A 56,924-nucleotide genomic window follows, 5' to 3' on the forward strand; every position below is an offset into this window, starting at 1 on the left:
CCCGCCGCCGACGGCCCGCCCCTGCGGGGGCAACGGCGCCCGGCCCCGTCGCGGTCCGTACTGCGCAGGTCGCGTCCCGTGTTGCTCCACTGGACCAACTTAGGTCTGTTTATGTGTCGAATAGCCCGACAGACACGCCGTGGGGCGGAGTCCGGGCGGGCATTCGACGTCCGGCACGGCCGTTACCGGACACCCCGTAGACTGGTGGATCGGCCCAGTCTGGCCTGCCCCGCCCTCCGCATCCTCACGTACGGGAAGTCGCAACGTGTCGCTCACGATCGGAATCGTCGGTCTGCCGAATGTCGGCAAGTCGACCCTGTTCAACGCCCTGACCAAGAACGACGTGCTCGCGGCCAACTACCCGTTCGCCACGATCGAGCCCAACGTCGGCGTCGTGGGCGTCCCCGACCCGCGCCTGACGAAACTGGCCGAGATCTTCTCCTCCGAGAAGATCCTCCCGGCGACGGTCGACTTCGTCGACATCGCGGGCATCGTGCGCGGCGCGAGCGAGGGCGAGGGCCTGGGAAACAAGTTCCTGGCCAACATCCGTGAGTCCGACGCGATCTGCCAGGTCATCCGCGCCTTCAAGGACGAGAACGTCGTCCACGTCGACGGCAAGGTCTCGCCCAAGGACGACATCGAGACGATCAACACCGAGCTGATCCTCGCCGACCTCCAGACCATCGAGAAGGTCCTGCCCCGCCTCCAGAAGGAGTCGCGGATCAAGAAGGACGTCGCGCCCAAGGTCAAGGCGGTCGAGGAGGCCAAGGAGATCCTGGAGAAGGGCGACACGCTCTTCGCCCACGGCGTCGTCCAGGGCAGCGAGCGCGCCGAGCTCCTCCACGACCTGCACCTCCTCACGACGAAGCCCTTCCTCTACGTCTTCAACGTCGACGAGGACGAGCTGACCGACGAGGACTTCAAGAACGAGCAGCGCGCGCTGGTCGCCCCCGCCGAGGCGATCTTCCTCAACGCCAAGCTGGAGGCGGACCTCGCCGAGCTGGAGGAGGACGAGGCCCTGGAGCTCCTCCAGTCCGTCGGCCAGGACGAGCCCGGCCTCGCCACCCTCGCCCACGTCGGCTTCCGCACCCTCGGCCTGCAGACCTACCTGACGGCCGGCCCCAAGGAATCCCGCGCCTGGACCATCAAGAAGGGCGCCACCGCCCCCGAGGCCGCCGGTGTCATCCACACCGACTTCCAGAAGGGCTTCATCAAGGCCGAGGTCATCTCCTTCGACGACCTGGTCGCCACCGGCTCGGTCGCCGAGGCCCGCGCCAAGGGCAAGGCGCGCATGGAGGGCAAGGACTACGTGATGCAGGACGGGGACGTGGTGGAGTTCCGCTTCAACGTGTGACCGTATCGCCAGAGGCGGTCTGACCTGCGAGAAAGTAGGTCAGGCCGTCTTGCTGTCCGCAGGAGTCCGCAGACCCCCGGAGGTCAGACAGTGCGGATGACGAGAGCGGGCTTGACATCCTGGGCATCGATGAGGACGCGGATGTCGTACGGGTCGGAGGTCCAGATGATCGCCCCGAGACTGGCAGCCATGACGACGACGGTGGCGTCGACGATGTCTGCGGTGCCGGCCTTGCCGCAGAGAATGCCCGCGGCCTTGGCGGTTTCGAGACCCACGGGTACGACATGGCACCCGGCGAGGAACTTGCCGAGCCTGACCTGCCGGCGGGAGTCCCGCCATGCCTGGCTGACGACCACGGAGGGCACGTGGATGTCCCTGCCGTCTTCGAGAGCCAGGCTGTGGCGAGCCCACATGCGCCGGTCGTCGTTGTCGATGGCGATCAGCGCACCGGCGTCGTACAGGTAGGGGATGTTCACGCGGCCGATGCCCCCGTGCCGCTGAGGTACTCGGCGTCGGCGTCGGCCATCTCGGCGCGGGCGTTGGCGAGCTCCTCCGGCGTGAAGGCGCCGTGCCCCACCTGCCACTCCTGGATCACGGCCCGCCCGGCCCGTAGCCGCAACTCTCGTTCGGCTGCTCCGGCGACGAGCCGGGAGAGCGGGATGCCCTCCTCCTCGGCTGCGCCGGCCAGGGCGTCCACCAGGGATTCGTCAAGAGTGATCGTCACCTTCTTGGTAGCCATACCAACACCATAGCGTGATATGGCAGAGGTTGGGGCGGGTTTCGGGCGGTGGGGGTTGCCCCGTGGGCCCGACCGGGGAGCCGCCGTGTCGTGGAGCTCGCCATTCGGTCAGCGCTCCAAGGCCGTACTGGGCGGCGCACCACTGCCGGCTGGGGGGGTGGGAGGATGCGGGGACTGCGAGAGAGGGGCGGGACGCGTGGGGCGTGGCGAGCGGGATACGGTCGCGAGGGGAGCGCGACTCCACGAGGCAACGCAGGCAGTGGCCGGTGACCACGCCAAGGCGGTCGAGGCAGTGCGGGCGGCGCTCAAGCCGATTCACGACGAGGCGGTCACGAGGGAGCTGGACGCCATCCCCGTCGTCCGGCTGCAGGACGTCACCGAAGGACGCCTGCGGCTGGGGAACGTAGAGAAGAGTGGCCTGCGCACAGTGGGCCGCGTCCTCGAAGCGGGCCCCTACCGGTTGCGCCAGATTCCCGGCGTGGGACAGCGCACTGTCGACCAGATGCTCGCCGCAGCTCGCCGGCTTTCCGAGGCCGTGCACGAGACGGTGGCCGTCCACATTGACGTGGATCGGCCGGAGCCGAGCACTACCGCACTCGTCATGGCCCTGCATGTTCTGGTGGAAGCAGGGCCGGATACCCGGCGCGCGGTGGACCGAGCCGCAGCCTTGTCGGAACGACTCGGCCCGCTGTTGGTCGACGCGAGGCCCGCCGCCGGGCGCTTCGGAATGCTTCTGGCCGGCCAGGAGAAGAGGGCGCGCGCCCTGGCGGCGGTGAACGAGATCCGCTCGCTGGTGGAGGAGGCGGAGCAGGCGGGCATGCCTGAGCTGCTCGCCCAGGCATCGGTGGACCTGCTGCGCGGATCCTCTTCCGACATCGCAGCCTGGGTGGACTTCGAACTCCGCTCCGCCGAGTACTACAGCCTGCTCGCCGAAATCTCCGGGCGACTGCCGGACGAGGCCGCCGCAGAGGGCTTCCTGCCGGACGAGATTGCTGAGCGGGTGCGAACCCAGCACCTCGACGACACGCACCGCCGGGTCTCCCTGCGCGGTTACCAGGCGTTCGGCGCGCGGTTCGCGCTCGCGCAGCGCAAGGTGATACTCGGCGACGAGATGGGCCTCGGGAAGACCATCCAGGCGATCGCCGTGCTGGCACACCTGGCCTCTGAGGGGCAGAGTCACTTCATGGTCGTCTGCCCGGCGAGCGTTCTCGTGAACTGGACTCGGGAGATCGAGGCCCGCAGTGCCCTCCGCGTCACGGTGCTTCACGGCCCCGACCGGCACTACGCGTTCGCCGACTGGAAGGGGCGGGGCGGGGTAGGGGTGACCACGTTCGACGCCCTGCGCGGCTTTCCGGCGCCTGGCGGCGGGGAGGTCGGACTGTTGGTCGTCGATGAAGCACACTCCGTGAAGAACCCGAAGGCCAAGCGGTCTCAGTCGGTCGCGCTGTGGACTGAGCGTTGTGAGCGCAGCCTCTTCATGACGGGGACCCCGATGGAGAACCGGGTCGTGGAATTCCGCAACCTGGTCCAGATGCTCCATGGAGAGGTCGCGGACTCCTTGGGCGAGCGAGACGCCCTGGCGGGATCGGTCGCCTTTCGTAAGGCCGTCGCTCCGGTCTACCTCAGGCGCAACCAGGAGGACGTACTGACGGAACTCCCCAGTCTTCAGCAGACGGACGAGTGGGAGGAGCTGAGCGCACCGGACGAAGAGGCGTACCGCGAAGCCGTGCGTGCCGGCAACTTCATGGCGATGCGCAGGGCCGCGTACATGCGCCCCGAGAAGTCGGCCAAGCTGGACCGGCTCCGGGAGATCGTTCAGGAGGCCGGCGAGAACGGGCAGAAGACGGTGGTCTTCTCCTACTTCAAGGACGTGCTGGGAGTGGTGAAGGCAGCACTTGCCGAGAGCCCCGCTGCCGGCATCGCGGTGTTCGGTCCGCTCACCGGAAGCGTCGCGGCAGGGCGAAGGCAGCAGATCGTCGACGACTTCGCCGGGGTCTCGGGACCAGCCGTGCTCCTTGCGCAGATTCAGGCGGCCGGCGTCGGCCTCAATATGCAGGCTGCCTCCGTCGTCATCATCTGCGAACCGCAGATCAAGCCGACCATCGAGCACCAGGCAGTTGCCCGGGCCCACCGCATGGGCCAGGTCAGGCCGGTTCGCGTGCACCGCCTGCTCGCCACTGGGGGAGTGGATGAACGCATGGTGGGGATGCTGGAGGAGAAGACCCGCCTGTTCGATGCCTATGCCCGCCGCAGTGTTGTGGCCGAAGCCACCCCGGACGCGGTAGACGTGTCGGACACCGATCTGGCCCGCCGGATCGTCGAGGAGGAGCAGGCGCGCCTGGGCATGTCGGACGAGAGGCCCACGGCAGCCGAGTGAGTGCCGGGGAGCGGCGGCTCATCGGCGAAGCCTCATCGAGGGGCCGGTCCTGGTGGTACGCCTTCCCGACAGGTGGAGGCCCGCCAGTCCGCAGCCAGTCCGCAGGACGCTCGTAGAAGGCCGTCGCAGGCCAACGCGACCAAACGGTGAAATGCCTGTTCAGCGGTGTGGGCGGGGTTCCGCTGCAGGTCAGGATCAGCCCGCAGGCGTTCCGCTTCAACGTCTGACGCTGTGTCGATAACTGTGCCCGACCCGCCTGTTGCTGGGTCGGGCACAGCTGCGTGTCCGCGGTGGGTCCTCGATCCCGCGATGCGGTGACAGCGTTTGCCGGGCGGCCTGGCGGCGATGCGGTCTCAGACCTTGACGACCTCCACGGAAGGGCCGCACAGGAGTGTCAGGTCCTCGGGGCCGGAGGTGAGGACGGTGACCGGCTGGGGTGCGTTGCGGGCGATGGCGGCGAGAGCGGCATCGATGGCGTACTTGTGGCCGTGAAGGTGATGGGTGCGAAGGAGGACGGCGGCCCGGTCGGTGATCTCCTTGGTGACGTCGTGGACGTCGACGCGGGAGAGGACCCACTTGATGCGGGCCTGGTGGATGCGCTCGTAGTCGGCCTCGAGCGTGGTCATGGCGCTGGTGGCGACGCGGACGCCCTCCTCCGACGCCGCCTGGACCAGAGCCACGACGGTGCGGTCCTTGCGGTAGAGCTTCGAGAGTCCTTCGCTGTCGAGCAGGAGGGTGCCGGGCATCAGGCGGCGGCCCCGCCGGCCTGCCGGTGGTCGTGGCGCAGCAGCGCCCGGGCGGCCTCGACCTCCTCGCGGGTGAGAGCTTCGTTGTCGGTCTCGAAGTCGGCGACGATCTCCCGCAGCTTGTCCATGGCGACCCTCTGTTCGAGAGCCTCGGCGACGTAGGCGGAGAAACCGCCGGGCCCGACATGGGCGCGTACGGCCTCGGCGAGATCCTCGGGCAGGCTGATCGAATATTTCCTACTACCGCTCATGGTGCCGATCCTACCGGCGGTCGTAAGCCTGGGGGTGTGAATGACTGACCCGAGGTTCGGCCGGCCCGCAGGGAGCTGCGAACGCCCGTCGAGGCCGGGTGCGGGCGGTGGGAAGATGCGGGGAGGGTCATAGAGGGGCGGGAAGCGTGGGGCGGGGTGGGGGTGACCACGTTCGACGCGCTGCGCGGCTTTCCCGCACCGGGATGCGGGGAGGTCGGGCTGCTGGTGGTCGACGAAGCGCACTCCGTGAAGAACCCGAAGGCCAAGCGGTCTCAGTCGGTCGCCCTGTGGACGGAGCGTTGCGAGCGCGCTCTTTTCATGACCGGAACCCCGAGGGAGAACAGGGTCGTGGAGTTCCGCAACTTGGTCCAGATGCTCGACGGCGAGGTGAAGACCGCCTGCTCATGCTCGAACGGGGGATCGCTCACCTCCTCGAAGACCTCGGGGACGTCGGCGGTGCGGGTGCGGGTGCGGGGCCGGCCGGTCGCGGTCCTGCGCAAGACGCTCGTGCGGACCTCCTACGTGTCCACCGACGCGTGGGGACGGCGTCCGGTTCGCCCGCACCGACTGCCAGGCCTGCCCTGCCCCGCCCAGGACGAGTGGACCACCCCGGCGCGGGGCGCCCGCACCCCGGACCAGCAGACTCACCCGCCTCGGCCACCACCTCACAGCCCGGACCCGAAAGGTGTGGCTCCGGCTCCGGGGCCGCAGAATACTCGGCTGCGACCGAGGCCGGCCCGCCCCTAGGATCCTCGTTCGAGGCGCCGGCACGGCGCCCTGCCGACAGTCGGCACTCAACGGACCGAGGACGCGTGGCGCAATGAGCAGCCGACTCTTCGCAATCTCCTTCGACGCGCACCGGCCCGAGCGCCTGGCGCACTTCTGGTCCGGCGTCCTGGGCTTGGAGAGAGCCGACGATCCCTACGACGGCATCGCCCTGCTGTCCGGGAACGACGCCGGCTACCGCCTCGGCTTCCGTTCCTCCCAGGCGCACAAGGTCGCCCAGAACCGGCTGCACTTCGACCTGACCAGCTCCTCCCTGGAGGACCAGCAGGAGACCGTGGCCAGGGCGCTCGACCTCGGCGCGCAGCACGCCGACATCGGCCAGGGACCGGACGCGTCCCATGTGGTGCTCACCGACCCCGAGGGCAACGAGTTCTGTGTCCTCGAGCCGGGCAATGATTTCCTCGCCGGCTGCGGCTTCATCGGAGCGCTCGCCTGCGACGGTTCGCAGGCCGTGGGCCACTTCTGGAGCGAGGCGCTGGGCTGGCCGCTGGTCTGGGACCAGGACGAGGAAACCGCCGTCCAGTCACCGAACGGCGGTACGAAGATCACGTGGGGTGGTCCGCCGCTCATGCCGGACCCCGGCAAGGACCTGCACCTGGACCTCGTCCCGGACGACGACCGACAAGCAGAGGTCGAGCGCCTGCTCTCCCTCGGGGCGAAGCGCCTCGACTCCGCCCACGACGGGGACGGTGCGGTACTGCTGACCGATCCCGACGGCAACGAGTTCCGCGTGCTCACGCGCCGGTGAAGCCCGAACCGAGGGAGCCGCGGTAGGGGGTTGCTGCGGGGAGCACGGCTGGGAGCCGGACAGGCCCTCTCACCAAACGGACAGCTCAACGCGTCCCGCCGGGAGAAGGAGCCGCACCCGACCCGAATCGAGCAGCAGGACCGCGGCGGTTTCGGTGAGGCGGGACGGCGCGGGCGGCACCACCGAGGAGCTGCGCTCCGTCGGCCCCGGCGATCTGCCGGCCGCCCGGCCGGTTTCACCCGAGGGTCCCCAGCGCGCTCTCCGCCGCCGCCACGACGGTGCGCGTCTGGTGCTCCACCTGGTGCCGCACGGGCACCCAGCGCAGCCGCAGGGACTTCTCGAAGTCCGCGCACCACGAGGTGAAGAGCTCCTCCAGTTCGCGGTGCAGTCCTGGCGCGTCGGCGTCGTCGGCCGCCTTCAGCAGCCGCAGCAGGAGACCCGCCGCGCGCAGCGGTTGCCGGCGGGCCACGACGTCCAGGGCGCAGACCTGGGCCGTCGTCGGCAGGCGCGGATCGTCGGCGCCCGTGGCCCCGTCCGCCTGCCGGGCCAGCGGTTCCCAGGAGTCGGCGACCAGGTCGTAGAGGTCCTCGGCCATCCACTCCAGCACACGCCGGGGTGCGCTGTCCCCGGCCGGCGGCAGGAAGCCGCGCGCCTGGTCCAGGACGGCGGTCACCTGCCGTCCGCCCTCCCGCACCAGCGCGGACAGGTCGCGCAGGACGCGGGCGGCGTCCCGGTGCGGGGTCGGGTCGTCGGCCAGGTCGGTCGCCCACATGGGCACCTCGACGATCGCCGTGACACCGCCGTACCGGGCGGGCGCGCACCAGGTGGACAGCCCGATGTCCTCGGACCCGGCGGCCAGGCGTGAGGTGTCGTCCGGGGGAGGCAGGACGTGGATCCCGGGGCTCGGGTTCTCCCAGTGGAGGGCGTCGTACGTGCCGTGCTGGAGGGGGACGCCGGTGTCCAGCGCGGACCGCCGGAAAGGCTCGGCGAGTCCGGGCAGGGCGCCGGTCAACTGCACCCAGCTGCCGCCCGCCTCGACGTTGTGCAGGGAGCACTGGAGGAACGGCCGCCGCTCGTCGATCACCTCGAACAGCGCGCGGCTCTCCGGGAGGTCCCGCGGGACGATCGGCGCCCACTCCGGCTGTTCCGCCGCGACCGGGCGGAAGGCGGCCCGGTAGTAGTCCGCCGGGGAGGGGCAGGGGCCGGCCGTCGCCTCCTCGAGTCCCTCGCTCAGCGCGGTGCCGTCCGGGTCCAGGCAGAGGACGACGTCCCAGGTGACGAGGGCGGGGTCGGTCGCCGTGGAGGGCCGGTCGCCGCATGCCACGCGCTCCGCCAGCACGAGCGCGGTCACGCCGCCGACCGGCTCGTCGGGGTGCGGCCGGGCGACCACCAGGACGTGCCGCGGCCCGCGTCCCACGGACAGCATCAGGATCGGCCGGCCCGCGCGGGACGTCCCGATCCGGTGCAGGCGGGCGACGCCGGGGAACCGGGCGACCAGCCGCCGCGCCGACTCGGTGACCTCGGCGACCGTGAGGTAGCGGTCCGGGACCGCCGAGGGGCCGTCACCCACGGGCGACCACCTGCCGGCACGCCTCCACGTACCCCCGCACCAGCGGGAGCTCCTCGTCCTCCCGGCGCCAGGCGAGCGCGTAGCGGCTGGGGCTCAGCCCGCGGACCGGGCGGGTGGTGACGCCGCCCAGGGTGATCAGCGGGGCGTTGCCCGTGGCGACGAGGCAGATGCCGAGGCCGGCGGCGAGGGCCTCGTACGTCTCCTCCGTACCGGCGATCTCCGCGCCGATGCGCGGGGGCCCGCCGGTGCCCGCGGCCGGGCCGCGCCGTTCGCCCAGGGCGCTGCGTTCGTCCAGCGCCAGCCAGAAGTCGCGCAGGACGCCCGCCTCCCGCGGCAGGGCGAGGAACGGCTCGTCGACCAGGTCCGCGAAGTCGACCTCGGAGCGGGCCGCGAGCGGGTGGGTGTCGGGAAGGGCGACCAGACGGGGTTCCTCGGCGACCGTGGTCCACGCGTAGCGGCCGGCGTCGGGCAGCGGCAGCCACACGTAGGCGACGTCGGCCGTGCCGTCGGCCAGGCCCGCGGTCGGGTCGTGCCAGCTCAGCTGCCGCAGACGGGGCAGTGCCCCGGGGTGGGCCGCCGTGAACCGGGAGCGGATCGCCGGCAGCAGGCCGCCGCGTCCGGGGCTGGTGCTCATGCCGATCACCAGGGTGCCGCGCCGCGCCGCCAGCGCCTCCCGTACCGCCGCCGCTCCCTCGGTCCAGTCGGCCAGCACCCGCCGGGCGTACGGCAGCAGTGCCGTGCCCGCCTCGGTGAGCGTCACGCCGCGCGGCTCGCGCCGGAACAGTTCGGCACCCACCTGCCGTTCCAGCGCCCGGATCTGCTTGCTCAGCGCCGGCTGGGACACGTACAGCCGCTCGGCCGCCCGCGTGAAGTGCAGTTCCTCGGCCACCGCCGCGAAGTAGCGCAGCTCCCGCACGTGCACGTCCGTTGTCATGACCGTTGGCTATCACCCTGGGTCTTGGACGGGCAACAGCCTTTCCCGGCAGGGTGGTTGACGGTTGCAGGACAGGCGGACGACGAGGGGGCCGGCATGAACAAGGTGTGGCTGATCACGGGGGCGAGCAGCGGTTTCGGGCGGGCGATCGCCGAGGCGGCCCTGGCCGAGGGCGACGTGGTCGTCGGTGCGGCGCGGCGGCCCGAGGGGCTGGACGACCTGGTGGCCGCCCACCCCGACCAGATGGAGGCGGTGCGCCTGGACGTCGCCGACACGGCCGCCGCCGAGGCCGCCGTACGGGACGTGGTGGCGCGGCACGGGCGGATCGACGTGCTGGTCAACAACGCGGGCCGCACGCACGTCGGCGCCTTCGAGGAGACGGGCGAGGACGAGCTGCGCGCCCTGTTCGACGTGCACGTCTTCGGGCCGGCCGCGCTGACGCGGGCCGCGCTGCCGCACATGCGGGAGCGGCGCTCGGGCGCGATCGTGCAGATGAGCAGCATGGGCGGGCAGATGTCCTTCGCGGGCTTCTCGGCGTACAGCGGGACGAAGTTCGCGCTGGAGGGAATGAGCGAGGGGCTCGCGGACGAGGTGCGGGAGTTCGGGATCAAGGTGCTGATCGTGGAGCCGGGCGCCTTCCGCACCGGCCTGTTCGCGAGCGGCGCGGCCGGGCTCAGCGCGGACAGCGGCGTGTACGCCAAGGTGAGCGAGACCCGCGGGCTCGTCACCGGCGGCGACGGCAGCCAGCCCGGCGACCCGGCCAAGGCGGCGGCCCTCGTCCTCGCCGCGCTGGCGGCCGACGACACCCCGCTGCGGCTGCCGCTCGGCGACGACGGTGTCAGCGCGGTCCTCGGCCACCTCGACCAGGTGCGGGCGGACGTGACGGCCTGGGAGAAGCGCACGAGGGCCACGGGCTTCGACGACTGAGACGCCCACCGGCCGGGAGAGGGCGACCCCTTCGGGGCGCCCCCCGGAACCGTCGTCCCTGATCTCGCGTACCGCACCGCCCGGAGCGCACGGCCGCGCGCCTACCATGCGATCAGTCACGCGGCCGTGCGCTCCGGGCGGCCGCTCCCAGCCCGCGGGGCCCTCGCGCCGCCGCACGGATCAGGAGTACGGCACCCGTGTCCATACCGCCGCCCCCCGGTCCCCAGGGACCGTACTCCCCAGGGCCGTACCCCCAAGGGCCGTACCTCCAGGGGCCGTACCCCCCGCAGCAGGGCCCCTACGGGGCGTACCCGCGGCAGGCGCCCGTCAACGGCGTGGCCATCGCCGCGCTCGTCCTCGGCCTGCTCTGCTTCCTGCCGGCGGTCGGACTCGTGCTCGGCCTGGTCGCCCTGCGCCAGATCAGGAGGAAGGGCGAGCGGGGCAAGGGGCTCGCCGTGGCCGGTTCCGTGCTCTCCTCCGTGGGTCTCGCCCTGTGGGTGGTGTCGCTCTCCACGGGTGCCGCAGCCGATTTCTGGCAGGGTTTCAGGGACGCCGCGCGGGGTGAGGGCACCGCGTACGCGCTCTCCGAGGGCGAGTGCTTCACCACGCCCGGCGGATCCCTGCAAGGGGTCGCCTACGACGTCGACGTGGTGCCCTGCGCGCAGGAGCACGACGGCGAGGTGTTCGCCGCCTTCGACCTGCCCGGCGGTCCCTACCCCGGCGACGACGAGATCACCCGGTCCGCCGACGTCCGGTGCTACGCGCTCCAGGACGCCTACGCCATGGACCGCTGGGCCCTGCCGACGGACGTCGACGTGTACTACCTGACGCCGACCCGGCAGAGCTGGCGCACGGGCGACCGCGAGGTCACCTGCCTGTTCGGCAACACGGACGAGCGGGGCACGCTGACCGGCTCGCTGCGCAACGACGCCAGGACGCTCGACCCGCACCAGCACGCCTACCTGACGGCGGAGGGCGTACTCAACCGGGCCATGGACGAGGTGCCCGAGGCCGAGGCCGTCGAGGACGACTTCCCGGCGTACGGGGTCTGGGCGGGGCAGGTGTCCGAGGCGCTGGTCCAGGAGACCGGGATGCTGCGCGGGCACAGCTGGCCCGCCGGGGCCGAGCGGCAGGTCGCCGATCTGCTCGAGGACCTCGAGGCGGCGCGGGAGGAATGGAGCCTGGCGGCCGCGGCCACCGACGTCGACACGTACTACGAGCACTACGACAAGGGCTTCGACCTCGTCGAGGCCGACACGACGGTCACCGCACGCGAGGCCCTCGGGCTGTCCACGACACCACCGGTCTACGAGGACGGGGGAGACGACGCCGGCCTGGAGGTGTGAGGGCGTCCACAGCGGGGAGAAAGTGCCTGCGTGAAGCCCCCGGGCGGCCCATGTCATCACATCGAGTGATTCTTTGGCCTTTACTTGCCTGACACAACCTACGGTTGCCACGCTGTTGCTGTCTGTACAACCCGATGGGAGCGGCCAGTGACATTCGGTGAGCAGCCGGCGTACCTGCGTGTCGCGGGTGATCTCCGCAAGAAGATCGTCGACGGCCTGCTGGCGCCGCACACCCGCCTCCCCTCCCAGGCCAGGATCCGCGAGGAGTACGGCGTCTCGGACACCGTCGCCCTGGAGGCGCGCAAGGTGCTCATGGCCGAAGGACTGGTCGAGGGCCGCTCGGGTTCCGGCACCTACGTGCGCGAGCGGCCCGTGCCCCGGCGCATCGCACGCTCCGGATACCGGCCGGCCGGCGGTGCCACGCCCTTCCGGCAGGAGCAGGCCGACGCGGGGTCCCGCGGCACGTGGGAGTCCCGCAGCGAACAGACCGAGGCGAGCGGCGCCGTCGCCGAGCGGCTCGGGATCGAGCCCGGGGACCGGGTGATGTGCACGCGGTACGTCTTCCGGGAGGGCGGTGAGGCGATGATGCTCTCGACCTCGTGGGAACCGCTCGACCTCACCGGCCGCACGCCCGTGATGCTGCCCGAGGAGGGCCCGCTCGGCGGCATGGGCGTCGTCGAGCGGATGGCCGCCATCGACGTCGTCGTGGACAACGTCACCGAGGAGGTCGGCGCCCGTCCCGGCCTCGCCGAGGAGCTGCTCGCCCTGGGCGGCGTCCCCGGGCACGTGGTGCTGGTCGTCCAGCGCACCTTCTACGCCTCGGGCCGCGCGGTCGAGACGGCCGACGTGGTCGTCCCGGCCGACCGGTACCGGGTGGCGTACCACCTGCCCGTCAAATAGGGCGCCCGCCCGTCGGCCGGGGTCGGACCCGTCGGCCGGGCCGTCCGCCGTCAACGGGCCCGCCCGCTCTGTGAGATGGCGCACGCCTTCGTGCGCCCCTCGCGCCCCCTCGCCCGCGTCCGCCTCGTGTTCCGCGTCCCCGGGACACCGTCCCGCACCGCGCCGTTTCGGTCGTTCTCGCAGGTCGTCTCCGTCCTGCCGCCTACACCCCTGACCGGAAGCATCGGTATCCCGGGAGGGCGCGTCGGCCCTCGTGCGCCCCCTGCGTTCTGGCTGGTTGCGTACCCCTTTGTGAAAAGCCGTATTCGCTGCGTGAAGGTTGGGCGTAGGCTCGGGCATATGCGGATTGCGGTTTCCTCCACGGACGGGGCGTGAGGAGGAACGCGGGGTGGGAAGCGGAGGGGCGCGATGAACGACAGCACGGTCACTCTTCCCTGGCTGGTGTTCCGCCAGGACGACAACGGCAATCGCTACCGCGTGGGCCGGTACGCGACACGGGCCGAGGCCCAGAAGATCGCGGACACCCTCGACGGCCGCGGGCACAAGCAGCTCTACTGGATCGAGAAACTCGGCCCGGACACCACCGGCCCGGCCGACTGACCCGGCGCCCCGCCGAGCCGTCCGGCCAGGCCCTAGGCTCCACGGCATGACGGAACGGATCGTGGTGGGCGCCGCGCTGCTCGACGGGGGGCGCCTGCTCGCCGCTCGGCGCAGCGCGCCGGCCGAACTGGCCGGACGCTGGGAGCTGCCCGGCGGCAAGGTGGAGGCGGGCGAGACGCCCGAGGCGGCCCTCGTGCGTGAACTGCGCGAGGAACTCGGCGTGGCGGCCGGGATCGGCGAGCGCGTCCCGGGGCAGTGGCCGCTGAGACCCCCGTACGTCCTCCAGGTGTGGACCGCCCGCCTGCTGCCCGGCTCCGCCGCGCCCGAACCCCTCGAGGACCACGACGCCCTGCGCTGGCTCACCCCCGCGGAGGTCTGGGACGTGCCCTGGCTCGACCAGGACGTGCCGGCCGTCGAGCGGGCGCTCGCGCACCTGTCACCGGAGGCGGACGACGCGCGGGGCGCGTAGGGGAGCCGGTGCGGGCGCCCCCGCACGCCGCCGGTGCTTCCACGCGCTCGCGCGTTCCGGGACGGCCCCCGGACGGTACCGGTCCCACGAATCGGGTATGGGCCCATTAACCCCACGAAACCGGACGGGGTGGGGTTGCCGGCCGGGGATGTGAGCGGCGTGATCAGGACCGAAGGCGACTGCGTCGAATGGGTCTTTCCGGGGCAGCCGGACGCCGTGCGGACCGCGCGCTCCCTCGTCCGCGACCGGCTGCGCGACTGGGGCCTCGACGACGTCGGCGACATCACCGCCCTGCTGGTCAGCGAGCTGGTCACCAACGCCCTGCGGCACGCCACCGGCCCCATCGGGGTCCGTCTCGTCCACCACCCCGGCGGTCTGGACGGCGTCCTGCTCGTGGAGGTCTCCGACCCGCTCCCGGACCTCCCCCGCGAACGCGCCGCCCGCCCCGAGGACGAGGGCGGCCGGGGACTGCAGCTGGTGGCCTCCTCCGCCCGCCGCTGGGGCACCCGGCCCGGAGGGACCGGCAAGACGGTCTGGTTCGAACTCACGGTGCCGGAATGACGCGGCGCCGGCCGCGCCGACGCGCCCCGGCGCCCGGTACGGGACCGTCGCCCGGCCGTGCGGGACGGCGGCAGTTGCCGGGTACGTGGTTCGATGCCGTGCCCGCTGGTTAGAAGACTGGAAGTGTCGTCACGGTCCGGACCGAAAAGCATCGGGACCGTGCTGTGATCGTGAACACCGTGTTGTGCGGCGCCGTAGTGCTGGATACTGCGGGCAGCCGCCCCCGGTGACCGGTGCCGGGCGTGGTGAGCTGGAGGGGACGGTTCGCGTGAGCGAGATACCAGCGAGGGCCACGGAGTCCGAGGGCCCGTCGGACGCTGTCCGGGCCGGCGCCACGGGCGCGGCCCGGAGCGCGACGGGCACCGGAGCCGGCAGCGGCCCGTCCGGTGACGTGCCGTCCGGCGACGCCGTGTGGCAGAGCAGCCCGCCCGGCTCCATGTACGACTACATCAAGGTCGCGTCCTTCTCCATCGGCCCCGACGGCCTCGTCGACCAGTGGAGCCTCCGCGCCGAGCAACTGCTCGGCATCCCCGCCGAACACGCCGTCGGCACCGACCCCATCGAGACGTTCATCGACCCCGACCTGCGGGCCCGGGGCCAGCGCAAGATGGCCGAGATCCTCGACGGGCGCGAGTGGACCGGCGTGGTCCCCTTCCGGGCACCGGCCGTCCGCGCCGAGGGCGGGGGGCGCGAGCGCCGCGGGCCGCGCGGGCTCGCCGAGGTGTACGTCATGCCGACGCGGACGGAGGACGGCGAGAAGGCCGCCGTCTGCATCGTCGTCGACGTCCGCACCCTGCGCAGCATCGAGACCGACCTCGCCGCGTCGCAGGCCATTTTCGGCCAGTCTCCGTTCGGGTTCCTGCTGATCGACCCCGACCTGCGGGTCCGCCGCGCCAACCAGCGGTTCGCCTCCATCTTCGGCGGCACCCCCGACGACCACCGCGGCAAGGGCGTCCACGACTACCTGCCGCGCGCCGAGGCCGACCGGGTGTCCGCCACCCTGCGCCGGGTGCTGGAGACCGGCGAGTCCATCACCGACATGCACGTCACGGGCTTCGTGCCCGGCTCCGACGAGCGCCGCCACTGGTCCGTCAACCTCTACCGCGTGCACAGCGGTTCGGGCCGGCCCATCGGCATCGCCTGGCTCGGCACCGACATCACCGCCCGCCGCGCCGCCGCCCGCGAGGCCGCCGCCGCCCGGCGCAACCTCGCCCTCCTCAACGACGCCGGCGCCCGCATCGGCAACTCCCTCGACCTGGAGACCACCGCCCGCGAACTCCTCGACGTCGTCGTCCCCGGCTTCTGCGACCTGGCCACCGTCGACCTCTACCAGGGCCTGCTGGCCGGCGACGAGACACCGCCCGGCCTCGCCGACGGCAGCGCCGAACTGCGCCGCGTCGCCTTCTCCAGCGCCGTCTCCGACGGGCCCTTCCACGACTCCGGCGAGCGGGTCAAGCTCGGCGCCGTCCACCACTACCCGTTCAACTCGCCCTGCGCGGACGCCCTGCGCACGGCCCGCCCGCGCACCGTGCCCGCCGAGGACGGCGGTCTCGTGCAGTCCACACTGGCCGTCCCCATGGTCGCCCACGACACGGTCGTGGGACTCGCGCAGTTCGCCCGGACCAAGGGCAGCGAGCCGTTCGGGGACCGCGACCGCGACCTCGCCGTGGAACTGGCGGCGCGGGCCGCCGTCTGCATCGACAACGCCCGCCTCTACCGGCGCGAGCACGAACGCGCGCTGATCCTCCAGCGCTCCCTGCTCCCGCCCGGCGACCCGGAGGCCTCCGGACTCGACATCGCCTGCCGCTACCTGCCCGGCAGCGCGGCCACCGGCCGGCCCAGCGAGGTCGGCGGCGACTGGTTCGACGTCATCGAACTCCCCGGCCACCGCACCGCCCTGGTCGTCGGCGACGTCATGGGACGCGGACTGCGCGCCGCCGTCGCGATGGGCGAACTGCGCACCGCCGTACGGACGCTGGCGCAGCTCGACCTCGAGCCGGCCGAGGTGCTCTCCCACCTGGACGAGATCGCCCGCGGCCTCGGCGCCCCCGGAGGCGTCCAGCAGGCGACGCGCGCCGCCCGCCGCCCCCGCGAGAAGGACCTCTCGGAGGTCTACCTGGCGACCTGCGTCTACGCCGTCTACGACTCGGTGACCCGGCGCTGCACCTTCGCCAACGCGGGCCACCTGCCGCCCGTCCTGGTCGAGCCCGGCGAGTCCGCGCTGATGCTGGACGTCCCGCCGGGCCTGCCGCTCGGAGTCGGCGGCGAGCCGTTCGAGGAGGTCGAGGTCGAACTGCCCGAGGGCGCTCTGCTCGCGCTCTACACGGACGGTCTGGTCGAGAGCCGCGACCACCCCCTCGACGAGGGCCTCCAGGCCTTCGTGGGCGCCCTCACCGACCCCACGCGTCCCCTGGAGGACGTGTGCGACCAGGTCCTCAACACCCTCGGCTCCCACCACGGCGAGGACGACATCGCCCTGCTGATGGCCCGCGTCCAGGGCCTGCCCGCCGAGTCCGTCGGCGACTGGACCCTGCCGCGCGAACCGCGCAGCGTGGGCCGGGCCCGCGAATACGCGCGGGCACAGCTGCTCAGCTGGGACATGGAACCCCTGGTCGACACCACCGAGCTGCTGGTCAGCGAGCTGGTCACCAACGCGCTCCGGTACGGCGAGGGCGAGATCAGGCTCCGCCTCCTGCTCGACCGCACCCTGGTGTGCGAGGTCTGGGACTCCGGCCTGGTCCAGCCCCGCCGGCGCCGGGCCCGTGACACCGACGAGGGCGGACGTGGCCTGCAACTGGTCGGTCTGCTCAGCGCGGCCTGGGGCTCACGCCGTACGCCGCGCGGGAAGACGGTGTGGTTCGAACTGCCCCTGCCGGGCGCGGACACCCAGCTGGCCGACCCGGCGGAGGCCCTGCTCAGCCTCTTCTGACGCGCCCCGGTGTCGTCCGCGTCCGGGCCCGCCGGGTGCGGCGTGCCCGGGCGTACCCGGCCAGCAGCAGCGCCGCCCCGGCCGTGGCCAGGGGCGGCACCAGGTCGGCGGAGATCATCGCGCCGCACCCCGGACCGCAACCGGAACACCGGTTCGAGTCGTCCCCACGGGCAACACGCTCGGAGCGTACGCGCCGGATCCGGCCACCGCGACCGGGGACGGCCACAGGGAGGGGAGCGCCGTGGAACACACGGAGCCGCGCACGAACCCGGGAACCACCGACCCGGCAGCCGCCGACGAAAGCCGCACGGACGACGAAAGCCGTACGGACGACGACGGCGGGAAGGCGGCGGCCGGGACCGCGGCGGACGGGACCGCGGGACGGAAAAGACGGCTCCGCCGCGTCCGTCGCACCGCCCTCGCCGTCCTCCTCGTCCTGCTCCTCCCCCTCCTCACCGCCGAGACCGCCCTCCGCATCAACTACATCGGCGACCCGGCCGACGGCACCTACACCCGCAACCGCGACGCGATGTGGCTCGGCCACGCCTGGGTCGACGGCCGCAAGAAGGACGCGGACCTCACCGCGCTGGCCCGCAGCCTCAAGACCACCGGAATCCGCGACCTGTACGTCCACACCGGCCCGATGGAACACGACGGCACGCTGCCCGAGTCCCTCTACCCCAGGGCCCGCTGGCTGATCGACGGCGTGCACCGGGAGCTGCCCGGCGTCCGCGTCCAGGCCTTCCTCGGCGACGTCCTCGCCACCGAGAGCCCCGACGGCATGCGGCTGGAGAGGGCCGCCACCCGGGCCGCCGTCGTCCGCTCGGCCCGCCAGGTCCTGGACGTCGGCTACGACGGTGTCCACCTCGACCTGGAGCCGCTCCACTCCGGCGACCGGAACTACCTGTCCCTCCTGGACGACCTGCGCGCCGTGACCCGGGCCGAGGACGCGCAGCTCTCGGTGGCCGCCCACCAGATCGACCCGCTCCCCGCCTTCCACTCCTTCTGGGGCACGGTCGCCGGGCACCCCAAGTGGTGGTCGCAGGAGTTCTTCGGTCAGGTCGCCCGCCGCGTCGACCAGATCGCCGTCATGTCGTACGACACCATGCAGCCCCTGGAGAGCCTGTACGGCGGCTACGTCGCCCAACAGACCTCACTGGCGCTGGAGGTCACCCCGCCCACGACCCACCTCCTGATGGGCCTGCCCTTCTACCACGAGAACCGCTTCGGCCACTGGGCGCACGCGGAGACCGTCGCCGCCGCCGTCCGCGGTGTCCGCCTGGGCCTGTCCCGCACGGACGCCGACCGGGAGCGCTTCGGCGTCGCCGCCTACATCGACTTCGCGGCGACGGAGGAGGACTGGACGGCGTACCGGGACGGCTGGGTGCGCTAAGCCCGGTCGGGCCGGCGCCGTGCGATCTTCGACCCCAGCCACACCGGCGGGCCGTACTCGCGGTCCACGGCCCGCTCCTTCAGGGGGAACAGCGCGTGTCCGTGATCCTGGTCCCCTCGGGGCAGACCTCCGTGGGAACGCGGGTCCGTGTCGGGTGGTTCCGTTCCAGTGGCCACGGGTCGGCTCCGGGTCGGTGTCAGGGGGCGCGGCGGTCGCGCGCGCCGAGGCCCTCGTCGTCCGAGTCCGTCCACAGGGAGCCGTCGTACGGCGTGTCGGGGATCGGGACGAGGTCGGGCCGCTTCGCCGCGTCGGGTGAGGCGGCCGCCGCCCGCAGCAGCGCGACGCTCTCCCGCAGGTGGTCGGCGTCGGTGCGGACCCGGCGCATCTCCAGGCCGTCGCCACCGAGCCGCTGCGCCAGGCGGTTCACCGACCGGGACAGGTCGTCGAGGCAGCGCTGGAGGGACGACAGGTCGTCGTGCACGGACATGACGTGACCTCACTTCCGTGGGGCCCGGCACCCGGTCGGCCCTGGACGGCGACGTTCATGCGCCTGCGAGTGTCGCGCGTCACGCCTGCCGCGGGGAAGGGACGTGCACCGATCGCCCGGGGCGTACCGGTACGCGAGGCGGTGCGTTGCGCCGCACGGGTGGCCTTGCGCACCGTCACCGCCGTGTCTCCCCGCGTCGCCGAACCGTTTCCTCTTCAGTGGCCGCATATCGCACGGATACAAATGATCAACTCCAAATACCGCAAGAGCGATCATCGTGGACCTGATCACCCCGGACGTGATCACCACCCCGCGGCCTTCCGGAGGTAGCAGAGATGTCCCACGTCGGCGTCGGACCCCGCGCGGTCACGCGCTCGGTCGCCTTCCTCACTGCGGGTGTGCTCGCGCTCCCCGCACTGGCCGGCTGCAGCTCCGACGACTCCTCCGGGAAGCCGCTCGCCGGGCAGGACATCGCTCCCGCGGCCCGCGCCCGGATCGCCGACGGCGGCACCCTGCACTGGGCCGTGGACTCCGTGCCGGACACCCTGAACACCTTCCAGTCGGACGCCGACGCCACCACGGTCCGCGTCGCGCAGGCCGTACTGCCCTCGATGTACCGGACGGACGCGACCGGCCGCCCGGTGCGCAACCCCGACTACCTGGAATCCGCGAAGGTCGTCGACACCGAGCCCAAGCAGGTCGTCCTCTACCGGCTCGACCAGCAGGCCGTCTGGAGCGACGGCCGGGAGATCGGCGCCGCCGACTTCGCCGCCCAGTGGCGCGCCCTGTCCGGCAAGGACAGCGCCTACTGGACCGCGCGCAACGCCGGCTACGACCGCATCGAGAAGATCGAGCGCGGCGACGACGACCTGGAGGTCAAGGTCACCTTCAGCCGGCCCTACGCCGACTGGAAGTCGTTGTTCACGCCGCTGTACCCGAAGGAGGTCATGGGCACCCCGGACTCCTTCAACGACGGAGCCCGGCGCAAGCTCGCGGTCACCGCCGGGCCCTTCGCCCTCAAGAAGGTCGACACCGAGGACGACGAGGTCGTCCTCACCCGCAACCCCCGCTGGTGGGGCGACCAGCCCAAGCTCTCCGAGATCGTGCTGCGCGCCGTGCCGCGCGACAAGCGGGTCTCCGCGCTGGCCGCCGGCAAGGTCGACCTGGCCGAGATCGACCCGGACACCGCCGAGGAGGTGACGCTGGCCGCCGGCCCCCGCGACGCGGCCACCGGAACCCCGGTGATGGGCGCGAGCGGCACCCCCGCCGGCACCCCGTCGGCCACGGCGGACGGCAAGCGGTCCGCCGCCGACGAGCTGCGCTCCTGGGCCGTCGCCAACGGCTCCGACGAGGAGGCGGCCGACGAGGAGACCCTCGCCCGCGAGGAGCGCCGGGAGGCGGCGGAGAAGAAGCGGCGCAGGCAGCAGGCCCTGCGCGGGTTCGAGCTGCGCAAGTCGCTGGAGCCCGCCTACACCCAGCTCGCCCTCAACGGCGCCGACGGCCCCCTCGCCGACGAGCGCGTCCGCCGCGCCGTCGCCCGCGCCCTGGACCGGAGGGCCCTGGCCAAGGCGGTGCTGGAGCCGCTGGGCCTGCCCGCCGAGCCTGTGGGCAGCCACCTCGCCCTGGCCGGCCAGCCCGTGTACGCCGACAGCAGCGGGGCGCTCGGCGGCCAGGACGTCAAGGAGGCCCGCGCCCTCCTCGCGGACGCCGGGTGGGTGTCCGGCGGGCCCGTGGACCAGCAGGAGAAGGGGGAGAAGGCGGCCGGAGCCGAGGGCGAGAAGTCCGGGCACGACGAGGACGACGAGGACGGCAAGAAGAACAAGGACGGCGAGGAAGGCAAGGAGAACAAGGAGGGCGGGGGCGGGGAGGAGTCCGAGGACGACGACGGCACCTACATCGTCGGCGAGGACGACAAGAACGACGACACCGACCAGGAGAGCGGCGAGAAGCACCGGAGCGGGAAGAACACCGCCCGGGGCGGCGCCCCCGGCGCCTACGCCCCCAAGGGCACCGCCGCCCCGGCGGGCTCGGCGGTGAAGCCGCTGGCCAAGGACGGCAAGGCCCTCACCCTGCGCTTCGTGCTCCCCACCGGCCCCGGCTCCGAGGCGCTGCGCACCGTGGCCGACCGCATCTCCGGCATGCTGGAGAAGGTCGGCATCGGCACCGACGTCACCCGGGTCCCCGACGAGAGCTACTTCAAGGACCACATCGCCTCCGGCGAGTACGACCTGGCGCTCTACTCCTGGCCGGCCACCGCCTTCCCCGCCACCGACGCCCGCCCCATCTACGCCAAGCCCGTCCCGGCCGCCGACGGCTCCCTGAACGTCGCGCAGAACTACACCCGGGTCGGCACCGACCAGGTCGACCAGCTCTTCGACCAGGCCCTGGCCACGCTGGACGAGGAGGAGGCCCGCGACCTGCTGCGCAAGGCCGACGCGCGGATCTGGGCGGCGGCGGGCTCCCTGCCCCTCTACCAGCGCCCCCAGCTGACCGCCGTCCGCAAGAACCTCGTCAACGCGGGGGCCTTCGGTTTCCAGACCCCGGTCTACGAGGACATGGGCTTCCTGAAGAAGGGCGCCGAGGGCGCACCGCGATCGGCGGGCCCGTCGTCCTGAGCGGGCGCTCCCGGCCCCCGGCCACGGCCCGGCAAGCCCCTGCCCCCGCGGCCCCGTACCATGGGGTGAGGCCGTGGCACGTACCGCCCGGCAGGCCCGCGTGACACGGACGTCCGCGAGGGCCGTCCTCACACCCTCCGGGAGTACGCCACACATGGCTGTGTCTGTTACGCGTCACAACATCCGCAACGTCGCCATCGTCGCCCACGTCGACCACGGCAAGACCACCATTGTCGACGGGATGCTCAAGCAGGCCGGTGCCTTCGCCGCGCACCAGCTCGACTCCGTCGACGACCGAATGATGGACTCGAACGACCTGGAGCGTGAGAAGGGCATCACGATCCTCGCCAAGAACACGGCGGTGAAGTACCACCCGAAGGACGGCGGCGAGCCGATCACGATCAACATCATCGACACCCCCGGCCACGCCGACTTCGGCGGCGAGGTCGAGCGCGGTCTGTCGATGGTCGACGGCGTCGTCCTGCTCGTGGACGCCTCCGAGGGCCCGCTGCCGCAGACCCGCTTCGTGCTGCGCAAGGCGCTCCAGCAGCGGCTGCCGATCATCCTCTGCATCAACAAGACGGACCGGCCGGACGCCCGGATCGACGAGGTCGTCAACGAGACGTACGACCTCTTCCTCGACCTGGACGCCGACGAGGAGCAGATCGAGTTCCCGATCGTCTACGCCTGCGGCCGCGACGGCGTCGCCTCCCTCACCAAGCCGGAGGACGGCACGGTCCCGTCCGACTCGGACAGCCTGGAGCCGTTCTTCTCGACGATCCTGGAGCACATCCCGGCCCCCACCTACGAGGAGGGCGCCCCGCTCCAGGCCCACGTCACCAACCTGGACGCCGACAACTTCCTCGGCCGCATCGCGCTGCTGCGCGTGCACCAGGGCGAGCTGAAGAAGGGTCAGACCGTCGCCTGGATGAAGCGCGACGGGTCCGTGCAGAACGTGCGGATCTCCGAGCTGATGATGACCGAGGCGCTCACCCGCAAGCCCGCCGAGAAGGCCGGCCCCGGTGACATCTGCGCGGTCGCCGGCATCCCGGACATCATGATCGGCGAGACCCTGGCCGACCCGGAGAACCCGGTTCCGCTGCCGCTGATCACGGTGGACGAGCCCGCGATCTCCATGACCATCGGCACCAACACCTCCCCGCTGGTCGGCCGCGGCGCCACCGGCAAGGGCGCCGACAACAAGGCGGCCGTCAAGGACCGCAAGGTCACCGCCCGCCAGGTCAAGGACCGCCTGGACCGCGAGCTGATCGGCAACGTCTCGCTCCGCGTCCTGGACACCGACCGCCCGGACGCCTGGGAGGTGCAGGGCCGCGGTGAGCTGGCGCTCGCCATCCTGGTCGAGCAGATGCGCCGCGAGGGCTACGAGCTGACCGTCGGCAAGCCGCAGGTCGTCACCAAGGAGGTCGACGGCAAGACGTACGAGCCCGTCGAGCGCATGACGATCGACGTGCCCGAGGAGCACATGGGCGCCGTCACGCAGCTCATGGGCGTGCGCAAGGGCCGCATGGACAACATGTCCAACCACGGCTCGGGCTGGGTCCGCATGGAGTTCGTGGTCCCCTCCCGCGGCCTCATCGGCTTCCGCACGGAGTTCCTGACCCAGACCCGCGGCACCGGCATCGCCCACTCCATCCACGAGGGCCACGAGCCGTGGTTCGGCACCCTGACGACCCGCAACAACGGCTCGCTGGTCGCCGACCGCGCCGGCGCCGTCACCGCGTTCGCGATGACGAACCTCCAGGAGCGCGGCGTGCTCTTCACGGAGCCCGGCACCGAGGTGTACGAGGGCATGATCGTCGGCGAGAACTCCCGCGCCGACGACATGGACGTCAACATCACCAAGGAGAAGAAGCTCACCAACATGCGGTCCTCCACGGCCGACGTGACCGAGTCGATCGTGCCGCCGCGCAAGCTGTCGCTGGAGCAGTCGCTGGAGTTCTGCCGCGACGACGAGTGCGTCGAGGTGACCCCCGAGGCGGTCCGCATCCGCAAGGTGAACCTGGACGCCCGTGAGCGCGCCCGCGCCGCGAGCCGCGCCAAGCACGGCTGACCCACACCGTCGAACGGCGCCGGGCACCCCTTCCGAGGGGTGCCCGGCGCCGTTTTCGCGTCTTGGGTGCGATGCTCTGGAGGAGGGCTCCGGGCAGGCTCGTGAAAGCGTAGGGAAAACCCTCTATTTCGTGACGGGGTGCCGTCCGGGGGCCCGATGCGCACTACCCTGCCCGCAAGTCACGCGGTCGTACGGGCCGGTGGGGCGGGGTCCGCGTCACCGAGGCCGACGGGCCCGTGCACGGAGCGTGCCGAGGGCCGGACATGCCTGTGGGCACCCTGCACGGCGGGCACGTTACTCGCAATCCCTTTTCCTGACACAGGTGTCCGCTATGCGGGCACCGGCTCCCGATAGATGTGTAACAAGTCCGTTTCGCAGTGATCTCTCACCAAACCCTTTGTCCGGATTTTGGAAGATCTAGGCCCTATCTGTGATCGAACCGAGACCTCGAGAGTGTGGTTCGGTCCCTGGCGAATGGCAGATAGTTAGGCGCGTAGAGCTCGTATGAACGGGTCACGCGCTGACGGCGCAGACTCGCGAGCGCGGGGGCACTTGACGAATCTCAGGCACCGGTGACGGGGCCGGAAGTTGTCGTGTGCTCCTCTTTGCGGTGAACCAGCGGATTCATGAGGAGGAACCCATGCGAGGTGCCACGAGCGCCATATGGGCCGTGTCGTCCCCGGCGGCAGGTGCAGGTCCCGTGGATGGGTTCGGTTCCGTCGCCTTCGCCGCGGTGGCGATCCGGTGGCGCGGACTTCCTTGACGGCTCGCTCCCGTGGCCGGCCGGTGCCGGCCGTGAGCCAGGGCTCCTCGAGGGCGGGTTCCCCAAGTCGTTGTTCCCCTCGCGCGCTTCGAATGACATACGCCGTGCGAAGGCCGTCGGACCACTCGTGCACTCCCGGCGGTCTCCAACACCTGTGAAATGGACGAATCATGACGAGTCCAATCGAGATTGAGGGTGCAGAAGCCTCTTCCGTCTTGGACAAAGAGGGCGCACCGCAGGGTGACGCCAAGGAGTCGAAGAAGTCGGAGGGGCGCAGCCCCGGGCAGTTGATGTGGAGTCGCTTCAAGCGCGACCGGACCGGGGTCGTCTCCGCCTTCGTCGTCCTGTTCTTCTTCGTCGTCGCGGCGGCGGCGCCGCTGATCGCGAAGGTGTACGGCAAGAACCCGTATACGCTCTACGGCCAGGACAACCCCGACCTCCTGGACATGTTCACCATGCCGGCGAAGCCCGCCGGCGGCATCGACGGCGAGTTCTGGTTCGGCATCGAGCCCGGTCTGGGCCGCGACGTCTTCACCCAGCTGCTGTACGGCATGCGGACCTCGATCGCCACGGCGATGGCCGCGACGCTCATCATGACGATCCTGGGTGTCCTGATCGGCCTCGCCGGAGGCTACTTCGGCGGCAAGACCGACTACTGGCTCGGCCGGGTGACCGACTTCTTCATGGCCCTGCCCAGCCAGCTGTTCTTCGTCGCCGCGATGCCCGTCATCACCACGGTGTTCGTCGCCCCGGACGAGGAGACGCCCACCTACGTGCGCACCTGCGCGATCATCATCGTGATGTCCTTCCTCGGCTGGATGAGCATGGCGCGCATCGTCCGGGCCGCCACGCTGTCCCTGCGCGACCGGGAGTTCGTCGAGGCGGCACGCATCTCCGGCGCCTCGTCCTGGCGCATCATCCGCAAGGAACTGCTGCCCAACATCGTCACGCCTACGCTCGTCCAGGCGACGCTGACGCTGCCGAGCACCATCCTGAGCATCGCCTTCCTCTCCTTCGTGGGCGTCGGGTACGTCGAGCCCACGCCGGACTGGGGCCGGATGTTCGCCATCGGCGCGAACATCGTGGAGCAGGACCCGTACTACATGCTCTTCCCCGGCATCGCCATGGTGATCTTCGTCGTGGCCTTCAACCTCCTCGGCGACTCCGTCCGGGACGCCTTCGATCCCAAGACGGGCCGCTGAGCCCCCACGGGGACTCCTCGCTCTGCCCCCGGTCGGGCCCGGTGCCACACGGCCCGTTCTCCGGCCACGTACCAGCAGTGCTCACTACTCACAGGCAGGTGGATTCGACTCCATGAGCATCTTCCGAAACCGCACCGCTACGGCCGCGCTCGTCGCGGTGGCGGCGGGCGCCCTGACCCTCACCGCCTGCGGCGGCGGCGACAGCGGCAGCTCGGCCAAGGACAACAGCAAGAGCAAGAAGGACGCCGCGTCGCAGTCCAAGCCTGTGCAGATCGGTGACGCCCAGGCATCGACCGGTCCCGCGCCCGAGGTCCCGGGTGCCAAGCCCGGCGGCGTCGCGACCGTGTACCAGGAGGACGACTTCTCCCACCTGGACCCGGGTCAGATCTACGTCTCGGACGGCAAGCTGCTCAGCCGCCTCATCTACCGCGGCCTGACCCAGTACTCCGAGGACGACAAGGGCAACCTGACCGTCGTGGGCGACCTCGCCACCGACGCGGGCAAGGCGTCCGACGGCGGCAAGACCTGGACGTACACCCTCAAGGACAACCTGAAGGACGAGAACGGCAACCCGATCAACTCGGCGGACATCCGCCACACGGTCGAGCGCCTGTACGCGAACTACATCACCGACGGCCCGACCTACCTCCAGCAGTGGCTGTCCGGCGCCGGCACCACCTACCGCAAGGCGTACGCGGGTCCGGACAAGGGCAAGCACCTGCCCGACAACGTCCTGGAGACGCCGGACGACAAGACGGTCGTCTTCCACTTCAAGGAGGCGCAGCCCGACCTCCCGCAGATGCTGACCATGCCTGGTTACAGCGTCGTCCCGGAGGAGACGGACACCAAGGAGAAGTACGACACCGACCCGGTCGCCAGCGGTCCCTACAAGATCGCGGACTTCAAGCCGGGCAAGTCGATGAAGCTGGTCAAGAACACCCAGTGGGACCCGAAGTCCGACTCGGTGCGCCACCAGTACGTGGACGGCTTCGACATCGAGATGAACCACGATGACGAGGACCAGACCAAGACCCTGCTCGCCGACCAGGGTGCGGCCAAGAACGCGATGATGTTCACGGGCCAGGTCGCCACCACGCAGCTGCAGAAGGTCGTCAGCAACAAGGACGCCATGACCAACCGCACGATCCAGGGCTACGCGCCCTACGTGTGGCAGCTCAACTTCAACCTGGACCGCGTCAAGGACAAGAAGCTCCGTGACGCCATCGCCCTGGCCCTGCCGGCCTCCTCGGTCTTCAAGGCCGACGGCGGTGCCTACGGCGGCGAGGTCGCCAACTCGCTGATGTCGCCCACCACCCCGGGCTACGACGAGACGTACGACCCGTTCAACCGCGCCAAGAAGCCCAACGGTGACATCGAGGCCGCCAAGAAGCTGATCAAGGAAGGCGGCTTCGAGGGCAAGAAGCTCGTCTACGCCTACGCCAACACGCCGGTCCGTCAGCAGCAGGCCGTCCTGATCGCCGACGCCCTGGGCAAGATCGGCCTCGACGTCCAGAAGAAGGAGATCGACGCCGCCACCTGGTACGAGCAGGTCGGCAAGGTCAAGAACGGCCTGGACCTGTACATGACCGGCTGGGGCCAGGACTGGCCGTCGGCGTCCACGGTCTTCCCGCCGGTGTACGACGGCACGCAGATCCAGGACGGCGCGTCGAACTACTCGCACATCAACGACCCGCACGTGAACTCGGAGATCAAGCGGATCCAGAAGATCACCGACACCGCCGAGGCCACCAAGGCGTGGGGTGAGCTGAGCACGTACATCACCGAGAAGATCAACCCGGCCGCGCCGATCTACTACACCAAGGTCTTCCAGATCTTCGGTTCGAACATCGGCGGCATCCGCTACAGCTCCGACTCGAGCTACGTGGACGTCACCCGGATCTTCCTCAAGAAGTAATCCGCCCTGTCGGGAAACCGGTGGTGGGCGCGCGGCGGAGCGCCCACCACCGGGGCCCGGATCCCCTTCCAGACCTCCCCAACCGATTGCCGCCGTCCTGAGAGCAGCTGCCTGCCATGCTTCAATTCCTCATTCGCCGGACGTTCGGCGCGGCGCTGATTCTGCTGTTGATCAGTGCGTTCACGTTCTTCATGTTCTTCGCGATCCCGCAGGACCCGGCCATGCTGGCCTGTGGCAAGAACTGCACGCCGGACGCGCTGGCGATCATCCACAAGAACCTCGGCCTCGACTCACCGGTCCCCGTCCAGTACTGGAACTTCATCGTCGGCATCTTCGCCGGCCGTGACTTCGCCGTCGGTCACTGCGCCGCGCCCTGCTTCGGCGTCTCCTTCGCGAACAACCAGAACGTCTGGGACACGATCGTCGACCGCTTCCCGCTGACGCTCTCGCTGACCGTCGGCAGCCTCGTGGTCTTCCTCATCGTCGGTCTCGGCGCCGGCATGCTGGCCGCGAAGAACCGCGGTACCTGGCTGGACAAGACGTTCAGCTCGGGCTCTCTGGTGATCAGCTCGATGCAGATCTACTTCCTCGGCCCGCTGGTCCTGCTGTTCCTGGTCTACAACACGGGCTGGCTGGACAAGCCGAAGTACGTGGAGTTCTCCGAGGACCTCGGCGGCTGGTTCATGGGGCTGCTGATCCCCTGGATCGTCATGGCGACGATCTTCACCGCCAACTACACCCGCATGAGCCGTTCGTCGATGATCGAGCAGCTCCAGGAAGAACACGTGAAGGCGGCCCGCGCCAAGGGCATGTCGGCCAACTACACCTTCTTCCGCTACGCCTGGCGCGGCTCCCTCATCCCCATCATCACCATCCTCGGCATCGACCTGTCCTCGCTGCTGTCGGGCGGCATGGTGACCGAGCTGACCTTCGGCCTGGCCGGACTCGGCCGGCTCGCGCTCGACTCCGTCACCAACAAGGACCTGCCGATGCTGATGGGCGTGATGCTGGTCAGCGCCGCACTCATCATCGTCTTCAACCTGATCGTGGACGCCCTGTACGCCGTCATCGACCCGCGCGTGCGCCTGTCCTAGGAGAACCACCGTGACCACTCAGACCAAGCCCGAAGAGGCACCGGCCGCCGCCGCGGGGGACGCCTTCCTCTCGGTGCGCGACCTCAAGGTCCACTTCTCCACCGAGGGCGGCATCGTCAAGGCGGTGGACGGACTCTCCTTCGACCTGGAGCGCGGCCGGACGCTCGGCATCGTGGGCGAGTCCGGCTCCGGCAAGTCGGTGACCAACCTGGCCGTCCTCGGCCTGCACAACCGCAAGAACACCGCCATCGACGGGTCGATCACGCTGGACGGTCAGGAGCTGACCACCGCCAGTGAGAAGCAGATGGAAAAGCTGCGCGGCATGAAGATGGCGATGATCTTCCAGGACGCGCTGACCGCCCTGTCGCCGTACTACACGATCGGCCGTCAGATCGGCGAGCCCTTCATGAAGCACACCGGTGCCTCCAAGAAGGACGCCCGGGTGCGCGCCATCGACCTGCTGGAGAAGGTGGGCATCCCGCACCCGCAGCAGCGGGTCGACGACTACCCGCACCAGTTCTCCGGCGGTATGCGGCAGCGCGCCATGATCGCCATGGCGCTCGCCTGCGACCCCGACCTGCTGATCGCCGACGAGCCGACCACGGCCCTCGACGTGACGGTGCAGGCGCAGATCCTCGACCTGCTCAAGGACCTGCAGCAGGAGTTCGGCTCCGCGATCATCATGATCACCCACGACCTGGGCGTGGTCGCCAACATGGCCGACGACATCATGGTGATGTACGCCGGCCGTGCGGTCGAGCGCGGCACCACGCGTGAGGTGCTCAAGTCGCCGCAGCACCCGTACACCTGGGGCCTGCTGGGATCGATGCCGAGGCTCTCCTCCGACGTCGACGAGCCGCTGATGCCGATCCCCGGATCGCCGCCCTCGCTGCTCAACCCGCCCTCGGGCTGCGCGTTCCACCCGCGGTGCGCGTTCACCGACAAGGTCTCCGGGGGCCGTTGCTCGGGTGAGCGTCCGACGCTCGCCCCGGGCCGCGCGGCCGCCTGTCACCTGACGGGGGAACAGCGGCAGCAGGTGTTCATCGAGACGATTCAGCCCCGGCTGGGCTGAGCGGAAACCGGCGACTGGGGCATCACCATGAGCGACAACAGCAAGACGAACACGGCGGTCGCCGACTCGTTCCCGCAGCAGCGGGACGGCGGCGGCACACCCCTCATGCGGGTCAAGGGCCTGAAGAAGCACTTCCCGATCAAGGGCGGCTTCCCGATCCGGCGCACCGTCGGCGCGGTCAAGGCCGTCGACGGCCTCGACTTCGAGGTCTTCGCGGGGGAGAGCCTCGGCCTCGTCGGCGAGTCCGGCTGCGGCAAGTCGACGACCGGTCGGCTGATCACCCGTCTGTACGAGCCCACCGAGGGCACCATCGAGTACAACGGGCAGGACATCAGCCACGCGAACCGGTCGCAGCTGGCGCCGATCAGGTCCGAGATCCAGATGATCTTCCAGGACCCGTACGCGTCGCTGAACCCGCGGCAGACCGTGGGCACGATCATCTCGGGCCCGATGGAGATCAACGGGATCAACCCGCCCGGCGGCCGCGAGAAGCGGGTCCGGGAGCTCCTGGAGATCGTCGGTCTCAACCCGGAGCACTACAACCGCTTCCCGCACGAGTTCTCCGGCGGCCAGCGCCAGCGCATCGGCGTCGCGCGCGCCATCGCGCTCGAGCCGAAGCTGATCATCGCCGACGAGCCGGTCTCGGCCCTCGACGTGTCGATCCAGGCCCAGGTGGTGAACCTGCTGCAGGAGGTGCAGCGGGAGATGGGGATCGCCTTCGTCTTCATCGCCCACGACCTGTCGATCGTGCGGCACTTCTCGCAGCGCGTCGCGGTGATGTACCTGGGCAAGATCGTGGAGATCGCGGACCGCGACTCCCTCTACGAGCGGCCCCGCCACCCGTACACGCACGCGCTGCTGTCGGCCGTGCCGGACGCGGACATCGACGCGGAGAAGAAGGAGCGCATCCGCCTCCAGGGCGACGTGCCCTCGCCGATCTCCCCGCCGTCCGGCTGCCGCTTCCGCACCCGGTGCTGGAAGGCCCAGGACAAGTGCGCGACCGAGGAGCCGCCGCTCGTCCGTATCGAGGGCAGCAGGGCCGGTCACCTGACGGCCTGCCACTTCCCGGAGGAGCCGACCGTCGAGGCCCGTGCCGAGGACATCGTCCTCGACCCGGCCCTCGCGGCCCTGGAGGACGGCCCCGACGACGAGGCGGGCGTCTCGAAGAGCTGACCCGACGGTTCCGGCCCCGGCGGCCGGGGACCTGACGACCCGTGGACCGGGGGCGGGAGGACACCTCCCGCCCCCGGTCCTTCGTGTGCCGCCGGGCGCGGGCCCGGCACCCTCCCGCCGTACGTCCGTCCGGAGGACCCCCCGAACCCGTACGGACCGGGCGGATGTGCGCCACGGGACCCGCCCCCCGATGCTGGCCGAGAACGGACCGGCGGACGAGTCAGGCACTGGGAGGCACTCCATGCGCGGAGTCACGCACGCCACATGGGCCGCATGCGCGGCGGCGGCGGTCCTCGCGGTGACGGCCTGCGGGAGCGGCGGCGGCTCGGACGGCGGTGCCGTGCTCAGTTCCTCCTGGGGCGACCCGCAGAACCCGCTGGAGCCGGCCAACACCAACGAGGTGCAGGGCGGCAAGGTCCTCGACATGCTCTTCCGGGGGCTGAAGAAGTACGACCCGAGGACCGGCGAGGCGAAGGACATGCTCGCCGAGAGGATCGACACCTCCGACTCGCAGAACTTCACCGTCACCGTCAAGGACGGCTGGACCTTCAGCAACGGCGAGAAGGTGACCGCCCAGTCCTTCGTGGACGCCTGGAACTACGGCGCCAGCCTGAAGAACAACCAGCGCAACGCGTACTTCTTCGCGTACATCGACGGCTACGACGAGGTGCACCCCGAGGACGGCGGCGGGCAGAGCGCCGACACGCTCTCCGGGCTGAAGGTCACCGGCCCCCGCACCTTCACGGTCAGGCTCAGCCAGAAGTTCTCGTCCTTCCCCGACACCCTCGGCTACCCGGCCTTCGCCCCGCTGCCCAGGGCGTTCTTCGACGACCACGACGCCTGGCTGAAGAAGCCGGTCGGCAACGGCCCGTACCGGGTCGACACCTACGCCCGCGGCGCCCAGATGTCCCTGCGCGCGTGGGACGGGTACCCCGGCCCGGACAAGGCGCAGAACGACGGCGTCGACCTGAAGGTCTACACCGACAACAACACCGCCTACACCGACCTGATGGCCGGCAACCTCGACCTCGTCGACGACATCCCCGCCGCCCAGCTCAAGAACGTCGAGAAGGACCTCGGCGACCGGTACGTCAACACCCCCGCCGGCATCCTCCAGACCCTCGCCTTCCCCTACTACGACGAGGACTGGAACAAGCCCGGCTCCGAGAAGGTCCGCACCGGCCTGTCCATGGCGATCGACCGCAAGCAGATCACCGACACCATCTTCCGGAAGACCCGCACCCCGGCCACCGACTGGACCTCACCCGTCCTCGGCGCGGACGGCGGCTACAAGCCGGGCCTGTGCGGGGACGCCTGCACGTACGACCCCGAGCGGGCCAAGAAGCTGATCGAGGAAGGCGGCGGCCTGCCCGGCGGCCAGGTCAGGATCACCTACAACGCCGACACCGGCTCCCACGGGCAGTGGGTCGACGCCGTCTGCAACTCCATCAACAACGCCCTGGACGACGACCGCGCCTGCGTCGGCAACCCGGTCGGCACCTTCGCCGACTTCCGCAACCAGATCACCGGCAAGAAGATGAGCGGCCCCTTCCGCGCCGGCTGGCAGATGGACTACCCGCTCATCCAGAACTTCCTCCAGCCGCTCTACTACACCAACGCCTCCTCCAACGACGGCAAGTGGTCCAACGAGAAGTTCGACGGCCTCGTCGACGAGGCCAACGGCCAGACCGACGCCGCCCGGGCCGCCCGGACCTTCCAGCAGGCCGAGGAGGTGGTGCGGGACGACATGGCCGCCATCCCGCTCTGGTACCAGAACGGCAGCGCCGGCTACTCGCAGCGGCTGTCCGACGTCGAGCTCAACCCCTTCAGCGTCCCCGTCTACAACCAGATCAAGGTCGGCTGAGGAGGCGCCATGGGACGGTACGTCGTCCGGCGGCTGCTCCAGATGATCCCGGTCTTCATCGGGGCCACGCTGCTGATCTTCCTGATGGTCAACGTGATGGGCGACCCCATCGCGGGCCTGTGCGGCGACCGGGAGTGCGACCCGGCCACCGCGGCCCGGCTGCGCAAGGAGTTCGGCCTCGACAGGCCCGTGTGGCAGCAGTACCTCACCTACATGGGCAACGTCTTCACCGGCGACTTCGGCACCGCCTTCAACGGCCGGCCGGTCACCGAGCTGATGGGGACGGCGTTCCCGGTGACCGTCCGGCTGACGATCGTGGCGATCGTCCTCGAGGTCGTCGTCGGCATCGCGCTCGGCGTCGTCACCGGCCTGCGCCGCGGACGCCCCGTCGACACCGGGGTGCTGCTGCTCACCCTCGTCGTCATCTCGGTCCCCACCTTCGTCACCGGCCTGCTGCTCCAGCTGCTGCTCGGCGTCAAGTGGGGCTGGATCGACCCGGCGGTCTCCACGGCCGCCCCCTTCGACGAGCTGATCGTCCCCGGCCTGGTCCTCGCCTCCGTCTCCCTGGCGTACGTCACCCGGCTGACCCGCACCTCCCTCGCCGAGAACCGGCGCTCCGACTACGTCCGCACCGCCGTCGCCAAAGGCCTGCCCCGCCACCGGATCATCACCCGGCACCTGCTGCGCAACTCCCTCATCCCGGTCGTCACCTTCATCGGCACCGACATCGGCGCCCTGATGGGCGGCGCCATCGTCACCGAGCGGATCTTCAACATCCACGGCGTCGGCTACCAGCTCTACCAGGGCATCCTGCGCCAGAACACGCAGACCGTCGTCGGCTTCGTCACCGTCCTGGTCCTCGTCTTCCTGGTCGCCAACCTCGTCGTCGACCTCCTGTACGCCGTACTCGACCCGAGGATCCGCTATGTCTGAGCAGGAGTCCTACGAGCCCGAACGCGTCATCGCCGGGACCGGCGCGGGCGGGACGCCGGACCTCGGCACCGGTGAGGCCGTCGTGCTGGAGAAGCCCTCGCAGAACCCCGACGGCGCCGTCCCCCGGGGGCCGGACCCCTCGGCCGCCTCCGGCGCACGGGCCCGCAGCCTGTGGTCCGACGCCTGGCACGACCTGCGCCGCAACCCCGTCTTCATCGTCTCGGGCCTGGTGATCCTCTTCCTCGTCGTCATCTCCGCCTGGCCCTCCCTGATCGCCTCCGGCAACCCCCTCCAGTGCGACCTGGCCAAGGCCCAGGAGGGCCCCCAGCCCGGCCACCCCTTCGGCTTCAACGGCCAGGGCTGCGACGTCTACACCCGCACCGTCCACGGCGCCCGGACGTCGGTGGAGGTCGGCGTCCTCGCCACGCTCGGGGTGGCCGTCCTCGGCAGCGTGCTCGGCGGGCTCGCCGGGTACTTCGGCGGGGCGGGGGACGCGGTCCTGTCCCGGATCACCGACGTCTTCTTCGCGATCCCCGTCGTCCTCGGCGGCCTGGTGCTGCTCTCCGTCATCACCAGCAACACCGTCTGGCCGGTCATCGGCTTCATCGTGCTGCTGGGCTGGCCGCAGATCTCCCGCATCGCCCGCGGCTCCGTCATCACCGCCAAACAGAACGACTACGTCCAGGCCGCCCGCGCCCTCGGCGCCTCCCACTCCCGCCTCCTGCTGCGCCACATCGCGCCCAACGCCGTCGCCCCCGTCATCGTCGTGGCGACCATCGCGCTCGGCACCTACATCGCCCTGGAGGCGACCCTGTCCTTCCTCGGCGTGGGCCTGAAGCCGCCCAGCGTCTCCTGGGGCATCGACATCTCCGCCGCCGCCCCCTACGTCCGCAACGCCCCGCACGCGCTGCTGTGGCCCTCCGGCGCCCTGGCCGTCACCGTCCTCGCGTTCATCATGCTCGGCGACGCGGTGCGCGACGCCCTCGACCCGAAGCTGAGGTGAGCCGCCGCCATGCTGCTCGAAGTGCGCGACCTACACGTGGAGTTCCACACCCGCGACGGCGTCGCCAAGGCCGTCAACGGCGTCAGCTACGGCGTGGACGCCGGCGAGACCCTGGCCGTCCTCGGCGAGTCCGGCTCCGGCAAGTCCGTCACCGCCCAGGCGGTCATGGGCATCCTCGACGTCCCGCCCGGCCGGATCACCGCGGGCGAGGTCCTCTTCGAGGGACGGGACCTGCTGGGGCTGAAGGAGGAGGAACGCCGGAGGATCCGCGGCGCCGAGATGGCGATGATCTTCCAGGACGCGCTGTCGTCGCTGAACCCCGTCCTGACCGTCGGCGACCAGCTCGCCGAGATGTTCACCGTGCACCGGGGCATGTCCCGCAGGGACGCCCGCGCCAAGGCGGTCGAGCTGATGGACCGGGTGCGCATCCCCGCCGCCGGGGAGCGGGTGAAGCAGTACCCGCACCAGTTCTCCGGCGGCATGCGCCAGCGCATCATGATCGCGATGGCGATGGCCCTGGAACCCAAGCTCATCATCGCCGACGAGCCGACCACCGCCCTCGACGTCACCGTCCAGGCCCAGGTCATGGACCTGCTCGCGGAACTCCGGCGCGAGCTGCGCATGGGCCTGATCCTCATCACCCACGACCTGGGCGTGGTCGCCGACGTCGCCGACAGGATCGCCGTGATGTACGCGGGCCGGATCGTGGAGACGGCGCCCGTCCACGACCTCTACAAGGCCCCGGCGCACCCGTACACCCGCGGCCTGCTGGAGTCGATCCCGCGCCTGGACCACAAGGGCCGGGAGCTCTGCGCCATCAAGGGCCTGCCGCCCAACCTCACCCGCATCCCGCCGGGCTGCGCCTTCCACCCCCGCTGCCCGATGGCCCGGGACGTCTGCCGCACCGACGTACCGCCGCTGTACGAGGTGACGGAGCCGGAGTGGTCCGACGCCGAGCGGGGCAGCGCCTGCCACTTCTGGAGGGAGTGCCTGCATGGCTGAGCCGATCCTGCAGGTCCGCGGGCTGGTCAAGCACTACCCGCTCACCTCCGGCATCCTCTTCAGGAAGCACGTCGGCGCGGTCAGGGCGGTCGACGGCGTGGACTTCGACCTCGGACGCGGCGAGACCCTGGGCATCGTCGGCGAGTCCGGCTGCGGCAAGTCCACGGTCGCCAGGATGCTGGTCAACCTGGAGAGGCCGACGGCGGGGGAGATCCGCTACAAGGGCGAGGACATCACCCGCCTGTCGGGCAGGGCCCTCAAGTCCGTGCGCCGCAACATCCAGATGGTCTTCCAGGACCCGTACACCTCCCTCAACCCCCGGATGACGGTGGGCGACATCATCGGGGAGGCCTACGACATCCACCCGGAGGTGGCCCCGAAGGGCGACCGGCGCAGACGGGTCCAGCACCTGCTGGACGTGGTCGGCCTGAACCCGGAGTACGTCAACCGCTATCCGCACCAGTTCTCCGGCGGACAGCGCCAGCGCATCGGCATCGCGCGCGGACTCGCCCTGCGTCCGGAGATCATCGTCGCGGACGAACCGGTCTCCGCCCTCGACGTCTCGGTCCAGGCGCAGGTCGTCAACCTGATGGGCCGGCTCCAGGACGAGTTCGACCTCTCGTACGTCTTCATCGCCCACGACCTGTCGATCGTCCGGCACATCTCGGACCGGGTCGGTGTGATGTACCTCGGCCGCATCGTGGAGACCGGCCGCGACGCCGAGATCTACGACCACCCCACGCACCCCTACACCCAGGCCCTGCTGTCCGCCGTGCCGGTGCCCGACCCGGAGGCCCGGGAACACCGCGAGCGGATCATCCTGGCCGGAGACGTGCCCTCCCCGACGAACGTCCCCTCCGGCTGCCGCTTCCGCACCCGCTGCTGGAAGGCGCGGGAGCGGTGCGCCCTGGAGGTGCCGGCGCTGGCGGTGCCCGCCGGGTTCCGGGACGTCTCCGGCCCCGCCGCGCACGACTCGGCGTGCCACTTCGCGGAGGAGAAGCAGGTGGTCCCGCCCGAGGCCGACGGGGAGGGCGGGGGCGGGCCGGGGTGAGATGGTGCGCCCCGGCCCGCTCACGGCACCCGCACGGCCGTACGCCCACGAGGTTCGCGCGTCCGTATATCGGAACCGCGTCGGTGGAGTTGCCTGCGTGTTACGGCCGTCGGCGTCCGGGTGTCAGGCCAGCGACCGCTTCAGGAAGTCCACCTGGAGCAGCAGCAGGTTCTCGGCGACCTCCTCCTGCGGCGTCATGTGCGTGACGCCGGACAGCGGGAGCACCTCGTGCGGGCGTCCGGCCGCCAGCAGGGCCGAGGACAGACGCAGGGAGTGCGCGACCACCACGTTGTCGTCCGCCAGCCCGTGGACGATCATCATCGGGCGGTGCGGCTCGGCGGCGTCGACCAGGCCCGCGTCGTCGATCACCGAGTTGCGGCGGTAGACCTCCGGCTGCTCGTCCGGGTGACCGACGTAGCGCTCCTGGTAGTGGGTGTCGTACAGCCGCAGGTCCGTCACCGGGGCGCCCACGATCGCCGCGTGGAAGACGTCCGGCCGGCGCAGCACCGCCAGCGCCGCCAGATAGCCGCCGAAGGACCAGCCGCGCACGGCCACCCGGTTCAGGTCGAGCGGGAAGTCGGCGGCGAGGGCCTGGAGCGCGTCGACCTGGTCCTGGACGACGACCGCGGCCACGTCGTCCTTGACGGCCTTCTCCCAGGCGGGCGAGCGCCCCGGTGTGCCCCGCCCGTCGGCGACGACCACCGCGAAGCCCTGATCGGCGAACCACTGCGAGGTGAGGTGCGCGTTGTGCGCGGCCACCACGCGCTGGCCGTGCGGACCACCGTACGGGTCCAGGAGCACCGGCAGGGAGGTGTCACCGTGGTAGTCCGTCGGCATAAGCACGGCGCACGGGACACGGCGTGCGCCCCCTTGGGTGAGCGTCACGCGCGGGGACGAACCGGGGTGTTCGGCGTACGAGGCGACGGTCGCCACCGGCTTCCCGTCCCGCAGCACCTGCGCCCGGGCCCCCGGCCGGTCCAGCGTCGCGGAGACGAGGACGGTCACGCCCCCGGCGCGCACCGCCGAGTGCACGCCGGGCTCCCGCGAGACGCGCTCCACGCCGAGTTCGTTCACCCGGTACACGTGGACCTCGCCGGTCTCCGGGTCGGCCGCGTCCTCGCCCGCCGACGCGGAGACCAGCACGTCGTCGGCGGATACGTCCAGCACCGCCCGCAGGTGCAACTGCGCTCCGGTGAGCGGTCGTTCGCCGACCGCGAGGACCCGTGCCCCGCCCTCGTCGGCGATCCGCACGAGCTGCCCGGACGGGCTCCAGCAGGGCACACCGGGGAAGAGTTCCAGCCAAACCGGATCTTCGTCCGCGTGCACCATCCGGGTCGCCCCGGACGCGGTGTCCACGGCCAGGTACAGCTGGCTGCGCTGGTCGCGCGCCTGTACGAGGAGCAGTGGCGCCCCCGCCGCTGACCAGTGCACTCGCGCCAGATACGGGTACCGCGCCCGGTCCCAGAGGACCTCCGTGCGCCCCCCGTCCAGCCCGGTCAGGAACAGTCGTACGTCCGCGTTGGCGGTGCCCGCCGCCGGGTACGGGACGTGTTGTGGATCACGTTCGGGGTGGGCCGGGTCGGAGATCCACCACCGTCTGACCGGCGTGTCGTCCACCCGCGCGACCAGCAGCCGGTCGGACTCCGGGCTCCACCAGAAGCCCCGCGTCCGCCCCATCTCCTCGGCGGCGATGAACTCGGCGAGCCCGTGGGAGACGCCCTCGGCGTCCGGCTCGGCCAGCGCCCTGTCCCCGTCCCCCTCGGCGCCCACCACCCGCAGGGCGCCCCGGGCGACGTAGGCGACGTGCCGTCCGTCGGGGGAGGGCCGCGGATCGATCACCGGCCCGGGAACGGGGAGTTCACGGGCCGTGCCCGCCCGCAGCTCGGCCGTGAAGAGCCGCCCCGACAGGGCGAAGGAGGCCAGCTCGACGGCCGCGTCGGTGGCGTAGCCGACGATGCCGGCGCCGCCCTCGCGGCTGCGCTCGCGCCGCGCCCTCTCCTCGGGCGACAGGCGCTCCTCGGCGCCGCCGAGGAGGGCGCGCGGGTCCGCGGCGACGCGCTCCCCGCCCTCCGCGAGGTCGAGGACCCACAGGGAGTTGGCCCGGTCCGTACCGGAACCGGAGCGCAGGAAGGCGACCCGTGAACCGTCGGGTGCCACGGTGAACGCACGCGGCGCGCCGAGCGTGAACCGCTGGGTGCGGGCGTGCCGTCTGGGGAAGGATTCGGGCTCGGTCGTCATGCCCTGACCATATTGGCCATGCGCCCCCTTGTGCGGCCGTGCGCCGATCGATGCGCGCGTACGGATAGTTATGATCACTAGCGCACAGTGGGTATCAACTGGGTGCCCGCTGCGTGGATTTATCTGCTCCTGCGTACCGAAGCGTTCCGATAGTCCGACCGCGTCCGACCTTCCCATGTCCCTGGGTTCTTTGGAGGTGAGCCGCCGTGGCACTCTCGATTTCGGCGGTGGTGCTGCTGGCGATCATCGTCTTCCTGCTGGTCAAGAAGTCAGGACTGAAAGCCGGCCATGCGATCGTCTGCATGCTGCTCGGCTTCTATCTGGCCTCTTCGACCGTCGCGCCGACGATCAGCGAGGTGACGACGAACATCGCGGGGATGATCGGAAGCATCAACTTCTGAGCACCGTCTCCCGGCCGGGCCCCGTGGCACGTCCCGGGGCCCGGCCGGAGTCCACGTCCCGTCCGTGAGCCGGCCGCCGACGGCGGCCGGAACGCGTGACCGTTCCGACGCGCGCCCACCGGCCCCCTCGCGTGTTACCCGCTGGTAGGCAATGATGGCGGGGCCATCATCCACGTGCGCAGGGCGGAGCCGACGGTGACGACTTCCGAGGAACAGAGCGAGGAACGCGACGGGTCGCGGACGAGGGTGCACGCCTTCCGGGACGACGCCCTCGGGGACCACGACGCGGTCGGCCTCGCCCGCGCGATCCGCCGGGGCGAGGTCGGCGCCGCCGAGGCCGCCCGCGACGCCGGGGCACGGGTCAGGGCCGTCGAGCCCCGGTTGAACGCCGTCCAGGTCCGTCTCGACCTCCCGGCCCTCGGCTCCGCGCCCGACGGCGCCTTCGCCGGGGTGCCGACCTTCGTCAAGGACAACACCGACTACCGGGGCCTGCCCACCGGCCACGGCAGCGCCGCCTTCACGCCCCGGGCGGCCCGGCGGCACGCCCCGTTCGTCCGCCAGTTCCTGAGCACCGGTGTCACGGTGCTCGGCAAGACCCGGTTGCCCGAGTTCGGGTTCAGTCCCTCCACGGAGTTCGAGGGGGCCGAGCCCGTCCGCAACCCGTGGCACACGGACCACTCGGCGGGCGGGTCCTCGGGCGGCAGCGCGGCCCTGGTCGCCGCCGGGGCGGTGCCGATCGCCCACGCCAACGACGGCGGCGGCTCGATCCGCATCCCGGCCGCCGCGTGCGGCCTCGTCGGCCTGAAGCCGAGCCGCGGCCGGGTGGTGGCGAACGCGCAGGGCCGCAGGCTCCCCGTCGACCTCGTCGCCGACGGCGTCGTGAGCCGCTCGGTGCGCGACAGCGCGGCGTTCCTGGCCGCTGCGGAGCGCCACTGGCGGAACCCGAAGCTGCCGCCCGTGGGCCTTGTCGAGGGCCCCTCGGACCGCCGCCTGCGCATCGGCCTCCTGGTGGACTCCCCGAACGGCGTCCGGGCCGACGCCGACACCCGGGCGGCCGTCACGGAGACGGCCGAGCGCCTCGAGCGGCTCGGACACACCGTGGAACCGGTGGAGCTGCCCCTCGACCCGCGGTTCACCGACGACTTCCTCACCTACTGGGGCATGCTGTCGTTCCTGCTCGGCGTCAGCGGCAGAACGCTGGGCGCGGACTTCGACCGGAGCCGCATGGACGGCCTCAGCCGGGGCCTGCGCGAGACGTACGTGCGGAAGTGGAAGCGGACACCGGGCGTCGTGCGCAGGCTGAGGCGCACGCGGGAGGCGTACGCGGCGGGCTTCCGGGGGCTCGACGTGATCCTCTCCCCGGTCCTGGCCCACACCACCCCGCCGATCGGCCACCTCGACCCGGCCGTCCCCTACACCACGCTGATCGAACGGATCCTCGCCTACGTGGCGTTCACCCCGGTCGACAACGTCGTCGGCACCCCGTCGATGTCGGTGCCGGCCGCGAGCGCGACGGCGGACGGGCTGCCGATCGGCGTCATGTTCTCGGGCCGCCCGGGAGCCGAACGGACGCTGCTGGAGCTGGCGTTCGAGCTGGAGGCGGACCGGCCGTTCCGACGGCTCCAGGATTCCTGAGAGGCGGCGGCCGGGGACCGGCCCGGGGCCTCTCCGGGCGCCGCCCCGCCCGCCGTCAGAGCAGAAGCGGCACCGCCGCGCCCCACAGCACCGACAGGGCCACCAGCGGAGGCCCGACCGGCATGCCCTGCTGCCCCGCCGGCGCCTCCGCCGGCGGTCGCAGCTCCGGGCGGAGCAGTAGCGCCCGCACCTCCTCGGCGACACGCTCCGCGCCCGGCTCGCGGCCCAGGCGGCGCTCCAGCCACGCCCGATCCGCCCGGTTCAGCCCTCGACGGCGTACGGCACGAAGCCGGCCCAGGCGGCGGGCGCGAAGGCCAGACGGGGGCCCTCGACGTTCTTCGAGTCACGGACGTGAACGGTGCCGGGTTCGGTGGCGATCTCGACGCAGGAGTCGGTCTCGGCACCGCTGCTGTAGCTGCTCTTGAACCACGCCAGGTCGGAGGCGTTCCCGGACGAGGCCGTGTGCGTCATGTCTCCCCCAGCAGTCGGTCGATGAAAGCAGTCGACTCACGCGGTGTGAGGGCCTGCGCCCGGATGATGCCATACCGAAGTTCCAGGATACGGAGCTGCCTCGGATCGGTGACCGGTCGTCCGTTGGCGACTCCCGGGGAACGACCCACCGCCGTCCCGTCGTCGAACTTCAGCACCTCGATCCCACCGTCCGCCCCGGCGTGCTCTTCGCGGTCCATCGGCATGACCTGGATCTCGACGTTGGGCAACTGCCCAACCGCCAGAAGGTGTTCGAGCTGCCGACGCACGACCTCCGTTCCCCCGAGGCGTCGCCGGAGCGACCACTCGTCCTGGACGAAGCTGAGTTCAGGTGCCGAGTCCCGATCGAAGACCGTCTTACGGGCCATGCGAGCGGCCACACCCCTTTCGACCTCCTCGTCGGCGTACCGAGGCCGACGCATCCGGAACAGGGCTTGCGCGTACTCCGGTGTCTGCAAGAGGCCATGGATGTTCACGGGGTCGTAGAGCTGAAGCTCGACCGCCCGTGCCTCCAACTGCGCCAGATCCCGCACCTTCTTCGGGTACCGGACCTTCTTCACGTCCTCCTGCATCGCCGCGACGAGACCACCGGCGCGCAGCACCTCGTCGGCCATGAGCAGGTACTCGGGCCGGGGGATCCGCTTGCCGGTCTCGATCTTGTAGACGAGGTCCTCGCCGTATCCCACGGCCACCGCGAACTCGCCGACCCGCAACCCCGCCGCTTCCCGCCGGAGCCTCAACTGGCGTCCCACCGTGGCGACCACGGCGAGCGCCCAGTCGTCGTCCGGGTCCACCTCCCAGCCCGGCTCGTCCGTCCGGTCCGTCTCGGCCCCGGCCCGCACCGCCTCACCGTTCACCGACATGCGCGCCCCTCCGCAGTGCTGCCCCGTACCGTCCCGCTCCGCTCGCAGGCGCGGACTGTGGCTCTGCGTGACGGTGCGGTCACTCATCACGGTACGTTCGGTCGGCCACGCCCGGTGACGTGAATCGGCAAATCACCGGAACCCGCCGCCTCGGCCACGGCGCGCTTCGACGCCCGCGAGGGAGACGATCCGCGGCGCCGGGCCCGCGGACCGGCCGGGCGCCTCATAGGCTGGTCCCATGACGGAACTGCCCCCCTCCCGCGCCGACCGGCGTCTGCTGCTGGTGCACGCTCACCCGGACGACGAGTCGATCAACAACGGCGCGACCATGGCCCGGTACGCCGCCGAAGGCGCCCATGTGACGCTGGTCACCTGCACGCTCGGCGAGCGGGGCGAGGTCATCCCGCCCGAGCTGGGGCACCTGAGCGGGGCCGCCCTCGGCGGGCACCGGCGGGGGGAGCTGAAGGAGGCGATGCGCGCGCTCGGGGTCGAGGACTTCCGGCTGCTCGGCGGGGCCGGGCGGTACAGCGACTCCGGGATGATGGGGCTGCCCGACAACGACGATCCCGGCTGCTTCTGGCAGGCCGACGTCGACCGGGCGGCGGGGCTGCTCGCCGAGGTGATCCTCGAGATCCGCCCCCAGGTCCTCGTCACCTACGACGACGACGGCGGCTACGGCCACCCCGACCACATCCAGGCCCACCGCGTCGCCATGCGCGCCGTCGAGCTCGCCGCCGAGCAGGGCTGGGACGTCCCCAAGGTCTACTGGAACCGCGTGCCCCGGACCGTCGCCGAGGAGTCCTTCGCCCGCCTCGAGCGCGACCTGCCCGGCCTGCCCTTCGAGAAGGCGGCCGCCGTCGGTGACGTGCCGGGCGTCGTCGCCGACGAACGGATCACCACCGAGATCGACGGCACCCCGTACGCCGCCGCCAAGGCCGCGGCGATGCGGGCGCACGCCACGCAGATCACGGTGGCCGAACCGTACTTCGCGCTCTCCAACGAACTCGCGCAGCCGCTCTTCACCACCGAGTACTACGAGTTGGTGCGCGGCGAGCGTCCCGCGCGGCGCGAGAGCGACCTGTTCGCCGGGACCGGGACCGGGGGAGCGTCGTGAGCGGGCGTACCGAGCCGCCGGCCTCCGCCCTGGCCCGGCCCCTGCGACCGCCGTCCCCCGGGCGGGCCGCCCTCTACCTCGGGCTCCTCGTCCTCGGCGCCCTGACCGGAGTGGCGGGAGCGCTCGTGCAGGGCGCCTGGTTCCCCGGCGGGCTGCTGCTCGCGCTGGCCGCAGAGGCGGGCCTGTGCCTCGGCGCCGGACGTGCCGTGGGCCGCCGCGGCGGGGCCGTGGCGCCCGCCGTCGGCTGGGCGGTCGCCGTCGTGCTGCTCACCACCAGCCGCCCGGAGGGGGACTTCGCCTTCGCCGCGGGCGGCGGCTCGTACCTCTTCCTGCTCGGCGGCATCGCCGTCGCTGTGATGTGCGCCACCCTCGCCCCGGTGCGGCAACCGAACGGCGGCGACGCCCGACTTGGCAAATGACGTACCGCTTCGCCGGGTCACGGGCGTGCACGTCCGGTGTGGGTTTCCCCAGCAGTCATGGGATACGCGTGAGAAGCGGCCAGTATGGTGGTGCGCGCCGCCGGGCCGCCCGCTTTCTGGTGCGCCGGGCGGCGGAGCCAACCGGGAGAACCTGCCTTGAGTCGTGAAACTGACAGTCCGTCCTCCGGGCCCAACGGGCGCGGTGGAGCCGCGTACCCGTCGGGCACCCCGCCCTACGGGACCCCCGTGGCTTCCGGCGCCGGTGCGGACGCGGGCCGTTCGGCCACGCGGCCGGAGGAGCGCAAGACCGAGACGACGCTGACGACCCGGATCCGGATCAACATCCCCGGGTCGCGGCCCATTCCGCCGGTCGTCGTGCGCAAGCCCGTCGCGGACGCCGAGAGCGACGCGACCGCCGCGGAGGCAGCCGAGCACCCCGAGCCGGGTGCCACCGCGCCCGCGGGCGTGGCCGAGGCTTCCACCGAGCCCGCCCGGCCGGCCGAGGAGAAGCCGACCAGCGACTGGTTCGCGCCCCGCAGGTCCACGCCGGGCAAGGGCGGCCAGGGCGGCGGCTCCACCAACGGAGCCGGTGTTCCCGGCGGTTCCGGAGCCGGTACGGCCGGCCCGGGGACGGCGTCCTCGGGCACCGGTACGGCCGGCGCCGCGCGACCGGGCGGCGGGAGCGGCCGCCCCGGTGGCGTGGTCGGCTCCATGAGCGTGCCGGGCGGTCCCCGGTCCGGTTCCACCAACGGCGCCGGCCTGCCCGGCGCGACCGGCGGACCCGTGGCACCCGGACACGGCGGCGGCACCGGTTCCTTCGACGTGACCGAGGCGCTGGCGGCGGGACCGCTCGGCGGCAACGGGACGCGTCCGGGCGGCGACACCACCGCCGAACCGGGCCGTGACGACCTGCCGTTCCCCCCGCAGGACGGGCGCGGCGGGCGCAGCGTCTTCGACGACCTGGACGGGCGGAGCGGCCAGGAGCGGCAGAGCGGGCAGCCCGTCCCCGGCGGCCCCCGGACACCCGCGGGCCCGACGACCGGCCCGGTCACCGGCGACGGCCCGCCGGTGCCCCCGCTCGGCGGGCCGGGCGCACCGGGACGGCTCGACGGACAGCGCGGCCCCGCGCCCACCGGCCTGCGCGGCCCCGGCACCCTCGGCGCACCGGGTGCTCCGGGCGCTCCGGGCAGGCCCCAGGGCCCCGGGCACAGCCCCGGCGCCGGTCCCGCGCGGCCCGGTCCCGGTGGTGGCCTGAGCGACGACACCGCGATCCTCACCCCGCAGCGCCCCGCCCCGGAACCGCCGGGCGGCGCCCGCTACGGCAACCCGGACAACGTCTCCGGGAACACCGTCACCAGCGGCATCCCCGTCGTACCGGGCGACCGCGACACCCCGTTCCCCGGCGCGTCCCCCGACGGACCGCGCCCGTCCACGCCCCCGAAGGCGCCCGCACCGGCCCCCGCGGGCTCCGCCGAGCCGGCCGCCAAGAAGAAGAAGGGCCGGAGGAAGCTCCCGCTGCTCGTCGGCGGCCTGATCGTCGTCGTCGGCGGTGCCTACGGCGCCGGCCTGCTGATGAACCGCTCCGACGTGCCCAAGGGCACCACCGTGCTCGGCGTCGACATCGGCGGCGGCACGCGCGACGACGCCGTCGAGAAGCTGGACGCCGCCCTCGGCGACCGGGTGAACAAGCCGCTGAAGCTCACGGTGGGCGGCGACACCGTCTCCCTGAAACCGGACCAGGCGGGGCTCCAGCTCGACACCCAGGCCACGGCCAGCGCGGCGGCGACGAGCGACTACAACCCGGTCTCCGTGATCGGCTCGCTCTTCGGCAACCACCGCGTCGTCGACCCGGTGATGCCCGTCGACGAGGAGAAGCTGCACGCCGCCCTCCAGGAAGCGGCGGGCGGCGCGGGCTCGGTGACCGAGGGCACGATCACGTTCCAGTCCGGCAAGGCCGTCCCGGTGTACGGCAAGCCGGGCAAGGGCATCGACGTCGCCAAGTCGACCGAGGCGGTGGAGACGGCCTACCGCACCCAGGTGGAGACCGGCACCTCCGCCGTGGTGAACGTGGTCACGACCGAACGGCGGCCGACGGTCTCCAATGCCGAGGTCGACCGGATGATGAAGGAGTTCGCCGAGCCGGCGATGTCGGACGTCGTCACGGTCAAGGCGGGCGGGGCGGAGGTCAAGTTCAGCCCCGAGAAGTCCCTGTGGAAGTTCCTCGCCGTCAAGCCGGTCGGGGGCAAGCTGGTCGAGTACTACGACAAGGACGCGCTGAAGAAGCTGTACGGCGGCGCGTACGACGGCGTGCTGGTCACCCGGGGCAACGGCAAGAAGACACCCGTGACGCCGGAAGACGTCATCGGCGCCATGCGCAAGGCCCTGCTCGGCAAGACGCCGGCGGAGCGCGTCGGCGTCGTCGAGACCGACCCGAGCTAGCGGTCGGCACGATGAGGGGGCTCCCGGTCCACGGCCGGGAGCCCCCTGTCGTTCGAAGGCGTCCGGGCACTGCCGGTGGACGACCGGAACCGGCTGCGGCCGGCTGCGGAACATCGCCGCACGGCTGCCCGCGCACGCGTACGCTGCTCCGGGGGCAGGCGATCGAACAGAGTCACGCCCCGCACGCGGAGGATCTCGCCGTCCTCGCCGTCTCCCTCGCGCCCTTCGCGGGGGCGTGGCGTGGCTGTACCGGAAGGACGCGCTGGAGGCGTGAGCGGTGTCGGCATGGGGCAACGCCCGGAGAAACTCGGGCAGAAGGCCGTCAAGTCGCTGTGGGTCGGCATCTGGCTGGTCTACCTGAGCGCCCCCGTCACCGACCTGCTGAACGGCGGCCACGGCACGGGCGCGCGGATCCTCGGCTGGGCCGGCCTCGTCGGCTTCGTCGTCTGGTACATGCTGCTGCTCTTCCGCACCGGACGCAGCGACCGCACCGACGGGATCCTCGCCTCCCTCGCCGCCCTCGCGGCCGAGTCCACGCTCCTCGTCCTCACCCTGGGCCGGGAATGGCTGGTCCTGTTCGTGTACGTCTCCATCGCCTCCGGCGCCACCCTGCCGCTGCGCCTGGCCCGCTGGACGGTTCCCGGCGCGTCCGCGCTGATGGCGGTGCTGGCGTTCGTCGTGCCGGACGCCCGCTCCTTCCTCGGCGGGCTGCTCGTCCCGGCGCTGCTGGGAGGCTTCGCCATGACCGGCATACGCGAGCTGATCCGGACGACGATCGCGCTGCGCGAGGCCCGCGCCACCGTCGCCCACCTCGCCGCCAACGAGGAGCGGCTGCGGCTCGCCCGCGACCTGCACGACCTGCTCGGCCACTCGCTGTCCCTGATCACGCTGAAGAGCGAACTCGCCGGCCGCATGCTCCCCGGCCATCCGGAGAAGGCCGCCCAGCAGGTCGCCGACATCGAACAGGTCAGCCGCCAGGCCCTCGTCGACGTCCGCGAAGCCGTCACCGGCTACCGACGCGCCCGCCTGGCCGCCGAACTCGCCGGGGCCCGGGTGGCGTTGACGGCCGCCGGCGTGACCCCCGAACTGCCCGGCGAACCCGACCTCACCGGTGTCCCCGAGGAGTCCGAGTCGGCCCTCGCCTGGGCGCTGCGCGAGGCGGTCACCAACGTCGTACGGCACAGCGGCGCCCGGCGCTGCACGGTGGAGCTGCTCAGGCGCCGGACCCCGGACGGGCAGGTGCTCGAACTGTCGGTGGAGGACAACGGCTCCGGCGGCCCCGGGTCGGCGCACGCCCCCGGCAACGGCCTGGCCGGACTGTCCGAGCGCCTCGGTGAGGCGGGCGGCGAACTGGAGGCGGGCCGCACCCGGCACGGGTTCCGGCTGGTCGCCCGCGTCCCGGCCGGCGCCGCGGCGGACGTAGGATCCGGGGCATGAGCCGCACGATCAAGGTCCTGCTGGCGGAGGACCAGGCGATGGTCCGCGAGGCACTGGCCGCCCTGCTCGGCCTGGAGGAGGACATCGAGGTCGTCGCCCAGGTGGCGCGCGGCGACGAGGTGCTGGACGCCGCCCGCGCACACGGCGTGGACGTGGCGCTGATGGACATCGAGATGCCGGGCGCGACCGGCATCGAGGCGGCGGCCCTGCTGCACCGCGAACTCCCCTCGGTGAAGCTGATCGTCCTCACCACCTTCGGCCGGCCCGGCTACCTGCGCAGCGCCATGGAGTCCGGCGCCGACGCCTTCCTGGTCAAGGACGCCCCGGCGGCCCAGCTGGCCGAGGCCGTACGGAAGGTCCTGGCGGGGGAGCGGGTCATCGACCCCACCCTGGCGGCGGCCGCCCTCGCCGAGGGCGCCAACCCCCTCACCGACCGCGAACGAGAGGTCCTGCGCGCCGCGTCCGACGGCTCCACCAACGCGGAACTCGCCCAGGCCCTCCACCTCTCCCCGGGCACGGTCCGCAACTACCTCTCCACGGCCATCCAGAAACTGGCGGCCCGCAACAGGGCGGAGGCGGTCCGCATAGCGCGGGAGAAGGGCTGGCTGTGACCACGCTGCCCGCGGGCAGCCGTGCCTTCGCCCCAGCCCGTGGGCAGCCGTGCCTCCCCGGTGCCTGAACGGCCCGGGAGACGCCCCGCGACGCCAGGTCGCGCACCCACCTCCCCCCGCCGCGCCGGGTCGCGCACCCCGTGCAACGCCGGTTCGCGCACTCCCGCCGCGTCGACGTCGCGCACCCCGTGCGACGCCGGCTCGCGCACTCCCGCCGCGCACCACCGCTCAGTTCAGCAACGCCCTCGCCGCCCGAGCCTCCCCCCGTACCTTCTCCGCCGCCCCCTCGTCCACCGCCCCGACCACGTCGGCGTACGCGTCCAGCTCCACCGCCCCCGCCACGAACTCCCCCCGTTGCACCAGCAGCCGCGCCCGCTCGTACCGCAGCCGCGCCGCGTGCGACGGCAACAGCAACGCCAGCTCGATCGCCCACAGCCCCACGTCCGACCGCTCCGGGCGAGCCGCCGCCCACGCCCGGACGTTGTTCAGGATCCGCGTCACCACGTCCAGCGGCGCCGCGGGCTCCAGCATCGACGGATGCAGCCCCGCCCCCGTGGCCCCCGCCACCAGCACCTCCGCGTCGTTCCCGCTGAGCACCCGCCCCCCGTCGAACGGGTCGGCGAGCACCCGGTCCCCCTCCGGCCCGAACCCGACCACGAAGTGCCCGGGCAGCGCGACCCCGTACACCGGAGCCCCCGCCCGCCGGGCCACCTCCAGCCACACCACCGACAACAGGATCGGCAGCCCCCGGCGGCGCCGCAGCACCTCGTGCAGGAGCGACGACTCCAGGCGCCGGTAGTCCGCCGCGGTCCCGTGGAACCCGTACCGCTCGCCGAGCAGGTCCCGCAGCGCGACCGCCCAGGCGCGGGGCGAACCGGGCCGGAACGGCACCTGCCCGGCCAGCCGGTCGAGCTCCATCTGCGCGGCGTCCAGACCCGCCTCGTCCAGCGCCCCGTCCGCCACGGCGCCCACCAGGAGGCACAGCGCCGACAGATCGGGCCGCTCGGACCGCGCCTCTTCGGCGAACCGCCGCCGCACCTCGGCGGAACGCTCGGGCGGCGGGGGATGGGGGAGGTGACGCATATCAGGCTCGTGCCCTCTCACGGCGATCGGCGAACGACGAACGGCGGGAGGCGGCCGGGGCTGAGCCCCCGCCCCGTCCCGGCAAGGTTCAGCCCCGCCCCGTCCCGGCGGCGCCTTCGGGCGCGCGGTAGTGGTGGTACGCGTGGTGCGCCGAGAACCCCATCCCGGCGTACAGCGCCCGCGCCCCCGCGTTGTCCGTCTCGACCTGGAGACACGCCGCCGAGGCGCCCTCGTCGAGCGCCCGCCGGGCCAGCGCGGCCATGACAGCGGTGGCGAGCCCCCGCCGCCGCTGTCCGGGGTCGACCTCGACGGCCGCGAAGGAGGCCCACCGCCCGTCCACGACGCACCGCCCGATCGCGGCCGGCGCCTCCGTCCCGGGCACCGTCGCGAACCACACCGACGGGCCCGCGCCGGGCTCGGCCTCCGCCCCGGACCCGGCCTCGTCCGCGCGTGGGGGGACCCCCGCACGGGGGGACCCGCCGTGCAGCACCCGCAGCGCCACCTCGCTCACGCCCTTGCGCTGGTACCGCGACAGCCACGCCTCGTCGGCCTCCCGGGACAGCACCACACCGGCCCCCTCGGCCCGGTCGGCGACCGGCGCCAGCGGACCGGTCCACACCTCGGCCGTCACCTCCCGCATCCAGCCCCGCCGCTCCAGCTCCGCGCACAGCAGCTCCTGCGTGCCCTCGGCGCCGGTGGCGGTCTGGACGTACGCGGGCAGGCCGCGCTCGCCGTACCAGCGGCGCACCGCGGTCAGCGCGTCGTCGAGCGGCATCCCCGGATCGCCGAGCGGCAGGACGGAGTTGGCCCGCCGGGTGAACCCGGCGGCGGCCCGCAGCTCCCACGCGCCGAGCCACTCGCTCTCGACGGGCCGCCAGGCCCGCGCGGCGACCCGCGCCAGCTCCTCGTAGGACGCGGCGGGCCCGCGCCGACGCGTCGGGGCGGCGGGCACGACCTTGCCCGCCACCAGCGTGGACTCCGCGATCCGGACCGACTCGCCGTTCCTCCGTGTGATCAGCAGCACACTGTTGTTCCATGATGTGAGAACACCGACCGTGTCGGTGAACTTCTCCCCTGGGACACCAGGTTCGCTCAAGCACCGTACGGAGACTCGTTTGCCCACGTCAGCAGCCGTAATGCGGACCTCGAGTCGGCCGGTGGCAGAGATTTCCACGGGTGGGTCCACCCCTCCTGTTCGGATCATGCCCAAGAACGGAGATACTAGGGGCGGGCATCGACGACGCCGCGCTCCCGCGCGCCAGGCGGCGGAGCCTGAGGAGGCCCGCCAGCGCCCTATCGAGGAGGAACGACAGCGTGACCTACGTCATCGCGCAGCCTTGTGTCGACGTGAAGGACAAGGCGTGCATCGAGGAGTGCCCGGTCGACTGCATCTACGAGGGCCAGCGGTCCTTGTACATCCACCCGGACGAATGCGTCGACTGTGGTGCCTGTGAGCCGGTCTGCCCGGTCGAGGCGATCTTCTACGAGGACGACACTCCGGAGGAGTGGAAGGACTACTACAAGGCGAACGTCGAGTTCTTCGACGAGCTCGGCTCGCCCGGCGGCGCCAGCAAGCTGGGTCTGATCGAGCGCGACCACCCCTTCGTCGCCGCGCTGCCGCCGCAGAACCAGTAACGGCGGCCCGCACGCGCGCCGCCTCGGTCCCGTACGGCCCGGTCACCCGACCGGCGCCGCACGGGACCGAGGCGTTTGCCGTACCGGGCGGCCACGACGAAAGTGAGCCAGTAACGTGTCCGCAGTCTCCGACCCCCCGCCCGTCGCCCGCCGCCACCCTTCCGGGGAGTCGCTGCGCGACCGCCTCCCCACCTTCCCCTGGGACAGGCTGGAGCCGTACAGGAAGACGGCCGCCGCGCACCCCGGCGGCATCGTCGACCTCTCCGTCGGCACCCCGGTCGACCCGGTCCCCGAGCTGATCCAGAAGGCCCTGATCGACGCGGCGGACTCCCCGGGCTACCCGACCGTCTGGGGCACCCCGGCACTGCGCGACGCGATCACCGGCTGGGTCGAGCGCCGCCTCGGCGCCCGGGACGTCACCCACCGCCACGTCCTGCCGATCGTCGGCTCCAAGGAACTCGTCGCCTGGCTCCCCACCCAGCTGGGCCTCGGCCCCGGCGACCGCGTGGCCTTCCCGCGCCTCGCCTACCCGACGTACGAGGTCGGCGCGCGCCTGGCCCGCGCCGAGTACGAGGCGTACGACGACCCGACCGAGCTGAACCCGGCGGGCCTGAAGCTGCTGTGGCTGAACTCCCCCTCCAACCCGACCGGCAAGGTCCTGCCGCAGGCCGAGCTGACCCGGATCGTCGCGTGGGCCCGCGAGCACGGCGTCCTCGTCGTCTCCGACGAGTGCTACCTGGAGCTGGGCTGGGAGGCCGACCCGGTCTCGGTCCTCCACCCGGACGTCAACGGCGGCTCGTACGACGGCCTGGTCGCCGTCCACTCGCTGTCCAAGCGGTCCAACCTCGCGGGCTACCGCGCGGCCTTCCTGGCGGGCGACCCGGCCGTCCTGGGCCCGCTCCTGGAGATCCGCAAGCACGGCGGCATGATGACCTCGGCGCCGACGCAGGCGGCCGTGGTGGCGGCCCTCGGCGACGACGAGCACGTCCGCGTCCAGCGCGAGCGGTACGCGGCCCGCCGCGCGGCCCTGCGCGAGGCGCTCCTCGGCCACGGCTTCCGCATCGAGCACAGCGAGGCCAGCCTCTACCTGTGGGCCACCCGCGACGAGTCCTGCTGGGACACGGTCGCCCACCTGGCCGAACGCGGCATCCTCGTGGCCCCCGGAGACTTCTACGGCCCGGCCGGCGAGAACTTCGTCCGCGTCGCCCTCACCGCCACGGACGACCGCGTGGCGGCAGCGGTGAGCCGCCTGTAGCCCCACGGCACGGCGACGGGGCCCGGGAACGAACCCCGGGCCCCGTCACCGCGACAGCCGACAGCAGCCGGCCGTCAGCGGAGCGACAGCCCCTTCGCCGGCAGCGCGTCGCCCGCCGGCAGCCCGCTCTTCGTGGCCGTCGCCGCCGTGTCACCGACGAGGTCCCCGGCGGAGTCCGTCGCGTCGGCGGCGGCCTTCTGCGCCACGGGCGTGGTCTTCTTGACGACCGAGCCGCCCGTCCGGCCCGCGGCGGGCACGGTCTTCTTGACGGTCCTGCCGCCGGTGTCGCCCGCGACCTCGGTGACGTCCTGCGCGGCGCCGTCGACGGCCTCGCCGACGTTCGCCCCGTCCAGCGCGGTCAGCCCGCCGAGGTTCGGGGCGGCCTGCAGCTCGGGAGCCGCACTCGCGGAGCCGGCCGCACCGACCCCGGCGGCCGCTCCCGCAGCGACGAGCAGCGCGGCACGGGCGATCCGGCGGGTCAGGGGGAGGGACATGATGCTCCTTCGACGGAAGTCGATGATGGGGTTCCGTCCGTGCCCGGCGGGTGATCGCCGGGCACGGACGCAGTGACTACCGCTCGAAGGCCGTGAAGGTTGCGGCGGCACGACGTAAAGAGTTGGCAATGCGTCGCATTATCGGTTGCCCGGAAAAGCGGACAAAAGGGTTTCGGTCGGAAGGTCTGCCGAATCCTTACAGCCCTTCGTCCTCCCGGGCTCCGGCGGATCCGGGGGTGAGCGCGCGGGAACCCGCGCACCCCGCCGGTGCGGCTACCTCCCGCGAGTGACGCCTCGCACTACCGCGCGGACGTGATCCGCACCGGCCCCGGGCCCCGTTCCGCACCGTGGGTGCCGCCCGCGGCCAGGGGGGACCACGTGCTGTCGGTGTTCCCGGCGGTCCACTGCCGGCCGGCGTAGGTGACCCGTTCGATGCGCAGCGCGGACGCGTTGGCCACCGCCCAGTGCGCCAGCTGCCAGCCGCGCCGCTCGGCGTCCCGCTCCCCGCCCGGGCCGGGGCCGTCGTCCACGGGCAGCGTCACGGTCCGCCCGTCGGAGCCGGCGCGGGCGCTCGGGGACGGTGCGGCACCGGACTCCTCCGGGGCGCCCACCTCCGCGCCGATCGGCTGGAGCACGTCGCGCCCGAAGTCCCGCACGAGCGCCGCACGCACCGCGTCCGGTCCCTCGCCCCGGCGCGTGCCGGGGCGCCCGTCGCAGGTCAGCGTCGCCGCGGACCGCCCGGTCAGGGCCGCCGCCAGCAGCGCGGCGTCCGGCTCGTGCTTGGCGTACGCGTCGGGGAAGGCGCTGCGCTGCACGCGCTGCGCGGCGACCGTCAGGGGCAGCCGCGTGTAGCCGGGCACCTCGACCAGGTGGTCGTAGAACACGCCCGCCGAGTACGCCGGGTCCATGATCTCCTCCGCGCTGCCCCAGCCCTGCGAGGGCCGCTGCTGGAACAGGCCGAGCGAGTCGCGGTCGCCGTAGTCGATGTTGCGCAGCGCGGACTCCTGGAGCGCGGTCGCCAGGGCGATCGTCACCGCCCGTTCGGGCAGGTTCCGCGCGGTGCCCACCGCGGTGATCGTCGCCGCGTTCACCGCCTGCTCCGGCGTGAACTCGTAGGCGGTCCGGTCGTCCCCGCCCGAGACGACCCTGCAGCCCGGCGCGCCGGCGCCGCCGGTGACGTACTGGACCGTGAGGTAACCGGCGACCGCGAGCAGGACGACGAGGGCAGCCCCGGCACGGAGGAGGCGGCCGCGGCGTTTGCGGGTGGTGGTCGGCTCAAGCACGCGTACAAGGTACTGGAGAGTAGGACTTCCGGTGGGCGAGGTGCGGATGATGCGCGAGGGCACCGCCCACGACCCGGCGGGTAGGGTCGACGGCATGGCCGATACCCCGCTTGACCTCACGCTGGACGCCGCGGAGCTCACCGCGCGGCTCGTCGACCTCCCCTCCGAGAGCGGCTCCGAGAAACCGCTGGCGGACGCGATCGAGAGCGCGCTGCGCGCCCTGCCGCACCTGACGGTCGACCGGTACGGCAACAACGTCGTGGCCCGCACGGACCTGGGCCGGGCGGAGCGCGTGATCCTGGCCGGCCACATCGACACCGTGCCGATCGCCGGCAACGTCCCCTCCCGGCTGGACGAGGACGGCGTCCTGTGGGGCTGCGGCACCTGCGACATGAAGGCGGGCGTCGCCGTGCAGCTGCGCATCGCGGCCACGGTCCCGGCCCCCAACCGCGACCTGACCTTCGTCTTCTACGACAACGAGGAGGTCGCCGCCGAGCTGAACGGCCTCAAGCACGTGGCCGAGGCCCACCCCGAGTGGCTGGAGGGCGACTTCGCGGTCCTCCTGGAGCCGTCCGACGGTCAGGTGGAGGGCGGCTGCCAGGGCACCCTGCGGGTGAAGCTGAGGACGACGGGGGAGCGCGCGCACTCCGCCCGGAGCTGGATGGGTTCCAACGCCATCCACGCCGCCGCCCCGATCCTCGCCCGGCTGGCCGCGTACGAGCCGCGGTACCCGGTGATCGACGGCCTGGAGTACCGCGAGGGCCTGAACGCGGTCGGCATCACGGGCGGGGTCGCGGGCAACGTCATCCCCGACGAGTGCGTGGTCACCGTCAACTTCCGCTACGCCCCGGACCGCAGCCCCGAGGACGCCCTCGCCCACGTCCGCGAGGTCTTCGCGGACTGCGGGGTGGCGGAGTTCGTGGTCGACGACCACAGCGGCGCGGCCCTGCCGGGCCTGTCCCACCCCGCCGCGGCGGCCTTCATCGAGGCGGTCGGCGGCACCCCGCAGCCCAAGTACGGCTGGACGGACGTGTCGCGCTTCTCCGCGCTCGGCGTCCCCGCGGTCAACTACGGCCCGGGCAACCCGCACTTGGCGCACAAGAGGGACGAACGGGTGGAGACGGCGAAGATCCTCGCGGGGGAGGAGCGGCTGCGGTCCTGGCTGACGACGTGATCCGGTCCGGGTTTACGCCGCTGCGTTCCGGACATGCTGACGTCCCCCGTACGTAACCCGCGTAGATCTACGCTGAGGTGGAACCACCTGCACACGGAGGGAGCGCACATGCCCACAGGCAACCCGGAGGGCAAGAAGCAGCCGCCCGAGGAGCAGCGTCTGGGCCCGGTCCTCCGGCGGCGGGGCCAGGTCCAGGAGAGCACCACGGACCAGCGCCTGCTGGACGAGCGTGCCCCCACGGACTGGGTCCACACCGACCCCTGGCGCGTCCTGCGGATCCAGTCGGAGTTCATCGAGGGCTTCGGCACGCTCGCCGAACTCCCGGCCGCGATCAGCGTCTTCGGCTCCGCCCGCACGCCGGTCGACTCACCGGAGTACGACGCCGGCGTCCGGCTGGGCCGCGGCCTGGTGGAGGCGGGCTTCGCGGTCATCACCGGCGGCGGGCCGGGGGCGATGGAGGCGGCCAACAAGGGCGCGCTGGAGGCCAAGGGCATCTCGGTCGGCCTCGGCATCGAGCTGCCCTTCGAGCAGGGCCTCAACCCGTACGTCGACATCGGGCTGAACTTCCGTTACTTCTTCGTCCGCAAGATGATGTTCGTGAAGTACGCCCAGGGCTTCGTGGTCCTGCCCGGCGGCCTCGGCACCCTCGACGAGCTCTTCGAGGCGCTCACCCTGGTGCAGACCCAGAAGGTCACCCGCTTCCCCATCGTCCTGTTCGGCTCCGCGTACTGGGGCGGCCTGGTCGACTGGCTCCGGGGCACCCTGGTCGCCCAGGGCAAGGCCGCGGAGAAGGACCTGCTCCTGTTCCACGTCACGGACGACGTGGACGAGGCGGTCGCCCTGGTCTCCAAGGAGGCGGGCCGCTAGGGCCCGGGAGCGGGAGAAGGGGCGGCGGGGGCCGGAGGTCCCGCGTCCGCCCCACGGGCCGCGCCCGCCCCCTACGCCAGCCCCCGCCGAGCCACGGCAGGTGCCCGGTGTCCGGCGATCGTCGCCACCATGTCCAGCACCTGCCGCGTCTCCGCGACCTCGTGCACCCGGTACACCCGTGCCCCCAGCCACGCCGACACCGCCGTCGTCGCCAGCGTCCCCAGCACCCGCTCCTTCACCGGCCGGTCCAGCGTCTCGCCCACGAAGTCCTTGTTGGACAGGGACACCAGCACCGGCCACCCCGTCTCCACCATCTCCCCGAGCCGCCGCGTCGCCTCCAGGCTGTGCCGCGTGTTCTTCCCGAAGTCGTGCCCGGGATCGATCAGCACCGACTCCCGCGGCACCCCCAGCGCCACCGCCCGCTCGGCCAGTCCCAGCGTCACGCCGAGGATGTCGGCCATGACGTCGTCGTACGTCACCCGGTGCGGCCGCGTCCGCGGCTCGGCGCCGCCGGCGTGCGTGCACACCAGCCCCACCCCGTGCCGGGCCGCCACCTCGGCGAGCTTCGGGTCGACACCGCCCCACGCGTCGTTCAGCAGGTCCGCCCCCGCC

50 protein-coding genes and 3 pseudogenes (1 of these 53 running past the window's edge) are annotated in these 56,924 nt (G+C 72.0%); 35 read left to right on the forward strand and 18 right to left on the reverse strand.

Annotated elements, in window-relative coordinates:
- Positions 1-265 precede the first annotated feature (265 nt).
- Positions 266-1,354: a redox-regulated ATPase YchF gene (gene ychF, locus JHAT_RS23505; protein WP_077800245.1), complete on the forward strand. Its 1,089-nt coding sequence runs from the start codon at positions 266-268 to the stop codon at positions 1,352-1,354.
- An 83-nt stretch (positions 1,355-1,437) separates the two neighbouring features.
- On the opposite strand, the gene JHAT_RS23510 is transcribed toward ychF, so the two are convergent.
- Complete coding sequence (locus JHAT_RS23510) at positions 1,438-1,830, reverse strand: PIN domain-containing protein (RefSeq protein WP_077800246.1); 393 nt, start codon at positions 1,828-1,830, stop codon at positions 1,438-1,440.
- Entirely contained in the window at positions 1,827-2,093 is a 267-nt protein-coding gene (locus tag JHAT_RS23515) for a hypothetical protein (protein ID WP_077800247.1), read from the reverse strand. Before JHAT_RS23515 ends, JHAT_RS23510 begins: the two co-directional genes overlap by 4 nt.
- A gap of 196 nt (positions 2,094-2,289) precedes the next feature.
- Between JHAT_RS23515 and JHAT_RS23520 the strand changes: the two genes are divergently transcribed.
- Positions 2,290-4,470 (forward strand): DEAD/DEAH box helicase, encoded by a 2,181-nt coding sequence (locus tag JHAT_RS23520; protein WP_077800248.1) that lies wholly within the window; start codon positions 2,290-2,292, stop codon positions 4,468-4,470.
- 353 nt (positions 4,471-4,823) lie between these two features.
- Here the strand turns inward: JHAT_RS23520 and JHAT_RS23525 are convergent, their stop codons facing one another.
- The gene (locus JHAT_RS23525) at positions 4,824-5,216 is read right to left on the reverse strand and encodes a DNA-binding protein (protein ID WP_077800249.1); all 393 of its coding nucleotides are present in this window, start codon (positions 5,214-5,216) and stop codon (positions 4,824-4,826) included.
- Positions 5,216-5,467 carry a hypothetical protein gene (locus JHAT_RS23530; protein WP_018845686.1) on the reverse strand — a complete coding sequence of 84 codons (252 nt, stop codon included), beginning with the start codon at positions 5,465-5,467 and terminating at the stop codon, positions 5,216-5,218. The genes JHAT_RS23525 and JHAT_RS23530 overlap by 1 nt, the downstream gene beginning before the upstream one ends.
- Positions 5,468-5,617: 150 nt before the next feature.
- Here JHAT_RS23530 and JHAT_RS23535 point away from each other — a divergent pair.
- Together JHAT_RS23535 and JHAT_RS23540 are read left to right on the forward strand one after the other, a co-directional pair.
- A pseudogene (locus JHAT_RS23535) lies at positions 5,618-5,867 on the forward strand (SNF2-related protein); the annotation flags it as partial.
- A 420-nt stretch (positions 5,868-6,287) separates the two neighbouring features.
- A complete protein-coding gene (locus tag JHAT_RS23540) occupies positions 6,288-7,001 on the forward strand; it encodes a VOC family protein (protein ID WP_077800250.1) in 714 nt (237 codons plus the stop codon).
- A gap of 235 nt (positions 7,002-7,236) precedes the next feature.
- Here JHAT_RS23540 and JHAT_RS23545 read toward each other — a convergent pair whose 3' ends face one another.
- Positions 7,237-8,571, reverse strand: a complete 1,335-nt coding sequence (locus tag JHAT_RS23545) for a M14 family zinc carboxypeptidase (RefSeq protein WP_171991023.1) — start codon at positions 8,569-8,571, stop codon at positions 7,237-7,239.
- Entirely contained in the window at positions 8,564-9,505 is a 942-nt protein-coding gene (locus JHAT_RS23550; protein ID WP_077800251.1) for a LysR family transcriptional regulator, read from the reverse strand. The genes JHAT_RS23545 and JHAT_RS23550 overlap by 8 nt, the downstream gene beginning before the upstream one ends.
- Positions 9,506-9,601: 96 nt before the next feature.
- Here JHAT_RS23550 and JHAT_RS23555 point away from each other — a divergent pair, with 96 nt between their 5' ends.
- The 7 genes from JHAT_RS23555 to JHAT_RS23585 all read left to right on the forward strand — a co-directional run bounded on the left by JHAT_RS23555 (position 9,602) and on the right by JHAT_RS23585 (position 17,237).
- Positions 9,602-10,432 carry an oxidoreductase gene (locus JHAT_RS23555; protein ID WP_077800252.1) on the forward strand — a complete coding sequence of 277 codons (831 nt, stop codon included), beginning with the start codon at positions 9,602-9,604 and terminating at the stop codon, positions 10,430-10,432.
- A gap of 197 nt (positions 10,433-10,629) precedes the next feature.
- The gene (locus JHAT_RS23560) at positions 10,630-11,778 is read left to right on the forward strand and encodes a DUF4190 domain-containing protein (RefSeq protein WP_077800253.1); all 1,149 of its coding nucleotides are present in this window, start codon (positions 10,630-10,632) and stop codon (positions 11,776-11,778) included.
- A 147-nt stretch (positions 11,779-11,925) separates the two neighbouring features.
- Entirely contained in the window at positions 11,926-12,678 is a 753-nt protein-coding gene (locus JHAT_RS23565) for a GntR family transcriptional regulator (protein ID WP_077800254.1), read from the forward strand.
- Between the two features lie 408 nt (positions 12,679-13,086).
- Entirely contained in the window at positions 13,087-13,278 is a 192-nt protein-coding gene (locus JHAT_RS23570) for an SPOR domain-containing protein (RefSeq protein WP_077800255.1), read from the forward strand.
- A 46-nt stretch (positions 13,279-13,324) separates the two neighbouring features.
- Positions 13,325-13,747: a (deoxy)nucleoside triphosphate pyrophosphohydrolase gene (locus JHAT_RS23575; RefSeq protein WP_077800256.1), complete on the forward strand. Its 423-nt coding sequence runs from the start codon at positions 13,325-13,327 to the stop codon at positions 13,745-13,747.
- 150 nt (positions 13,748-13,897) lie between these two features.
- Complete coding sequence (locus JHAT_RS23580; RefSeq protein ID WP_375603583.1) at positions 13,898-14,308, forward strand: ATP-binding protein; 411 nt, start codon at positions 13,898-13,900, stop codon at positions 14,306-14,308.
- Positions 14,309-14,534: 226 nt separating this feature from the next.
- Positions 14,535-17,237, forward strand: coding sequence for a SpoIIE family protein phosphatase (locus JHAT_RS23585; RefSeq protein ID WP_375603584.1), 2,703 nt, complete (start codon positions 14,535-14,537; stop codon positions 17,235-17,237).
- Here JHAT_RS23585 and JHAT_RS35780 read toward each other — a convergent pair.
- Positions 17,224-17,355: a hypothetical protein gene (locus JHAT_RS35780; protein WP_290439814.1), complete on the reverse strand. Its 132-nt coding sequence runs from the start codon at positions 17,353-17,355 to the stop codon at positions 17,224-17,226. The two genes, JHAT_RS23585 and JHAT_RS35780, sit on opposite strands and share 14 nt — an antisense overlap.
- A 123-nt stretch (positions 17,356-17,478) precedes the next feature.
- Here JHAT_RS35780 and JHAT_RS23590 point away from each other — a divergent pair, with 123 nt between their 5' ends.
- The gene (locus JHAT_RS23590) at positions 17,479-18,630 is read left to right on the forward strand and encodes a glycosyl hydrolase family 18 protein (protein WP_077800259.1); all 1,152 of its coding nucleotides are present in this window, start codon (positions 17,479-17,481) and stop codon (positions 18,628-18,630) included.
- On the opposite strand, the pseudogene JHAT_RS35005 reads toward JHAT_RS23590, so the two are convergent.
- Positions 18,627-18,775 (reverse strand): annotated as a pseudogene (locus JHAT_RS35005) (succinate dehydrogenase/fumarate reductase iron-sulfur subunit); the annotation flags it as partial. The gene JHAT_RS23590 and the pseudogene JHAT_RS35005 overlap by 4 nt on opposite strands.
- A 51-nt stretch (positions 18,776-18,826) precedes the next feature.
- A complete protein-coding gene (locus JHAT_RS23595; RefSeq protein ID WP_077800260.1) occupies positions 18,827-19,117 on the reverse strand; it encodes a hypothetical protein in 291 nt (96 codons plus the stop codon).
- Between the two features lie 335 nt (positions 19,118-19,452).
- Between JHAT_RS23595 and JHAT_RS23605 the strand changes: the two genes are divergently transcribed.
- The 12 genes from JHAT_RS23605 (at position 19,453) to JHAT_RS23660 (ending at position 36,875) form a co-directional block, all read left to right on the forward strand.
- Entirely contained in the window at positions 19,453-21,732 is a 2,280-nt protein-coding gene (locus tag JHAT_RS23605; RefSeq protein WP_077800261.1) for an ABC transporter family substrate-binding protein, read from the forward strand.
- Positions 21,733-21,886: 154 nt separating this feature from the next.
- A complete protein-coding gene (typA, locus tag JHAT_RS23610) occupies positions 21,887-23,803 on the forward strand; it encodes a translational GTPase TypA (RefSeq protein WP_077800262.1) in 1,917 nt (638 codons plus the stop codon).
- A 933-nt stretch (positions 23,804-24,736) separates the two neighbouring features.
- Positions 24,737-25,768 carry an ABC transporter permease gene (locus tag JHAT_RS23615; RefSeq protein WP_077800263.1) on the forward strand — a complete coding sequence of 344 codons (1,032 nt, stop codon included), beginning with the start codon at positions 24,737-24,739 and terminating at the stop codon, positions 25,766-25,768.
- A gap of 112 nt (positions 25,769-25,880) precedes the next feature.
- Positions 25,881-27,683 carry an ABC transporter substrate-binding protein gene (locus JHAT_RS23620; protein WP_077800264.1) on the forward strand — a complete coding sequence of 601 codons (1,803 nt, stop codon included), beginning with the start codon at positions 25,881-25,883 and terminating at the stop codon, positions 27,681-27,683.
- A 116-nt stretch (positions 27,684-27,799) separates the two neighbouring features.
- Positions 27,800-28,777, forward strand: coding sequence for an ABC transporter permease (locus JHAT_RS23625; protein WP_077800265.1), 978 nt, complete (start codon positions 27,800-27,802; stop codon positions 28,775-28,777).
- 10 nt (positions 28,778-28,787) lie between these two features.
- Positions 28,788-29,849: an ABC transporter ATP-binding protein gene (locus JHAT_RS23630; RefSeq protein ID WP_077800266.1), complete on the forward strand. Its 1,062-nt coding sequence runs from the start codon at positions 28,788-28,790 to the stop codon at positions 29,847-29,849.
- A 27-nt stretch (positions 29,850-29,876) separates the two neighbouring features.
- Positions 29,877-31,022 (forward strand): ABC transporter ATP-binding protein, encoded by a 1,146-nt coding sequence (locus JHAT_RS23635; protein WP_077800267.1) that lies wholly within the window; start codon positions 29,877-29,879, stop codon positions 31,020-31,022.
- 241 nt (positions 31,023-31,263) lie between these two features.
- Entirely contained in the window at positions 31,264-32,886 is a 1,623-nt protein-coding gene (locus JHAT_RS23640; RefSeq protein WP_077800268.1) for an ABC transporter substrate-binding protein, read from the forward strand.
- A gap of 9 nt (positions 32,887-32,895) precedes the next feature.
- Positions 32,896-33,819 carry an ABC transporter permease gene (locus JHAT_RS23645; protein WP_077800269.1) on the forward strand — a complete coding sequence of 308 codons (924 nt, stop codon included), beginning with the start codon at positions 32,896-32,898 and terminating at the stop codon, positions 33,817-33,819.
- Positions 33,812-34,822, forward strand: coding sequence for an ABC transporter permease (locus JHAT_RS23650; protein ID WP_077800270.1), 1,011 nt, complete (start codon positions 33,812-33,814; stop codon positions 34,820-34,822). Before JHAT_RS23645 ends, JHAT_RS23650 begins: the two co-directional genes overlap by 8 nt.
- 9 nt (positions 34,823-34,831) lie before the next feature.
- Positions 34,832-35,824, forward strand: a complete 993-nt coding sequence (locus JHAT_RS23655) for an ABC transporter ATP-binding protein (RefSeq protein ID WP_077800271.1) — start codon at positions 34,832-34,834, stop codon at positions 35,822-35,824.
- Entirely contained in the window at positions 35,817-36,875 is a 1,059-nt protein-coding gene (locus tag JHAT_RS23660) for an ABC transporter ATP-binding protein (protein WP_077800272.1), read from the forward strand. Before JHAT_RS23655 ends, JHAT_RS23660 begins: the two co-directional genes overlap by 8 nt.
- Positions 36,876-36,998: 123 nt before the next feature.
- On the opposite strand, the gene JHAT_RS23665 is transcribed toward JHAT_RS23660, so the two are convergent.
- Positions 36,999-39,113 carry a prolyl oligopeptidase family serine peptidase gene (locus JHAT_RS23665; protein ID WP_077800273.1) on the reverse strand — a complete coding sequence of 705 codons (2,115 nt, stop codon included), beginning with the start codon at positions 39,111-39,113 and terminating at the stop codon, positions 36,999-37,001.
- A 206-nt stretch (positions 39,114-39,319) separates the two neighbouring features.
- On the opposite strand from JHAT_RS23665, the gene JHAT_RS23670 reads away from it, so the two are divergent.
- Both JHAT_RS23670 and JHAT_RS23675 read left to right on the forward strand, forming a co-directional pair.
- Positions 39,320-39,514: a hypothetical protein gene (locus tag JHAT_RS23670; RefSeq protein ID WP_077800274.1), complete on the forward strand. Its 195-nt coding sequence runs from the start codon at positions 39,320-39,322 to the stop codon at positions 39,512-39,514.
- Positions 39,515-39,709: 195 nt separating this feature from the next.
- Entirely contained in the window at positions 39,710-41,149 is a 1,440-nt protein-coding gene (locus tag JHAT_RS23675) for an amidase (protein ID WP_077800275.1), read from the forward strand.
- A gap of 55 nt (positions 41,150-41,204) precedes the next feature.
- Here the strand turns inward: JHAT_RS23675 and JHAT_RS35465 are convergent.
- The 3 genes and pseudogenes from JHAT_RS35465 to JHAT_RS23690 form a co-directional block, all read right to left on the reverse strand.
- Positions 41,205-41,396: pseudogene (locus JHAT_RS35465) on the reverse strand (hypothetical protein); the annotation flags it as partial.
- 14 nt (positions 41,397-41,410) lie between these two features.
- Positions 41,411-41,620, reverse strand: a complete 210-nt coding sequence (locus tag JHAT_RS23685) for a DUF397 domain-containing protein (RefSeq protein ID WP_077800276.1) — start codon at positions 41,618-41,620, stop codon at positions 41,411-41,413.
- On the reverse strand, positions 41,617-42,501 hold the full coding sequence (locus JHAT_RS23690; protein ID WP_077800296.1) for a helix-turn-helix transcriptional regulator: 885 nt from the start codon (positions 42,499-42,501) through the stop codon (positions 41,617-41,619). The genes JHAT_RS23685 and JHAT_RS23690 overlap by 4 nt, the downstream gene beginning before the upstream one ends.
- A 238-nt stretch (positions 42,502-42,739) precedes the next feature.
- Between JHAT_RS23690 and mshB the strand changes: the two genes are divergently transcribed.
- The 5 genes from mshB to JHAT_RS23720 all read left to right on the forward strand — a co-directional run bounded on the left by mshB (position 42,740) and on the right by JHAT_RS23720 (position 48,521).
- Positions 42,740-43,615 (forward strand): N-acetyl-1-D-myo-inositol-2-amino-2-deoxy-alpha-D-glucopyranoside deacetylase, encoded by an 876-nt coding sequence (mshB, locus tag JHAT_RS23695; protein ID WP_077800277.1) that lies wholly within the window; start codon positions 42,740-42,742, stop codon positions 43,613-43,615.
- Entirely contained in the window at positions 43,612-44,034 is a 423-nt protein-coding gene (locus tag JHAT_RS23700; RefSeq protein ID WP_077800278.1) for a DUF6113 family protein, read from the forward strand. Before mshB ends, JHAT_RS23700 begins: the two co-directional genes overlap by 4 nt.
- Positions 44,035-44,190: 156 nt before the next feature.
- Entirely contained in the window at positions 44,191-46,473 is a 2,283-nt protein-coding gene (locus JHAT_RS23705; protein ID WP_077800279.1) for a hypothetical protein, read from the forward strand.
- A gap of 270 nt (positions 46,474-46,743) precedes the next feature.
- Positions 46,744-47,910, forward strand: a complete 1,167-nt coding sequence (locus JHAT_RS23715) for a sensor histidine kinase (protein ID WP_077800280.1) — start codon at positions 46,744-46,746, stop codon at positions 47,908-47,910.
- Positions 47,907-48,521, forward strand: a complete 615-nt coding sequence (locus JHAT_RS23720; protein WP_077800281.1) for a response regulator transcription factor — start codon at positions 47,907-47,909, stop codon at positions 48,519-48,521. Before JHAT_RS23715 ends, JHAT_RS23720 begins: the two co-directional genes overlap by 4 nt.
- Before the next feature lie 228 nt (positions 48,522-48,749).
- On the opposite strand, the gene JHAT_RS23725 is transcribed toward JHAT_RS23720, so the two are convergent.
- On the reverse strand, positions 48,750-49,604 hold the full coding sequence (locus tag JHAT_RS23725; RefSeq protein ID WP_077800282.1) for a transglutaminase-like domain-containing protein: 855 nt from the start codon (positions 49,602-49,604) through the stop codon (positions 48,750-48,752).
- 88 nt (positions 49,605-49,692) lie between these two features.
- Complete coding sequence (locus JHAT_RS23730; RefSeq protein ID WP_171991024.1) at positions 49,693-50,808, reverse strand: GNAT family N-acetyltransferase; 1,116 nt, start codon at positions 50,806-50,808, stop codon at positions 49,693-49,695.
- A 110-nt stretch (positions 50,809-50,918) separates the two neighbouring features.
- On the opposite strand from JHAT_RS23730, the gene fdxA reads away from it, so the two are divergent.
- Together fdxA and JHAT_RS23740 are read left to right on the forward strand one after the other, a co-directional pair.
- Positions 50,919-51,239 carry a ferredoxin gene (gene fdxA / locus JHAT_RS23735; protein ID WP_003973842.1) on the forward strand — a complete coding sequence of 107 codons (321 nt, stop codon included), beginning with the start codon at positions 50,919-50,921 and terminating at the stop codon, positions 51,237-51,239.
- A gap of 115 nt (positions 51,240-51,354) precedes the next feature.
- Entirely contained in the window at positions 51,355-52,494 is a 1,140-nt protein-coding gene (locus JHAT_RS23740; protein ID WP_077800284.1) for a bifunctional succinyldiaminopimelate transaminase/glutamate-prephenate aminotransferase, read from the forward strand.
- 74 nt (positions 52,495-52,568) lie between these two features.
- Here JHAT_RS23740 and JHAT_RS23745 read toward each other — a convergent pair whose 3' ends face one another.
- Together JHAT_RS23745 and JHAT_RS23750 are read right to left on the reverse strand one after the other, a co-directional pair.
- The gene (locus JHAT_RS23745; RefSeq protein WP_077800285.1) at positions 52,569-52,988 is read right to left on the reverse strand and encodes an ATP-binding protein; all 420 of its coding nucleotides are present in this window, start codon (positions 52,986-52,988) and stop codon (positions 52,569-52,571) included.
- Between the two features lie 299 nt (positions 52,989-53,287).
- The gene (locus JHAT_RS23750) at positions 53,288-54,271 is read right to left on the reverse strand and encodes a heavy metal transporter (protein WP_077800286.1); all 984 of its coding nucleotides are present in this window, start codon (positions 54,269-54,271) and stop codon (positions 53,288-53,290) included.
- Between the two features lie 94 nt (positions 54,272-54,365).
- On the opposite strand from JHAT_RS23750, the gene dapE reads away from it, so the two are divergent.
- Both dapE and JHAT_RS23760 read left to right on the forward strand, forming a co-directional pair.
- Positions 54,366-55,445 carry a succinyl-diaminopimelate desuccinylase gene (gene dapE / locus JHAT_RS23755; protein WP_077800297.1) on the forward strand — a complete coding sequence of 360 codons (1,080 nt, stop codon included), beginning with the start codon at positions 54,366-54,368 and terminating at the stop codon, positions 55,443-55,445.
- A gap of 108 nt (positions 55,446-55,553) precedes the next feature.
- The gene (locus JHAT_RS23760) at positions 55,554-56,312 is read left to right on the forward strand and encodes a TIGR00730 family Rossman fold protein (protein ID WP_077800287.1); all 759 of its coding nucleotides are present in this window, start codon (positions 55,554-55,556) and stop codon (positions 56,310-56,312) included.
- Positions 56,313-56,383: 71 nt separating this feature from the next.
- On the opposite strand, the gene folP is transcribed toward JHAT_RS23760, so the two are convergent.
- Positions 56,384-56,924, reverse strand: partial view of a dihydropteroate synthase gene (gene folP, locus JHAT_RS23765; protein ID WP_077800288.1) — the 3' portion only. Its footprint extends 320 nt past the window's final position; only the last 541 of its 861 coding nucleotides appear in the window; its start codon lies beyond the right edge, outside the window; the stop codon is at positions 56,384-56,386.

The organism is Streptomyces sp. JHA26, from assembly GCF_002005565.1.
In the GTDB taxonomy this organism is placed as follows: domain Bacteria; phylum Actinomycetota; class Actinomycetes; order Streptomycetales; family Streptomycetaceae; genus Streptomyces.

Bases quoted from the DNA above. Each gene is read 5' to 3' on its own strand.
- JHAT_RS23515 (WP_077800247.1), bottom strand. From the start codon at position 2,093: ATGGCTACCAAGAAGGTGACGATCACTCTTGACGAATCCCTGGTGGAC.
- JHAT_RS23525 (WP_077800249.1), bottom strand. From the start codon at position 5,216: ATGCCCGGCACCCTCCTGCTCGACAGCGAAGGACTCTCGAAGCTCTAC.
- JHAT_RS23530 (WP_018845686.1), bottom strand. From the start codon at position 5,467: ATGAGCGGTAGTAGGAAATATTCGATCAGCCTGCCCGAGGATCTCGCC.
- JHAT_RS23540 (WP_077800250.1), top strand. From the start codon at position 6,288: ATGAGCAGCCGACTCTTCGCAATCTCCTTCGACGCGCACCGGCCCGAG.
- JHAT_RS23550 (WP_077800251.1), bottom strand. From the start codon at position 9,505: ATGACAACGGACGTGCACGTGCGGGAGCTGCGCTACTTCGCGGCGGTG.
- JHAT_RS23555 (WP_077800252.1), top strand. From the start codon at position 9,602: ATGAACAAGGTGTGGCTGATCACGGGGGCGAGCAGCGGTTTCGGGCGG.
- JHAT_RS23570 (WP_077800255.1), top strand. From the start codon at position 13,087: ATGAACGACAGCACGGTCACTCTTCCCTGGCTGGTGTTCCGCCAGGAC.
- JHAT_RS23575 (WP_077800256.1), top strand. From the start codon at position 13,325: ATGACGGAACGGATCGTGGTGGGCGCCGCGCTGCTCGACGGGGGGCGC.
- JHAT_RS35780 (WP_290439814.1), bottom strand. From the start codon at position 17,355: ATGATCTCCGCCGACCTGGTGCCGCCCCTGGCCACGGCCGGGGCGGCG.
- JHAT_RS23595 (WP_077800260.1), bottom strand. From the start codon at position 19,117: ATGTCCGTGCACGACGACCTGTCGTCCCTCCAGCGCTGCCTCGACGAC.
- JHAT_RS23605 (WP_077800261.1), top strand. From the start codon at position 19,453: ATGTCCCACGTCGGCGTCGGACCCCGCGCGGTCACGCGCTCGGTCGCC.
- typA (WP_077800262.1), top strand. From the start codon at position 21,887: ATGGCTGTGTCTGTTACGCGTCACAACATCCGCAACGTCGCCATCGTC.
- JHAT_RS23615 (WP_077800263.1), top strand. From the start codon at position 24,737: ATGACGAGTCCAATCGAGATTGAGGGTGCAGAAGCCTCTTCCGTCTTG.
- JHAT_RS23620 (WP_077800264.1), top strand. From the start codon at position 25,881: ATGAGCATCTTCCGAAACCGCACCGCTACGGCCGCGCTCGTCGCGGTG.
- JHAT_RS23625 (WP_077800265.1), top strand. From the start codon at position 27,800: ATGCTTCAATTCCTCATTCGCCGGACGTTCGGCGCGGCGCTGATTCTG.
- JHAT_RS23635 (WP_077800267.1), top strand. From the start codon at position 29,877: ATGAGCGACAACAGCAAGACGAACACGGCGGTCGCCGACTCGTTCCCG.
- JHAT_RS23640 (WP_077800268.1), top strand. From the start codon at position 31,264: ATGCGCGGAGTCACGCACGCCACATGGGCCGCATGCGCGGCGGCGGCG.
- JHAT_RS23645 (WP_077800269.1), top strand. From the start codon at position 32,896: ATGGGACGGTACGTCGTCCGGCGGCTGCTCCAGATGATCCCGGTCTTC.
- JHAT_RS23650 (WP_077800270.1), top strand. From the start codon at position 33,812: ATGTCTGAGCAGGAGTCCTACGAGCCCGAACGCGTCATCGCCGGGACC.
- JHAT_RS23655 (WP_077800271.1), top strand. From the start codon at position 34,832: ATGCTGCTCGAAGTGCGCGACCTACACGTGGAGTTCCACACCCGCGAC.
- JHAT_RS23660 (WP_077800272.1), top strand. From the start codon at position 35,817: ATGGCTGAGCCGATCCTGCAGGTCCGCGGGCTGGTCAAGCACTACCCG.
- JHAT_RS23665 (WP_077800273.1), bottom strand. From the start codon at position 39,113: ATGACGACCGAGCCCGAATCCTTCCCCAGACGGCACGCCCGCACCCAG.
- JHAT_RS23685 (WP_077800276.1), bottom strand. From the start codon at position 41,620: ATGACGCACACGGCCTCGTCCGGGAACGCCTCCGACCTGGCGTGGTTC.
- JHAT_RS23690 (WP_077800296.1), bottom strand. From the start codon at position 42,501: ATGTCGGTGAACGGTGAGGCGGTGCGGGCCGGGGCCGAGACGGACCGG.
- mshB (WP_077800277.1), top strand. From the start codon at position 42,740: ATGACGGAACTGCCCCCCTCCCGCGCCGACCGGCGTCTGCTGCTGGTG.
- JHAT_RS23720 (WP_077800281.1), top strand. From the start codon at position 47,907: ATGAGCCGCACGATCAAGGTCCTGCTGGCGGAGGACCAGGCGATGGTC.
- JHAT_RS23725 (WP_077800282.1), bottom strand. From the start codon at position 49,604: ATGCGTCACCTCCCCCATCCCCCGCCGCCCGAGCGTTCCGCCGAGGTG.
- JHAT_RS23730 (WP_171991024.1), bottom strand. From the start codon at position 50,808: ATGATCCGAACAGGAGGGGTGGACCCACCCGTGGAAATCTCTGCCACC.
- JHAT_RS23745 (WP_077800285.1), bottom strand. From the start codon at position 52,988: ATGTCCCTCCCCCTGACCCGCCGGATCGCCCGTGCCGCGCTGCTCGTC.
- dapE (WP_077800297.1), top strand. From the start codon at position 54,366: ATGGCCGATACCCCGCTTGACCTCACGCTGGACGCCGCGGAGCTCACC.
- JHAT_RS23760 (WP_077800287.1), top strand. From the start codon at position 55,554: ATGCCCACAGGCAACCCGGAGGGCAAGAAGCAGCCGCCCGAGGAGCAG.